At 43.7% G+C, this 57,671-nt stretch carries 57 protein-coding genes, 1 pseudogene and 1 other annotated feature (1 of these 59 running past the window's edge); of the genes and pseudogenes, 49 read left to right on the plus strand and 9 right to left on the minus strand.

What is annotated here, in order from left to right:
- Nucleotides 1–182, plus strand: a 182-nt coding sequence (locus JZO70_RS18235) for a hypothetical protein (RefSeq protein WP_207675116.1), incomplete at its 5' end; no start/stop codon positions are given.
- Between the two features lie 112 nt (nt 183–294).
- Here JZO70_RS18235 and JZO70_RS18240 read toward each other — a convergent pair.
- The gene (locus JZO70_RS18240) at nt 295–978 is read right to left on the minus strand and encodes a metal-dependent hydrolase (protein ID WP_207675117.1); all 684 of its coding nucleotides are present in this window, start codon (nt 976–978) and stop codon (nt 295–297) included.
- A 109-nt stretch (nt 979–1,087) separates the two neighbouring features.
- Here JZO70_RS18240 and JZO70_RS18245 point away from each other — a divergent pair, with 109 nt between their 5' ends.
- Together JZO70_RS18245 and JZO70_RS18250 are read left to right on the plus strand one after the other, a co-directional pair.
- Entirely contained in the window at nt 1,088–1,741 is a 654-nt protein-coding gene (locus JZO70_RS18245; protein WP_207675118.1) for a B3/B4 domain-containing protein, read from the plus strand.
- Between the two features lie 386 nt (nt 1,742–2,127).
- Nucleotides 2,128–2,289, plus strand: a complete 162-nt coding sequence (locus tag JZO70_RS18250) for an ATP-binding protein (RefSeq protein WP_207675119.1) — start codon at nt 2,128–2,130, stop codon at nt 2,287–2,289.
- Between the two features lie 125 nt (nt 2,290–2,414).
- On the opposite strand, the gene JZO70_RS18255 is transcribed toward JZO70_RS18250, so the two are convergent.
- A complete protein-coding gene (locus JZO70_RS18255; RefSeq protein ID WP_207675205.1) occupies nt 2,415–2,891 on the minus strand; it encodes a YbaK/EbsC family protein in 477 nt (158 codons plus the stop codon).
- Between the two features lie 234 nt (nt 2,892–3,125).
- On the opposite strand from JZO70_RS18255, the gene JZO70_RS18260 reads away from it, so the two are divergent.
- The 6 genes and pseudogenes from JZO70_RS18260 (at nt 3,126) to JZO70_RS18285 (ending at nt 7,291) form a co-directional block, all read left to right on the plus strand.
- Entirely contained in the window at nt 3,126–4,088 is a 963-nt protein-coding gene (locus JZO70_RS18260; RefSeq protein ID WP_207675120.1) for a sugar-binding transcriptional regulator, read from the plus strand.
- Nucleotides 4,089–4,266: 178 nt separating this feature from the next.
- The gene (locus JZO70_RS18265) at nt 4,267–4,947 is read left to right on the plus strand and encodes a fructose-6-phosphate aldolase (RefSeq protein WP_207675121.1); all 681 of its coding nucleotides are present in this window, start codon (nt 4,267–4,269) and stop codon (nt 4,945–4,947) included.
- Between the two features lie 243 nt (nt 4,948–5,190).
- Complete coding sequence (locus JZO70_RS18270) at nt 5,191–5,658, plus strand: Dps family protein (protein WP_207675122.1); 468 nt, start codon at nt 5,191–5,193, stop codon at nt 5,656–5,658.
- Between the two features lie 295 nt (nt 5,659–5,953).
- Entirely contained in the window at nt 5,954–6,187 is a 234-nt protein-coding gene (locus JZO70_RS18275) for an AbrB/MazE/SpoVT family DNA-binding domain-containing protein (protein WP_207675123.1), read from the plus strand.
- A gap of 1 nt (nt 6,188) precedes the next feature.
- Nucleotides 6,189–6,514 (plus strand): annotated as a pseudogene (locus JZO70_RS18280) (type II toxin-antitoxin system PemK/MazF family toxin).
- Nucleotides 6,515–6,664: 150 nt separating this feature from the next.
- Nucleotides 6,665–7,291 carry a hypothetical protein gene (locus JZO70_RS18285; RefSeq protein ID WP_207675124.1) on the plus strand — a complete coding sequence of 209 codons (627 nt, stop codon included), beginning with the start codon at nt 6,665–6,667 and terminating at the stop codon, nt 7,289–7,291.
- 72 nt (nt 7,292–7,363) lie between these two features.
- On the opposite strand, the gene JZO70_RS18290 is transcribed toward JZO70_RS18285, so the two are convergent.
- Nucleotides 7,364–7,531, minus strand: coding sequence for a hypothetical protein (locus JZO70_RS18290; protein ID WP_207675125.1), 168 nt, complete (start codon nt 7,529–7,531; stop codon nt 7,364–7,366).
- Between the two features lie 20 nt (nt 7,532–7,551).
- Entirely contained in the window at nt 7,552–8,454 is a 903-nt protein-coding gene (locus JZO70_RS18295; RefSeq protein WP_207675126.1) for a LysR family transcriptional regulator, read from the minus strand.
- A gap of 302 nt (nt 8,455–8,756) precedes the next feature.
- Here JZO70_RS18295 and JZO70_RS18300 point away from each other — a divergent pair, with 302 nt between their 5' ends.
- From JZO70_RS18300 to JZO70_RS18330, 7 genes are all read left to right on the plus strand, one after another.
- Entirely contained in the window at nt 8,757–9,608 is an 852-nt protein-coding gene (locus tag JZO70_RS18300; RefSeq protein WP_207675127.1) for a sugar phosphate isomerase/epimerase family protein, read from the plus strand.
- Nucleotides 9,609–9,690: 82 nt separating this feature from the next.
- On the plus strand, nt 9,691–10,539 hold the full coding sequence (locus tag JZO70_RS18305) for a shikimate dehydrogenase (RefSeq protein ID WP_207675128.1): 849 nt from the start codon (nt 9,691–9,693) through the stop codon (nt 10,537–10,539).
- Between the two features lie 85 nt (nt 10,540–10,624).
- Nucleotides 10,625–11,911 (plus strand): MFS transporter, encoded by a 1,287-nt coding sequence (locus JZO70_RS18310; RefSeq protein ID WP_207675129.1) that lies wholly within the window; start codon nt 10,625–10,627, stop codon nt 11,909–11,911.
- A 156-nt stretch (nt 11,912–12,067) separates the two neighbouring features.
- Nucleotides 12,068–13,396, plus strand: coding sequence for a citrate transporter (locus JZO70_RS18315; protein ID WP_207675130.1), 1,329 nt, complete (start codon nt 12,068–12,070; stop codon nt 13,394–13,396).
- Nucleotides 13,397–13,421: 25 nt separating this feature from the next.
- Nucleotides 13,422–15,545, plus strand: a complete 2,124-nt coding sequence (locus JZO70_RS18320; protein ID WP_207675131.1) for a hydantoinase/oxoprolinase family protein — start codon at nt 13,422–13,424, stop codon at nt 15,543–15,545.
- 106 nt (nt 15,546–15,651) lie between these two features.
- Nucleotides 15,652–16,305 (plus strand): hypothetical protein, encoded by a 654-nt coding sequence (locus JZO70_RS18325; RefSeq protein WP_207675132.1) that lies wholly within the window; start codon nt 15,652–15,654, stop codon nt 16,303–16,305.
- Between the two features lie 105 nt (nt 16,306–16,410).
- On the plus strand, nt 16,411–17,247 hold the full coding sequence (locus tag JZO70_RS18330) for an SDR family NAD(P)-dependent oxidoreductase (RefSeq protein ID WP_207675133.1): 837 nt from the start codon (nt 16,411–16,413) through the stop codon (nt 17,245–17,247).
- A gap of 184 nt (nt 17,248–17,431) precedes the next feature.
- Here the strand turns inward: JZO70_RS18330 and JZO70_RS18335 are convergent, their stop codons facing one another.
- The gene (locus tag JZO70_RS18335; protein WP_207675134.1) at nt 17,432–19,339 is read right to left on the minus strand and encodes a M13 family metallopeptidase; all 1,908 of its coding nucleotides are present in this window, start codon (nt 19,337–19,339) and stop codon (nt 17,432–17,434) included.
- Nucleotides 19,340–19,423: 84 nt separating this feature from the next.
- On the opposite strand from JZO70_RS18335, the gene JZO70_RS18340 reads away from it, so the two are divergent.
- From JZO70_RS18340 to JZO70_RS18370, 7 genes are all read left to right on the plus strand, one after another.
- Entirely contained in the window at nt 19,424–19,969 is a 546-nt protein-coding gene (locus tag JZO70_RS18340; RefSeq protein ID WP_207675135.1) for a C39 family peptidase, read from the plus strand.
- 68 nt (nt 19,970–20,037) lie between these two features.
- A complete protein-coding gene (locus JZO70_RS18345) occupies nt 20,038–21,012 on the plus strand; it encodes a ribose-phosphate diphosphokinase (protein ID WP_207675136.1) in 975 nt (324 codons plus the stop codon).
- Between the two features lie 98 nt (nt 21,013–21,110).
- Nucleotides 21,111–22,256 carry an IscS subfamily cysteine desulfurase gene (locus tag JZO70_RS18350; RefSeq protein WP_207675137.1) on the plus strand — a complete coding sequence of 382 codons (1,146 nt, stop codon included), beginning with the start codon at nt 21,111–21,113 and terminating at the stop codon, nt 22,254–22,256.
- 61 nt (nt 22,257–22,317) lie between these two features.
- Nucleotides 22,318–22,665 carry a DUF1831 domain-containing protein gene (locus JZO70_RS18355; protein ID WP_207675138.1) on the plus strand — a complete coding sequence of 116 codons (348 nt, stop codon included), beginning with the start codon at nt 22,318–22,320 and terminating at the stop codon, nt 22,663–22,665.
- Nucleotides 22,666–22,793: 128 nt separating this feature from the next.
- Nucleotides 22,794–23,441 carry a hypothetical protein gene (locus tag JZO70_RS18360; protein WP_207675139.1) on the plus strand — a complete coding sequence of 216 codons (648 nt, stop codon included), beginning with the start codon at nt 22,794–22,796 and terminating at the stop codon, nt 23,439–23,441.
- A gap of 46 nt (nt 23,442–23,487) precedes the next feature.
- Complete coding sequence (locus JZO70_RS18365; RefSeq protein ID WP_207675140.1) at nt 23,488–24,333, plus strand: aldo/keto reductase; 846 nt, start codon at nt 23,488–23,490, stop codon at nt 24,331–24,333.
- A gap of 10 nt (nt 24,334–24,343) precedes the next feature.
- Nucleotides 24,344–24,949, plus strand: coding sequence for a metallophosphoesterase (locus JZO70_RS18370; protein ID WP_207675141.1), 606 nt, complete (start codon nt 24,344–24,346; stop codon nt 24,947–24,949).
- A 52-nt stretch (nt 24,950–25,001) separates the two neighbouring features.
- Here JZO70_RS18370 and JZO70_RS18375 read toward each other — a convergent pair whose 3' ends face one another.
- Together JZO70_RS18375 and JZO70_RS18380 are read right to left on the minus strand one after the other, a co-directional pair.
- Nucleotides 25,002–26,366 carry a PH domain-containing protein gene (locus JZO70_RS18375; protein ID WP_207675142.1) on the minus strand — a complete coding sequence of 455 codons (1,365 nt, stop codon included), beginning with the start codon at nt 26,364–26,366 and terminating at the stop codon, nt 25,002–25,004.
- The gene (locus JZO70_RS18380) at nt 26,363–26,740 is read right to left on the minus strand and encodes a GntR family transcriptional regulator (protein WP_207675143.1); all 378 of its coding nucleotides are present in this window, start codon (nt 26,738–26,740) and stop codon (nt 26,363–26,365) included. The genes JZO70_RS18375 and JZO70_RS18380 overlap by 4 nt, the downstream gene beginning before the upstream one ends.
- Before the next feature lie 207 nt (nt 26,741–26,947).
- Between JZO70_RS18380 and mnmA the strand changes: the two genes are divergently transcribed.
- The 3 genes from mnmA (at nt 26,948) to JZO70_RS18395 (ending at nt 29,049) form a co-directional block, all read left to right on the plus strand.
- Nucleotides 26,948–28,078 carry a tRNA 2-thiouridine(34) synthase MnmA gene (gene mnmA, locus JZO70_RS18385; protein WP_207675206.1) on the plus strand — a complete coding sequence of 377 codons (1,131 nt, stop codon included), beginning with the start codon at nt 26,948–26,950 and terminating at the stop codon, nt 28,076–28,078.
- Nucleotides 28,079–28,490: 412 nt separating this feature from the next.
- Nucleotides 28,491–28,760, plus strand: a complete 270-nt coding sequence (locus JZO70_RS18390) for a hypothetical protein (protein ID WP_207675144.1) — start codon at nt 28,491–28,493, stop codon at nt 28,758–28,760.
- Nucleotides 28,761–28,800: 40 nt separating this feature from the next.
- A complete protein-coding gene (locus JZO70_RS18395) occupies nt 28,801–29,049 on the plus strand; it encodes a hypothetical protein (protein WP_207675145.1) in 249 nt (82 codons plus the stop codon).
- Nucleotides 29,050–29,061: 12 nt separating this feature from the next.
- On the opposite strand, the gene JZO70_RS18400 is transcribed toward JZO70_RS18395, so the two are convergent.
- Nucleotides 29,062–30,330 (minus strand): multidrug efflux MFS transporter, encoded by a 1,269-nt coding sequence (locus tag JZO70_RS18400; RefSeq protein WP_207675146.1) that lies wholly within the window; start codon nt 30,328–30,330, stop codon nt 29,062–29,064.
- 211 nt (nt 30,331–30,541) lie between these two features.
- Between JZO70_RS18400 and JZO70_RS18405 the strand changes: the two genes are divergently transcribed.
- The 22 genes from JZO70_RS18405 to JZO70_RS18510 all read left to right on the plus strand — a co-directional run bounded on the left by JZO70_RS18405 (nt 30,542) and on the right by JZO70_RS18510 (nt 55,425).
- Nucleotides 30,542–30,913 (plus strand): DUF1033 family protein, encoded by a 372-nt coding sequence (locus JZO70_RS18405; protein WP_207675147.1) that lies wholly within the window; start codon nt 30,542–30,544, stop codon nt 30,911–30,913.
- Nucleotides 30,852–32,924: a DNA topoisomerase III gene (locus JZO70_RS18410; protein WP_207675148.1), complete on the plus strand. Its 2,073-nt coding sequence runs from the start codon at nt 30,852–30,854 to the stop codon at nt 32,922–32,924. The genes JZO70_RS18405 and JZO70_RS18410 overlap by 62 nt, the downstream gene beginning before the upstream one ends.
- A gap of 153 nt (nt 32,925–33,077) precedes the next feature.
- Entirely contained in the window at nt 33,078–35,753 is a 2,676-nt protein-coding gene (locus tag JZO70_RS18415; protein WP_207675149.1) for a sigma-54-dependent transcriptional regulator, read from the plus strand.
- A 117-nt stretch (nt 35,754–35,870) separates the two neighbouring features.
- The gene (locus JZO70_RS18420) at nt 35,871–36,197 is read left to right on the plus strand and encodes a PTS sugar transporter subunit IIB (protein WP_347565202.1); all 327 of its coding nucleotides are present in this window, start codon (nt 35,871–35,873) and stop codon (nt 36,195–36,197) included.
- Between the two features lie 24 nt (nt 36,198–36,221).
- Nucleotides 36,222–36,539, plus strand: coding sequence for a PTS lactose/cellobiose transporter subunit IIA (locus tag JZO70_RS18425; protein ID WP_207675207.1), 318 nt, complete (start codon nt 36,222–36,224; stop codon nt 36,537–36,539).
- Between the two features lie 11 nt (nt 36,540–36,550).
- Nucleotides 36,551–37,696 carry a GNAT family N-acetyltransferase gene (locus JZO70_RS18430; RefSeq protein ID WP_207675151.1) on the plus strand — a complete coding sequence of 382 codons (1,146 nt, stop codon included), beginning with the start codon at nt 36,551–36,553 and terminating at the stop codon, nt 37,694–37,696.
- A 179-nt stretch (nt 37,697–37,875) separates the two neighbouring features.
- Complete coding sequence (locus tag JZO70_RS18435; RefSeq protein ID WP_207675152.1) at nt 37,876–39,138, plus strand: PTS sugar transporter subunit IIC; 1,263 nt, start codon at nt 37,876–37,878, stop codon at nt 39,136–39,138.
- Nucleotides 39,139–39,243: 105 nt separating this feature from the next.
- Nucleotides 39,244–40,629: a glycoside hydrolase family 1 protein gene (locus JZO70_RS18440; protein ID WP_207675153.1), complete on the plus strand. Its 1,386-nt coding sequence runs from the start codon at nt 39,244–39,246 to the stop codon at nt 40,627–40,629.
- Between the two features lie 18 nt (nt 40,630–40,647).
- Complete coding sequence (locus JZO70_RS18445) at nt 40,648–41,745, plus strand: DUF871 domain-containing protein (protein ID WP_207675154.1); 1,098 nt, start codon at nt 40,648–40,650, stop codon at nt 41,743–41,745.
- Nucleotides 41,746–41,814: 69 nt separating this feature from the next.
- Nucleotides 41,815–42,041: a binding site (T-box leader), on the plus strand.
- Nucleotides 42,042–42,203: 162 nt separating this feature from the next.
- Entirely contained in the window at nt 42,204–42,845 is a 642-nt protein-coding gene (locus JZO70_RS18450) for an amino acid ABC transporter permease (RefSeq protein WP_207675155.1), read from the plus strand.
- 27 nt (nt 42,846–42,872) lie between these two features.
- Nucleotides 42,873–43,508, plus strand: a complete 636-nt coding sequence (locus JZO70_RS18455; protein ID WP_207675156.1) for an amino acid ABC transporter ATP-binding protein — start codon at nt 42,873–42,875, stop codon at nt 43,506–43,508.
- 47 nt (nt 43,509–43,555) lie between these two features.
- Nucleotides 43,556–44,395: an amino acid ABC transporter substrate-binding protein gene (locus JZO70_RS18460; protein WP_207675157.1), complete on the plus strand. Its 840-nt coding sequence runs from the start codon at nt 43,556–43,558 to the stop codon at nt 44,393–44,395.
- Nucleotides 44,396–44,464: 69 nt separating this feature from the next.
- Nucleotides 44,465–45,286, plus strand: a complete 822-nt coding sequence (locus tag JZO70_RS18465; protein ID WP_207675158.1) for an amino acid ABC transporter substrate-binding protein — start codon at nt 44,465–44,467, stop codon at nt 45,284–45,286.
- A gap of 148 nt (nt 45,287–45,434) precedes the next feature.
- On the plus strand, nt 45,435–47,822 hold the full coding sequence (locus tag JZO70_RS18470) for a DNA translocase FtsK (RefSeq protein WP_207675159.1): 2,388 nt from the start codon (nt 45,435–45,437) through the stop codon (nt 47,820–47,822).
- Between the two features lie 442 nt (nt 47,823–48,264).
- Nucleotides 48,265–50,214 (plus strand): BglG family transcription antiterminator, encoded by a 1,950-nt coding sequence (locus JZO70_RS18475; protein ID WP_207675160.1) that lies wholly within the window; start codon nt 48,265–48,267, stop codon nt 50,212–50,214.
- Nucleotides 50,215–50,218: 4 nt separating this feature from the next.
- Nucleotides 50,219–50,683, plus strand: a complete 465-nt coding sequence (locus JZO70_RS18480; protein ID WP_207675161.1) for a PTS sugar transporter subunit IIA — start codon at nt 50,219–50,221, stop codon at nt 50,681–50,683.
- A gap of 25 nt (nt 50,684–50,708) precedes the next feature.
- Nucleotides 50,709–51,017, plus strand: coding sequence for a PTS fructose-like transporter subunit IIB (locus JZO70_RS18485; protein WP_207675162.1), 309 nt, complete (start codon nt 50,709–50,711; stop codon nt 51,015–51,017).
- A gap of 11 nt (nt 51,018–51,028) precedes the next feature.
- Nucleotides 51,029–52,126, plus strand: a complete 1,098-nt coding sequence (locus tag JZO70_RS18490; RefSeq protein WP_207675163.1) for a PTS fructose transporter subunit IIC — start codon at nt 51,029–51,031, stop codon at nt 52,124–52,126.
- Between the two features lie 151 nt (nt 52,127–52,277).
- Nucleotides 52,278–52,643 carry a hypothetical protein gene (locus JZO70_RS18495; protein WP_207675164.1) on the plus strand — a complete coding sequence of 122 codons (366 nt, stop codon included), beginning with the start codon at nt 52,278–52,280 and terminating at the stop codon, nt 52,641–52,643.
- 73 nt (nt 52,644–52,716) lie between these two features.
- On the plus strand, nt 52,717–52,989 hold the full coding sequence (locus tag JZO70_RS18500; protein WP_207675165.1) for a hypothetical protein: 273 nt from the start codon (nt 52,717–52,719) through the stop codon (nt 52,987–52,989).
- An 18-nt stretch (nt 52,990–53,007) separates the two neighbouring features.
- Complete coding sequence (locus JZO70_RS18505; protein ID WP_207675166.1) at nt 53,008–53,946, plus strand: LacI family DNA-binding transcriptional regulator; 939 nt, start codon at nt 53,008–53,010, stop codon at nt 53,944–53,946.
- Between the two features lie 411 nt (nt 53,947–54,357).
- Nucleotides 54,358–55,425 (plus strand): DUF2922 family protein, encoded by a 1,068-nt coding sequence (locus JZO70_RS18510; protein WP_207675167.1) that lies wholly within the window; start codon nt 54,358–54,360, stop codon nt 55,423–55,425.
- Between the two features lie 274 nt (nt 55,426–55,699).
- On the opposite strand, the gene JZO70_RS18515 is transcribed toward JZO70_RS18510, so the two are convergent.
- Nucleotides 55,700–56,461: a DeoR/GlpR family DNA-binding transcription regulator gene (locus JZO70_RS18515; protein ID WP_207675168.1), complete on the minus strand. Its 762-nt coding sequence runs from the start codon at nt 56,459–56,461 to the stop codon at nt 55,700–55,702.
- Between the two features lie 186 nt (nt 56,462–56,647).
- On the opposite strand from JZO70_RS18515, the gene JZO70_RS18520 reads away from it, so the two are divergent.
- A protein-coding gene (locus JZO70_RS18520; protein ID WP_207675169.1) for a formate C-acetyltransferase crosses the window boundary here: on the plus strand, nt 56,648–57,671 show its start. It continues 1,325 nt past the right edge of the window; 1,024 of the gene's 2,349 nt are visible here — the first part of the coding sequence; its start codon is at nt 56,648–56,650; its stop codon lies off the right edge, out of view.

Raw genomic sequence — 57,671 nt, forward strand, 5'->3', positions numbered from 1 at the left:
GTCCGCCGGAGGATCAATCCTTAGCGATGGTCGAGGAAGCGGAGGAAGCACCCGCCGAAGAAAAGCACAGCTGGTTCCCAAAACGCAAAAAAGGCACCGATCCTTTAGCTGGTTTTTCCGCCGATAAACGGAAACGCAAAAAAGCCATTAACCGCTGGAAGCGGGAGAAAAATAAAGAGTAATAGCAAGGCTGCGAACCTGCGAAGCCGCCGGGAATAAAGCGAGGAAGCCGAGAAAAGCAACCCAAAAAAGCCCAAAGGAAAGACGATCGATTCCTTTGAGCTAAGATTTGGGTTACAGTTCCAGCGATTCGCCGACAGCTAATATCTTGCCGACACCAGCTGGCAACGCGTCCACCAGCTCCTGCGGGTCCTGTTCAATCAACGGGAAAGTATTGTAGTGAATCGGCACAACTTGCTTGGCTTTCAAAAGCTTAGCCGCACGAACGGCATCCTCTGGTCCCATGGTGAAATTGTCGCCAATCGGCAAGAAGGCCACATCGATCTCGAAGGCTTCACCGAACAAGGCCATGTCGCTGAAGAGCGCTGTGTCGCCGGCATGATAAATGGTTTTTCCTTCGGCTTGGAGAATAAAGCCGGCTGGTTCACCCATGTAAAGCATCTGTCCGTCCTTTTCATAGCCGGAGCTGTGCTGGGCGTGAACCATTTTCACCCGACCGAAAGGAAAATCAAATTTGCCGCCGATATTCATCCCGTGAGTTTTTGTCACGCCTTCATTTTGGGCGAATTTTGTGATCTCCACAATACTGATCACCGTGGCATCGTTGCGTGTAGCAATCGGCACCATATCGCCCACATGATCGTCATGACCGTGGGTTATCAACAGCCAATCAGCCTGGACCTCGTCGGCCTTCAAATCAGTCACCGGATTGCCAGTGATAAACGGGTCAAACAGGAGCTTTTGCCCATTGTTAAGTTCAATCGCTACTACTGAATGTCCATGATACGTAAGCTTCATTTGGATCATCTCCTTTTCCTCATTATACCGAAAAATGCAGGAATTCAGCTATATGGGTTTTCATTTTATGATAAAACAATTAAAATAAAATGAAAAGGGAGTGGATTAAATGGAGTTAGTAGTGGAAGAACGTTTAAAGGAGCTGGGAATTTCCTTGGCTTATACCGTGGTGGAGTTCACCAATGGAGCCTACAGTGAGGAGATCTGGGGGGGCTTGCTGAACCCGTTGATTGCCAAGATTGAAGAAGAAGACACGATTGACATGATCAAGGATGATGAGAACATGATTGCCACCAAGAAGGCCTATCGCGCGCTAGGCAAGGACCCGGCTCGTTTTCGTCCGTCATCTGACAGTCTGTGGCGTCGGGTGATCCAGAAAAAAGGCCTCTACCAAGTCAATGATCTAGTGGACGTGAACAATTATTTCTCACTGGTCTACACATTGCCCTTTGGCAGCCACGATTTAGCCAAAGTCGGCGAAAAGATCACTTTAACTGTAGGCAAAGAAGGCGAGCGCTATGCCGGAATCGGTAAAAAAGATGTCAATATCGAAAATCTGCTGGTGCTGGCGGACGACGATGGACCATTCGGCAGCCCAACTTCTGATTCGACTCGCGGCATGATCGGTGAAGACACCACCCAAGCCGTGATGATCGGCTATGTCTTCAGCGAAATGGATGTGGATGCCATGCAGCAGGAGATCAAGGCTGTGGCTGAAAAATATTTGAAGGACTGCAAGGTCGTCGATCAAGGGATCGTCTAGCAGCTCACCAGTTTAATAATGAAGAAAAACAGATGTGCAAAGGACGCAAATCCAGGTCTTTTGGACATCTTTTTTTCGTGGAATTCTACGCCGAAGTACTTATAAAATAACAATATATATTTTAACCAAACTTTTCTTCCCGCCACTTCCCAAACCGGAAAAACGCTGAATTTCAAAAATGCAAGTATTTTTTTGACTAGAAACACTACTATTTTTGACAGTTGAGCTACAGATTTCAACAGTTGGCTCAAGTTCGGTTCAAAATATGCTTTAATTATAGAGAGCCCAATCTTAAAAAAAGGGGAATAACGAATGGGAAAAATAACGGAAAATGATAAATATTGCGATTTGTGAAGACAAGCTGGAGGCGTTGAGGAAGCAGCGCTTTGCGATTTCCTTCATTGGAGGATCTGCAGCAGACACGAATTACGCCGGGCATCGCTCTGAGTTCGGTGCAGGCAGTGGTGGATATGTATGAAGGCATGCTGAGATACAAAATCAAAGACGGTATTTTCCAAGCGTCGGTGACAGGAAACCACGCTTTTTGATTCTATGCAGGATGGGTCCTGCCGGCAGAAACACAAACAAACGGTTAGCCGCGGCTAACCGTTTATTTACTCATTTGAGAAGAAGGTTAAATAAGCCAAAGCTGAAGGAGTTTGCGAAGCCTATCCTATTCCCAGCCCTTACAGACATCCACCCACTGAGTACTCTGGGCATACTGCTCCAATTCAGGAATCGTCAGCTCAATCGCACTTTTGGGGCCGCCGCATGCCGGGAAGACGGTGTCGAAGCGCTTCAAGGATTCGTCCAAGTAAACCGCCACATCTTCTTTAATGGCAAAAGGACAGACGCCGCCTACCGGATGGCCGATTTTTTCTTCCACTTCCTCCGCCTTCAGCATCAGCGCCCGTTCACTAAAGGCTTGCTTGAACTTAGGGTTGTCTATTTTCGCGTCACCGGCTGCCACGATCAAAATCGTCCGCTGGGCTTTTTTCAAGTTAAAGGACAAGGTCTTGGCGATCCGCTCCGGCGCACAGTTCAAGGCTTGAGCCGCCAGCTCCACCGTGGCACTGGACACCTCGAATTCGATCAAACGATCGGCGATGCCAAAGCCGTCAAAATAATTTCTCACATCTTCTACTGCGATAAGTCATCCCTCCATTTCCTACCATGATACCGAACTTTGGCTAGAGGGTAAATAAAATATTTGCTATGATGAAAGAAAGGCTTCCTAAACTCGCCCAGCTTTGGAGCATTAAGACTAAACCTGGGATAAACTGCTTCTCAAGTTTCTCCCAGGTTTCGCTTAATGCCGACAAAGCTAGTTTGGGAAGCCAGACATCATTACGAGTGGTATATTAAGCTTTTGAAGGAGCGCGCCATGAAAGAAGAAAAGAAGAAGCTGCTGGCCAAGGTGGCCTACATGTATTACCAGCAGGATCTCACCCAGGCCCAGATTGCCAAGGAGCTGGACATTTACCGGACGACGGTCAGCCGGATGCTGGCCCAGGCCAAGGAAGCCGGCATCGTGGAGATCACCATTAATCACTTTGATCCCGCCTTGTTTTCCCTAGAGGATCAGCTGAAAAAAGCCTACAACTTAAAACATATCGAAATCGCTCCCCTCAGCAACGACCTATCTGCTGAAGAAAAGGAAGAGCAGCTGGCTCGCACGGCGGCTAGTTGGCTGCGGCGGCAATTAAACGACGACAGTGTGATCGGCGTATCTTGGGGAGAAAGCGTCGGCAAGGCGGTCAATCAACTGGAGACCAAGTCCCTGGACAATGCCACCATCGTACCGATTGTCGGCGGCCCCAGCCACATCAATTCCCGTTACCACGTCAACACACTGGTGTACGAGCTGGCCCGCAAGCTGAACGGCCACAGTGTCTTCGTCAATGCCACCGTCACTCAGGAAACCAAGCAGCTGGCAGAAGGCATCTTCCAGTCCAAGTATTTTCAAGAGCTGCGGGATTACTGGCAGCAGCTGGACTTGGCGATTGTGGGCATTGGCGGACCGTTGAGCTACAAGAAAAGTCAGTGGCGGGATTTGTTAACAGAAGAGGACTTTCAGGAGTTGAAATTGCGAGAAGCGATTGGGGATTGCTGCTGCCGGTTCTATGATCGGCATGGCAAGCTGTTAAAAGGTCAGCTGGATCAGCGGACGATTGGCTTGCCGCTGGAGGCGCTGGCGGAGATTCCTCAGTCCATCGGGATTGCCCGCGGCACTGCCAAGGCCCGTTCGATTGTGCCGCTGCTGAAGGAAGGCTACTTGAACACCTTGATCACCGATCAGGAGACCGCCGCCGAATTGCTGCGGATTACTAACGAGTTGCAGCAATAACCGAAAAGTCTCGAAATAATTTGAAATTGCACATTTGTGCATTTTTCCAGCAGTTAGTCAAAAGAAAGCCCGTCACCACAAGCTTTTGCGATTTTTTGCCAAAAAGATACTGCTCCAATCAAGGGGAGATGCTATGCTTAATGGGTAGAATAAATCAAACAAAAGGAGCGTTTTATCCATGGAATTTATGCTAGACACAGCCAATATCGCCGACATCAAAAAATACGTAGACATCTTACCAGTAGCTGGGGTGACCTCAAATCCTTCCATCGTCAAAAAAGAGGGCAAGGTCGCTTTCTTCGATCACATGAAGGAAATCCGCAGCATCATCGGGGAAAGCCGTTCGCTGCATGTGCAGGTCGTGGCTAAGGACTATGACGGCATGATCAAGGATGCCGAAACTATCCTAGACAAGATCGATCAAAAGGTCTTCATCAAAGTCCCCGTCAGTGAAGTCGGCCTGAAGGTTATCAAGGAATTAAAACGCCGCGGCGTCAACGTGACCGCGACTGCGATTTACACCAAGTTCCAAGCCTACCTGGCAATTGCGGCGGGGGCAGACTACATCGCGCCTTACTTTAACCGCATGGAAAACATGGGCATCGACCCGCGGGAAGCCATCTTTGAAATGGCGGAAGAAATTGAGCGCACTAACAGCGACACTAAGATCGTAGCAGCCAGCTTCAAGAACGCCGGCCAAGTCAATGCAGCCTTAGAAAGCGGCAGTCAAGCAGCGACGATGGGCGTGGATATTATCCAGCAAGCCTTGGCAATGCCATCGATCGGTCAAGCTGTCGATGATTTCACCGCCGATTGGGAAGCCGTTTACGGTGCTGACACCAATCTTTCGACTATCTAAATAAGAAACTGATGAGCACTTCTCTAAGGGGAGGTGCTCATTTTTATGGTTTCCGGCTTTACTCGGCACTAAGCGGAAACTGGGAGCAGTCAATTAGCCCAATTTTAGTCTGAATGCTTCAAAGTTGAAGGAGTTTGTGCAGTTTTTCTATATTATAGTAATTATTAACTAATCATAATTATTGCATCGTTCTCTCATTTAGCGTATACTGAAAGAGTAGACAAAATGAAATGAGGGATTAATATGAAATATGGAAAAACAAAAGAAGTACTAAACCAACTAGTGGCTGACCTGAGCCAAATGAGCGCCGTGATCCACCAAACCCACTGGTACATGCGGGGACCAGAATTCTTGACCTTGCACCCATTGATGGATGATTACATGGACGAAATCAACGACCAACTAGACGTGATCTCTGAACGCCTGATTACCTTGGACGGTTCGCCTTATTCTACCTTGAAAGAATGGGCAGAACATACCGGCATCGAAGACGAAGTAGGCAGCTGGGACCGCACGATTCCTGAACGGATGGAAATCTTAGTCAAGAACTACCGTTACTTAGCTGATCTGTACCAAAAAGGTATCGAGACAGCAGGCGAAGAAGGCGACGACAGTACCCAAGACATCTTCACCGGCTTCAAAACCGACGTAGAAAAGAAAATCTGGATGCTGCAAGCCAAGCTTGGCAAGGCACCTGGTGTTGATGCGTAAGTGAATGAGCAGACAAAGACTTCTCCATTGTGGGGGAGTTTTTTTGTTTCTTTAAGTGGAGATGGTTCTACTGTTGCAGTTTATTGAAGCTGACTCGTCAAACAATTGGGTTTCAACTAGTGTTAGTAATGACAAGCGCACCAGGATCGGAAAAATCAGGCTGCAATAGTTAACGCTAGTGATAAAAGATGTAAGAATAGGAAGAAAAAACTCTTAAACTATGGTTTATCTTGTGTTGATACATTAGTTAGATTGAGTTAAACTTAATTTAACTAATGTATAGGAGAGGGTTAATATGGAAACAGTAGCTAGAAAAATAGGAAATTCTGTAGGCGCAATTTTTCCAAAAGATATCTCACCAGAAGTTGGTGAAACATTTACAATTGTAAAAGTTGGGGATACATACATACTGAAACCTAAAAAGGCTGATATTTTCGCGAATGCAGAGGATTGGGAAGGATTTAGAGACTCTGTTACTTCCGAAGATACTGAATGGGATACGATGAGGTCCGAGGGGGAGGAAATCTAGGATGAATTACCCGAAACAAAAAGACATCATCTGGATAGATTTTGACCCATCAAAGGGGAAGGAAATAAAAAAAGAAGACCTGCATTAGTAGTTAGTAAGAATGAATTTAATGAACGAACAGGATTCTGCTTAGTTTGTCCAATAACTTCGACCCAAAGAAATTTTGCCACGTACATTGAGATAAAAGATCCACAAAAAATTGCTGGAGAAGTGGTAACACATCAATTACGATCAGTTGACTACATTAATAGAAATATAGAAAAAATTGAGCAGTGTGATATATTGACCTGGTTGGATGTAGTTGAAGTTATTGGTATGTTTATTTAGGAGATCAGGTTTAAATTAAGGAGGATGATTCAGGTTTATATGGAACCTCCACCATTATAATAGAAGCAACACACTCAATCCTCCCCAAAAGCCGTATTCTTTCACCATTCCGCCCATCTTCACTATAATGGGATCAGGAGGTGCTTTGGAATGGACAAACAAGCACAATTTGAACTAAAGGTCAGCAATCTCGCCAACCGGTTTTTGTATAATAGCCTAACCACACCCCAACGCTTACTACCGTTAGCGGAACGCGTGGCCCGGGATGGACAAAAGCTGGCGAAGGAATACGACGAGCAGCAGCGGATTCAGTCGGTGGCCGAAGAGCTATTGAAGGTGATGGATGGGTCTTTGTATTTGGTGGATTTGTTAGCCAATGGGATTTTAACGAAGGACTACAGCCACTTATCAGAAAATGAACTGGTGGATCAGCTAGATAAGATCGAAGGCCACTCCGATGAACAGGAGCGCCTGATTCAGCTGTTGATGGAATCGATCCAACACAATCTGGAGAATGGAATCACCCTGGAGGAAATCTACTACGAAAACTATTTAATGGAGTATGCCGCAAGCTTAATGGAGATTTACGTGATCCAGCATTTGAAGGATCAAGAGGAATTTCTAAACGAGCTGGCCCCGCTGATCGCCAAAAATCGCGACAGCGAAGTGCCTTACGGGATCTTCGTTCGCGTCACCAACAATTTCAAAAAAGAACTGGCCCGTCAGTATTACCAATACGATACCGTGGTTAAAATAATGGAAACCGATGCCAGATAGACTAAACAAGCCCTGAATCAACGCGATTCAGGGCTTTTTCCATGTGGGCGAATTTGCCAAGCCTTCTGGAAGCTATTTCGAAAACTTATAATAACCAAAACGAACGGCACAGACCAATAGATTTAATCCAACTAACAACAGCAAGATCGAATTTCTAGTGATAAACAGGTAGCGATAGAGATAGATCAGGGTCACGATCAAGAATCCCACAGACGTTACTAAATGCCCTTTTTTCTTCATGGTCCTACCAGTCCTTTCTATTAATAGATCGTCTCCTGAGGATCAGAATTGGCCAGCACATATTCCTTAAAGTTAGTCACTACCGGTGTTAAATATGCTTCCTTGTTAGTCACCAGGTAGAAGTAACGTTCCCAATTGAGATTCTTCAAGCGAATTTTCTTCAGCGGCAATGATTCCAGCACGCCCATATCAGGAACCACCGCCATGCCGAAGCCTTGGCTCACCAGACCAGCGATCACCTGATCGACAGTTACTTCGTAGACAATATTATAGGTACAGTTGTTGCGCTTGAAGGCACTGTCGATGATGCTGCGCAGGCCGCTGTTTTTGCTGAAGCCGATCTGAGGGAAGGGCTGGGTCTGCTCCAAGTAGATCTCATCGAATTGGGCTAACGGATGATCCAAGGGTGTAATCACCACCAGCTCCTGATTAGCCACTGGAATAAATTCAATCGTCGGCTCATCCGGCAAATAAGAACAGATGCCGATATCGTACTTCATACTCTTGATGCCTTCGATAATTTCTCGGGTAATCCCAGCAGAGGTATGAAAATCAAACTCGATCTCCTTCTCCGGATTTGCCTTAATAAAGCCGCTGGCAAAACGAGGCGCATAACGCGTCCCTAATATAGGAAGAAAGGCGAAGCTGATATAGCCGCTGCCTTTATTTATCTTAGTTACCGTTTCGATACCGGTATCCAGCATCGCTAAGGTTTTCGAGACATAATCGTGAAAAATAACCCCCGGTTTGGTCAGGACCACATTACGGCCTTTCTTTTCAAACAAGGGCACGCCAAGCTCGGCCTCTAAAGAGGAGATGGCGTTGCTTAGGCTGGGCTGTGTGACATTGAGCAATTTGCTGGAACGAGTATAATGCTGTTCGCGGGCCAGGACATCAAAGTATTTTAAATGCTGTAAATTCATTAGTTAAGCGCTCCCTTGACACAGTTTTCTACATTATAGCAAAACCTATTTCTTAAACCTATAGATTCTTCGATAAAAACCAATTAGATATTTCAGAAATTACACGTTAGAATAAATTCATAAAGTGATTGTGAATTTGGGAGCATTATTTATTATTCGTGTTTTGATTAGATTGACAGAAAAACAAGATGTTTCAATCTGAAGTAACCGCTTTATCATCAATTTTGTCCAAACCATGAGTTTGACTTTGCCGACTCATGTGAAAAAAATAACTTTAAACAAACTTTAGGAGGAATTTAGTAATGAGAAAAGTACCTTTGACAATCAGTTCATTTACATTAGGCGTGGAGATCGATTTTGAAGAACGCATTAAAACAGCGAAAGCAGCCGGCTTTGACGGAATTGGTATCCGAGCTGAAACTTATATGCTAGCAGTAAAACAAGGCTATTCAGACGAAAGAATGCTAGAAATCTTAGAAGAAAATGACATGAAAGTCACTGAAGTTGAATATATCACAATGTGGACTGACCCAAATAAAACAGCTGAAGCACCTAGCACATTATTACAACAGTTCAAAGAACAAACAACTTACCATATGGCTCGCTTGTTCGGCGTAGGCCACATCAACTGTGGTTTGATGGAATCTGATTCATTAGACGTTCAAATCAAAGCCTTCAAAGAATTGTGCGAACGCGCGAAAGAATTAGTAATCGGTTTAGAATTCATGCCTTACAGCGGTGTTCCAGATTTAAAAACTGCTTGGCAAATCGTTGACGGCGCTGGCTGTGACAACGGTATGTTGATCTTAGACACTTGGCATTGGGCTCGTGCAGAAATGACTGCAGAAGATTTGAAAGATGTTCCAGCTGACAAAGTGGTGTCTATCCAAATCTGTGACGTATTAGAACGTCCATATCCAAAACCAATCTTACGTGAAGAATCATTGCATGACCGTCTGTGCCCAGGAACAGGATGGGGCGACACAGTTGGCTTCCTGAAAGCATTGAAAGCACACGGAATCAAACCTCGCGTTGTGGGAACAGAAGTTATCTCTGACAACAACTTGGAATTAGGTTACCAAAAAGCTGCACAAATGAACTACGATACAAGTATCGATGTAATTAAACAAGCTTGGCCTGAATTGTTAGATTAAAATTCTTTTAAGCAAAAAATAAGGTGAATGTTTTCACCAAAATGTAGTATACTACTTAATAAAATGATAGGGATGTGTATACATGTTAGAAGGAATTTCAGGAAAAACTAAGCTGTATGGCTTAATTGGCAGCCCAGTTGGACACTCTGGCTCACCAGCGATGTATAATTATGCGTTTGAACAATTAGACATGGATGCGGTATATTTAGCATTTGACGTTGAAGTTGACGGCGTAGAAAAAGCCATCGATGCAGTGAAAACATTCGGTATGCCTGGCGGAAACGTAACAATGCCATGTAAAGGCGAAGCAGCTAAATACATGGACGAGTTATCTCCAGCAGCGCAAATGGTAGGAGCAATCAATACCTACAAGAATGAAGACGGCAAACTGACTGGTCACATTACAGACGGTATGGGCTTTGTGGACAACTTAATGGCTCACGATGTTGATCCGAAAGGCAAGAAATTCGTTGTATTAGGTACTGGCGGCGCAGCAACTGCGATTCAAGTCCAATTAGCGATTGAAGAAGCAGCCTCAATTGCCATCTTCAACCTAAAAGACGCGTTCTTCGTCAATGGCGAACGCACAGTTGAACGAGTGAAAGAGCATTACCCAGATTTAGACATCAGCATTAATGATTTGGGCGACGCTGATTTATTGAAACAAAAAGTTGCTGAAGCAGATGTGTTAATCAATGGTACGGTGGTAGGTATGGGCGAAGGCTCAACTCGCACACCGATCAGCGATACTGGCATCTTCCACGATGACTTAATCGTAGCAGACGCAATTTACAACCCGCCAAAAACGCAGCTGTTGAAAGACGCTGAAGAAAAAGGCTGTAAAATCGTCGGTGGTTCTGGCATGTTGTTAGCTCAAGGGAAAGCAGCATTCAAGATCTTAACTGGCAAAGAATTACCAGTAAAACCGTAAGCAAAAAAATCAATTCGCCCGCACACCTCAAAGCTACAGGTGTGTGGGTGTCAAAATGATCAAACAAAAAATGAGGAGTGTCATAATGAGAGCAAAAAAATACATTTTGTCCTTACTGACGGTATACTTGTGCTACTTTACACATGGGATGCAGTCAATTATTTTGAGTCAAAACCAGGTTTACTTCTATACTAAGTGGGGTTACACAGATGCATCAGAAGGTGCAGCAGCAGTATCATTAGCGATCACCGCTTATGGTGTAGGTAAATTGATCAGTGTGTGGATCGGAGGAGAAATCTCTGATAAAGTCGGCCGTAAGAAAATGGCAATTTTAGGTGCAATTTTATATATTATGTTCTTTGGCGGCCTGCTTGTAACAACTTCTGTAACCATCGCTGCCGGAGCAGCTTTCCTTTCTGGGATTGCAACTTCTGGTTTGTGGGATGCGGCATTGTACCCAGCTGCACAAGAAAGTGCACCGAAGTACTCAGCATCAGCGCTACTAGGTATTAAATTATTCGTATCTATCGCCGGTGTGGTTTATCCGTTAGCGGTTGTAAACTTCGCAAACTCTGGCAACCAATCAATGAGTATCATGATTCCATTAGTCTTGTCAGTGGCATGTCTAATTATGGCAATCATTTCACCATTTGCTTATGACGATATGATGAAAGAATCAAAAGGCAACAAAAACGACAGCAAAAAAGGCAATGCAGTTCAAGCTGAAATCGATGCTGCTAAAGCAAAAATGTTATCAAAACCAAACTTGTTAGTAAACATCATCACTATGTTATACGGCTTCACTTGTATGGTTATCATGTACGGTGCGCAACAATACACCAAAGCCTTCGGTATCAACAACGTTGGTTTGACTGAAATGCAAGCCGCTGGTATGACTTCTATCTACACAGTTGGTTCAATCATCGCGGTTATCTTCTGGGCGATCTTGATGGGTAAATTAAGATGGAATCCAGTTAAAGTATTGCTGATCAACTCAGTCTTTACTGCAGTCGCTTTAACAATGGTAGTATTGATCCGTCAAACAGCCGTTATCTACATCGCGATTGCGATGATCGGTTTCTTCGCTGCTGGTGGTGCGTTGCAAACTGGTTTGAGTGTACGTCAGCACTTCTGCCCAGGACCTAAAGGACGAAACACTGGTATCTACTATACCTTTATGAGTTTGGCAACAGTATTCTTGCCATTCATCGTTTCTTCTATGACTCGTTCAGTTGGGGAAACTCAAGCTGTATCAGTTATGATGGGTGCTTTGCTGATTGTAGCAGTACTACAAATTTTGATGATGGTTTACTTGGTTATGCAACACACGAAAATCTTTGGTTACAGTGCGTTTGCTAAGATGAGAGACTAATCATCACGAATTGAATGAATCTTATGGAGGTACGGCTAATTTTTTAAGAATTAGCCTCCTCCTTGTTTTCATATATCGGGTTGTTGTATTATTGTTAGGAATTTTATTTCAAAATCATGTATCTAAACTAGATGCTAGGGAATGTAGGGGGTACCAATGGACGCTATAATTGGGATTTTGTTAATCTGTTCCTTCGTTGGAATGGTAATCTTCTGTATTAAGGGACACAATTTAATGGTCGGCTTCTTCATCATGGCCAGCCTTTGGACATTTTTGCCTATCATCGGTCATTTAATTTCACCAAATGAAGCCTTTGTCGGCATGACCATCAATGATATGCTGAAGGCGGTTTATCAGACGGCACCGGAAAAATATGGTGCATCACTGATGAACATTTTCTTGGGGGCCTTCTTTGGTCGGATTTTATTGGACACCGGGATTGCTTCCACTATTATTCGTAAGAGTGTGGAACTAGGCGGTGACAATCCGGCGATCATTTTAGCGATCGTCAACTTGATTACTGGGTTTATCTTCACTTCAATGACCGGAGCCGGATCCGTTATTGCGATTGCGGTCATCATTTTACCGATCCTGTTTTCAATTGGGATTCCGAAGGTCATAGCCTTCTTCTCCTTCACCGGGTCGGTTGCAGCGGGATTGTTTTTAAATCCCATCAACTTTGCGCAGTATTCCGCCTTCTTCTTGAATTCAAACGGCGGGCCGGAATATGCCTACAGCGACTACTTCCCATTTGGGATCTTAGCCTTCATTACGATGATTATCGTTGTTTCATTGGCGGCGATGGTTTACCTGCGAATGGAAAGCTTAACCTATGCATGGTCAGCAACTAAAAATGCTGAAGTGGTGGACGCACCAGGCATTTCATTGATTACACCATTCTTACCAGTGGTGGGGGTAATTGTGTTCAATCTGCCAGTTATTCTATGTTTCATCTTATCAAGTATGTATGCGTTGGCAGTGTGTGGCGAATTGAGCGGCGGCTTTAGAGAAGTCTGCCGGACTATTTCTCGCATCTTCACTGAAGGGGTAAAAGATACGTCTTCTTTAGTAGCATTCTGGATCACACTGGCAATGTTTAATGATGCAGCTTTCTTCGCTGCTCCGTATTTCCAAGTAATTATCGGCGGGATCATTCCTACCGCTCCTTTAGCTTTGTGTATTTTGTTTGGGATTTTAGCACCATTGACTTGGTTCAAGGGTCCTTTGTCACTGATTGGTTCGGGGGCAGCGTTACTAGCTGTAGTTAGCCAAACCACCAATTATCCCACAACCTTCTTGTATCCGTTGTTTGCATCGGTATTGATCGGGATGGCCCATTTCGATATCACCATTTCTTGGAACGCTTGGGGCCTTGGCTTCAACCGCATCAACGGGATTGATTATATGAAGGTTGCACTGATTCCAGGAACGACGGTCGCCCTGATTCTAGAGCTGGCCAACTTTTTCCTAAACAATCCGTTATAAATCTAAAAATGAAGGAGCATCTCTAATGAAACGAAGAGTTCGTATAGGGATTGACGTAGGCGGAACCCATACAAAAGCCGTAGCGATTGATAATGATACACAAGAGATTATCGGGAAATCTTCTGTAAAAACCACTCACGACAGTGAACAAGGGGTTGCAGAAGGGGTCGTCAATTCCTTTCTAAAATGTTTAACTGAATATAATATTGCACCAGAAGAAGTGGTCTTCGTGGCCCACAGTACCACACAGGCAACCAACGCCCTGTTAGAAGGGGACGTTGCCAAAATTGGAATCATTAGTACGGCCAAAGCCGGGATCGAAGGCTGGTTAGCCAAAGCCCAAACGAATCTGAAGGATATCGACCTTGGGACTGGCCGCAGCATTCACATCATCCCTCGCTACATCAGCGAAAAGCAGTTGGATGAAGCAACGATTGAAAAAACCATCGATGATTTATTAGCCAACGGCATGGAAGTACTAGTTGCTTCAGCGGCCTTCGGGGTAGATAATTTATCCTTTGAAGAAAAAATTGCCGAAGTAGCCAAGAAGAAAGGCGTCCAAGTGACCCTGGCTTCAGAAATGACCAAATTATACGGCTTGTCTCGCCGCACGCGGACAGCCACCATCAACGCGTCTATTTTACCGAAAATGCTGGAAACAGCCAACTCTACCGAAGAAAGTGTACGTTCTTCTGGAGTTGACGTGCCATTGATGATCATGCGTGGCGACGGCGGTTTGATGGACGTTGTTGAAATGAAGAAACGTCCGGTATTAACGATGCTTTCCGGTCCCGCAGCCAGCGTAATGGGTGCCTTGATGTATCTGCGTACCTCAAACGGGATTTACTTTGAAGTCGGCGGTACCTCCACCAACCTTGGTGTGATTAAAAACGGCCGTCCGATTATTGATTACTCAGAAATTTCTGGTCACAAAACTTACGTGAATTCACTAGACGTTCGAGTTCTTGGGGTTGCCGGCGGTAGTATGATCCGGGTAACGAAGAGCGGCGTCAAAGATGTTGGACCCCGGAGTGCCCATATTGCCGGTTTGGAATATGCAGTATACACGCCGGAAGAAGAAATCGTTGATCCGAAGCTGGAATTATTTGCGCCGAAACCAGGCGATCCCGAGGATTATGTAGCGATTCGTTTAGCCAGCGGCAAAGCGATCACGATAACCAATTCCTGTGCCGCCAACGTATTAGGCTATGTGACCGAAGAGGACTTCTCTTATGGGAACGTTGAATCGGCCCGCAAAGCGATGCAGCCGTTAGCTGACTATTTAGGCCAAACGGTAGAAGAAGTGGCCCGCCAAATTTTAAGCAAAGCCGTAGATAAAATCGTTCCAGTGATTGAATCCTATGCCAAGAAATATCAATTGGAAAGTAACCAAATGACCTTAGTTGGGGTCGGCGGCGGAGTTGCGGCTTTAATTAAGTACGCAGCTGAACGGATGAACCTGAACTACAAGATTCCGGAAAATGCCGAAGTTATCTCTTCGATTGGGGTTGCCTTGGCAGCCGTACAAGACGTGGTAGAACGGATTGTACCGAGTCCAACGAAAAACGATATTCAATCAATTAAACAAGAAGTTATCAATATGGCCATCGAAAGCGGCGCAATGGAAGACAGCGTCGAGGTCCATATCGAAATCGATCCGCAAACCCAAAAAATTACCGCCCGAGCTTCCGGTTCTACCGCCGCTCAGGCAACTGAAGTACAAAGTGCTGCTACTGAAGAAGAAGCTTACGAAATCGCCATCCAGGATTTCCGTTTGCCAGCCGAACAGGTTACTTTGTTGGACAAAACCGATCAGTTCCACATTTTTGGGGCTTCCTCACCGAAGACTGGGAATGCTGTTCGGGTAATCGACAAAAAAGGCTTCATCCGCGTACAGCGTCAGCACGCCAAAGTGGTTAAGACCACCATCCAAAGCTATTTGGAAATGGTAACCCGATTGTGGGAAGAAATGGCCAACTATCAAAGTGACCTGATTATCCGTCCAGATTTCTATTTCTGCGTCGGACCACGTCTGCTTGATTTTACCAGCACTGACTTCGCTCAATTAACCATGCTGATTGATATTGAAATGAGTGAAATTATCGGTACTGACGAAATCATCATCATTGCCGCGAACCGTTTCAAATAAGTGTAAGACGAAGCTTGAGAGCACCAATTGCTCAAGCTTCGCTGCTTGTTGATTTGTAATAACTCAAACAGCTTTCTGCTCGAACGCTGTTTTAAGGAGCAAAGCTGTGAGTACAGAAACATTTGTCCAAACGATTTTAAAATTAAGCAAGCTGCCGGATGAATCCTACGAAGGCTACTTGCTGAAGCAAGACAATTTGTACCGGAGAATTCCGGAAGAAGCGAAAGCCGAGCTGCTGCGTAATGCCGTCGAATGCGGCAAACAGGCCGCTCAGCCTTTGAAGGGGAAACCGCTGGCTGAATTTTTGCAGCAGGCAGGTATTCAGGTGGTCTACACGAAGGAAACTTCCAACAAGACTAAGAATGCCTACACCTTAGCGGAGATTCGTTTGCCGGATCGGATTACCTTGAATGAAACCTTGATTGATTCGGGCCAAAAGCTGATTAATCACGAAGCGGACCTGCAATTTTTAACGGCACAGGCCTCGATTGCGGATATTTTATCAGCCCATGAATTGTTTCATTACTTGGAAAACCGCGACAAATTGTATACCACAGAAAAACATATTCAGTACAAAATTGGTCCGTTTTCAAAAACAGCCCGGATTCATGCCTTAAGTGAAATTGCTGCCACGGCTTTTGTTAAAGAAGTCTATGGGCTGACCTTTTCACCGCTTTTATTCAATCCGGTGCTGCTTTACAATTTTGATACCGAATTTAGTGAAGATTTTGCCGCTCAGCTGTTGAAGCGGGTAGGCTGATTTATCACTTGAAGCTATGGATCAATTGAAAAAAGCAATTAGTTTAATTGCTTAAAGTAACGTATAGTAGATTATAGAGAATAACAACAAAGGGGAAATCAAACAATGGAAAAAACTTGGTTAGATTTAGCTGGCGACGTAGTAGTTATCACTGGTGCTTTAGGCGGAATGGGACGCAAAATCGCAAGCGACTTTGCTGAACAAGGCGCGAAATTAGCTTTAGTTGACTTGAACGAAGAAGCAACACAAAGCTACGCAAAAGAATTAGCAAGCACTCACGGAATCGAAGCAAAAGGCTACTCATGCAACTCAACAGTTGAAGAACAAGTAGACGCATTAGCAAAAGCTGTTAAAGCTGACTTTGGCCGCATCGATGTATTGGTTCAAACAGCTGCTATCCTAACATTCAGCCCATTAGAAGACTTAGCATTGGATGAATGGAAACGCACCATCGACGTTAACTTAACTGGTTACTTCTTAGTATCACAACGCATCGGCCGCGTAATGATCGAACAACAATCAGGACGCATGGTTCACATTTCAACTATCGCATCACTTAGCCCAGAAACTTACTCAGGTGCTTACAGCCCAAGTAAAGCTGGCGTTAACATGCTGTCTAAAATGATCGCTGGCGAATGGGGCCAATACGGCGTACGCAGCAACTGTGTATTGCCATGCTTCGTGAAAACTCCATTATCAACTAAATTCTACGAAGACGAAGAAGTAGAAGAAGGCCGCAGAAGAATGACTGCGAACCGTCGTATCGGTGAAGTACAAGACATCGCCAACGCTGTATTGTACCTAGCAAGCAAACGTTCTGACTACACAAACGGTCACGAACTACGCGTCGAAGGCGGATTTGGCAACATGATCGGCGACTTGGTACCAAAACCAGGCGGACGTCGTCAATACGCAATCGACTCTAAAAAACCTAAAAACTAATTTGAAATGATGAAACCCAGCTAAGGATGAGCAGACGATGCTCGGCTTAGCTGGTTTTTTTGTTGTTAATATCAAATTATTGGGTCCAAATCCAGTTTAGACCCAATAATTTGGCGAGAGGTATATAAAAAGCATCATCACTCAACGAAAAAGTGATGATGCTTTTCAAAGTTCTATTTTCTTCCTACCAAATACTTACCCGTTTCTCCGGTGCTAGATACATTTCATCCTCCGAAGTCACTTCAAAGGTTTCGTAGAACTCATCGATATTTTGCACTTGAACATTGGCTCTTAATTTATTTGGCGCGTGAACATCCACTGCTAAAAGTAATTGTGCATATTCTGGACGAGCTTTCATGCGCCAGATGGTTGCCCAGTTAACAAAGAAGGCTTCCAGATCCACATCTTCCTCACGTTTAGCTGCTTCTAAAGCACAGCTTAAACCACCAGCATCAGCGATGTTTTCCGAAACGGTCAGCTTACCGTTGACGGTGCCGCCGGCAATTTCCAAACCGTCGAATTCAGCAATCATGGCATCTGCCAACTCCTGGAAGTGATCCCGATCTTCAACGGTCCACCAGTTGTTCAAATTGCCTAGTTCATCAAACAGAGAGCCGTTGTTGTCAAAGGCATGAGAAATCTCATGGGCGATCACCGCACCGATCCCGCCGTAGTTGGCACTCTTCGATTGTTCCAAGCTGTAAAATGGTGCCTGTAAAATTGCTGCTGGGAACACAATGATATTACGGAATGGGTGGTAGTAAGCATTTACCGTATCGGCGCTCATTTCCCATTCTTCACGATTCACTGGCTGGTTCCATTTCTTGAATTGATCTTCACGACTCATTCGGCTGAAGGCCAAGGCATTATCCAACAAAGTCCCGCCATCTTCGGCAGGAGTTACTTTGAACTCACGATACAATGCCGGGATTTCATCAGGATAACCGACATGAATGCCTAAGGTACTTAATTTCAGAATGGCTTTTTCACGAGTCGCTTCACTTAACCAAGTATTGTTAGCCAAGCGGTCTTGATAGACGTCGATCATGGTTTTCACCATTTGCTTCACGTCGTTTTTAGCTTTTTCACCGAAATATTTCTTACCATAATAATCCCCGACTACTTGATCGAAGCGTCCTGATGCCAAGTAGAAGGCGGCTTTTTTCTGTGGTCGTGCTTCTGAAGCACCAGACAAGGCACGATTGTAGATGCCGCCGATTTGGCGGGCTTCTTCACTCAAGTAGCCAGTCAAAGAGTTCAAGCTCAAGACCAGCATCCAGCTCTTCATCAAGGAGAAGTTTTCGGGATTGACAAAGCTGTCCATTTCATCAAAATACAACGGCTCGGTGACGATAATTTTTTCTGGCAGCTGGCCGATCAAATTCTCAATCATCTTATCCATTTGAATGTGACTGCTGTGGGCCACAAATTCTTCAGCGGTTTGCGGATTGTACATTTTGCTGTAATCAGCATTTTCCTCAGCGCTTTTCACATGAGGAGCCAGCAGGCGGTCAAAGGCCAAGGCCTCATCAGTAATCCGCTCAGCTTCGGCTTTGTCATAGCCTGCCAAGTCAAACAGCTGCAGGGTCATATCCTTGAAGATTGCTAATAGCTGCTCTGCCTGCGGATGATCCTCGGCATAATATGTTTTGTCCGGCAAAATCAAACCTGGTACACCAGCAAACATGGCATTCGTAGTGGTATCCTTCATATCGGCATCGATATCCAAACCAAATGGCAAAGGCAGACCAGAAAGTGTCCAATCCTTCAATTGACCATTCAAATCCTCAAAGGAATCCAGTTTTTCGATCCGTTCCATAATCGGTTTTAACGGCTCCATGCCATCTGCATCCCGCTTGTCAAAATCACTAGCTAAGTGATAGTAGGCGATGTATTCCTTCATTAACTCATTTGGGATAGTGTCTGGCTGCTCCGCCATTTTTGTGGTTTCCTCGATTAACAGATCGTCAATCTCATCCACTAAATCCTGAAAGCCTCCTGTTGCCGGTTTGTCCGCCGGGATTTCAGCGGTTTCCAGCCATTCTCCGTTGACGGCTTGGTACAAATCTTTTTTTATCATCAAATTATCCATAAAATACGTGCCCCTTTCCTTCCTTTCTATTATCATATAGACAGGACAAATACTCAAAACAAAATACCTTAAGGAGCCAAAAAAATGATCGATTCGTTAGATTCTTGGGTGGAGCTGCCGGAAGAGCGCTTTAAAACCTATCGCAATTGGCGCACCCCCAGCGGCTATTTGTGCGGCACCTATGCCAGCAGTGTGCTTTTGGCCTACTATCAAGATTATATAAATGAAGAAATCCTGCCGACAAATCTGCGGGAAAAAGAATCCTCTGACAATCAAGCTTTAATCGCGGCACTTCAGCCGATGCTTCAGCCGATTGATATGCCCACCGTACCGCCGCAAATCAGCTTTGGGTTGAATCGTTTTTTGAAAAAATATCAGGTCAATGCTCGTACCCGATTCACTACGACAGGTGCCTGGCAACGAGCTACCAAACGGATTTCCCAAGGCAAGCCAGTGATGATCGGCATCCTGCGAGTACTGGGCAGCACCTACGGCAATCACTGGGTAGTAGCCTATGGTTATATGGAAAACAGCCGCGGCGAACGCTTCTACAAAATCCACGACAACTGGGGCAACTACAACAAAATTATCCTGGCTCGTTGGGCAAACGGCACAATTTCTTTTCCGTAAAAGTAAAAAACAGAAAAAACACAATAATTTGTGTTAAACTAGGGGTACAAAATACTTGGAGGGACACCATGACTGAGCAGAATAGCGAAAAGAAATACAAGATCTTTGGTTTGAATGGCAATCAGCCATTAGCAGAAAAGATTGCAGCTGTTTGTGGAACAACATTAGGTAAATGTACAGTGAAACAATTTAGCGACGGAGAAATTGCCATTAACGTAGAGGAAACCGTGCGGGGATACGATATCTATATCGTGCAATCCACCAATGAGCCGGTGAATGACTACTACATGGAATTGCTGATTATGATCGATGCAATGAAGCGGGCAAGTGCTAAGACGGTAAATGTGGTTTTACCTTACTACGGGTATGCACGTCAGGATCGGACGGCCAAGCCTCACGAGCCGATTACGGCAAAGTTGATCGCCAACCTTTTATCAGATGCTGGGGCAACACGGGTACTGACACTAGATTTGCATACTGTTCAAGTCCAAGGATTTTTTGATATTCCAGTCGACAACTTGTTTACGATGCCGCTTTTCGCCCATTACTACCGGGATAAAAATATGGTAGGTGACGACTATGTGGTGGTATCGCCGAAAAACAGCGGAGTGCAAAGAGCCCGCAGCCTGTCGGAATACTTAGATACGACAATTGCTATTGTAGATGAAGCCGAAGAAGGCAATTCTGAGAGCGGATATGTGATCGGGGATGTTGAAGGCAAGGTCTGCATTATGGTAGATGATATTATGAATACCGGAAATGTTTTCCGCAAAGCCGCTACCACCTTGAGAAAAGCCGGCGCTAAAGATGTAGTGGCCTGTGCCTCACACGGTCTGCTGTCAGCACCAGCCAAAGAATGCTTGGATCAAGCGGAAATTAGCGAAATCTGTATTACCGATTCCGTCTGGACACCAGATGAACGCCATCCAAAACAGCTGAAAATTATCAGCTGCTCGGAATTAATGGGGGAAGCCTTAAAACGCATCCACAACAACAAATCCGTTAGCCCATTGTTCACAGTGGAAAAACGAAACGCACAATAAATTAAGTATAAAGGACATTGCGGTGTCCTTTTTTTGTCTAAAAATGTTAGAATGTGCTAGAATATCTCTACTTTAACTATAGAAAGGTTCGTAGACTTGTGGAATCCATTTATTTAGATCATGCAGCCACCAGCCCGATGCATCCCGATGTGATTGCGACGATGGCTGATATTATGCAAAATTATTACGGCAACCCCTCAAGCATCCATCATTTGGGTCGTTCCGCTTCCCAAAAACTGGAAGAAGCACGGGAAATTATCGCCAAAACCTTGGACGTGAAGCCCCATGAGATTATCTTTAACAGCGGCGGAACGGAAGGGGACAACACGGCGATTTTAGAAACAGCCTTCTCTCGTCAAGAACAAGGCAAGCACTTGATCACTACGGCTATTGAACATCCAGCTGTTTTGAATACAATGGCTTACTTAGAGGATAAAGGCTTTGAAGTTACCTATTTAAGTGTGGATGAAAAAGGTCATATTTCCTTGGATGAGCTGCAAACGGCCTTGCGGGAGGATACGATTTTGGTTTCCATTATGTATGGCAATAACGAAATCGGCAACCTGATGCCTATCAAAGAAATTGGTGAGATGCTGAAGGATCATCCAGCTTATTTCCACACTGATGCGGTGCAAGCCTATGGCAATCAAACGATTCGCCCCCATGAAATGGGCATCGATCTGTTAAGCACCTCGGCTCATAAAATTAATGGACCACGAGGCGTCGGCTTCTTATATAAAAGCGATGATATTCGCCTGCCATCCTTGCTGCTCGGCGGTGAACAAGAAGAAAAGCGCCGCGCCGGAACCGAAAACTTAGCCGGAATCTGCGGTTTCGCCAAAGCAGCTGAACTGTTGACCCCGGAAGAACGTGAAAAACGGGCGAAAGAATATAAAACCTTCAGTAATACTGTCTTACAAGGCTTAGAAGACGCAGGGATTGCTTACCAAGTCAACGGCGACCTGGAAAACAAGCTGCCTCATGTGTTGAATTTACGCTTAGAAGGCATCATGAATGATTTGCTGCTGATGAAGCTGGACTTGAAAGGCATTGCCATTTCCACCGGGTCTGCTTGTACTGCCGGCAACATCGATCCGTCCCATGTATTAGAAGCGATGTACGGTAAAAACGCACCAGAAGTCAAACAATCCATCCGCATCAGCTTCGGTTATGGCAATACACAAGACGAAGTACAGCGTTTTACCGATGAACTAGTTGCAGCAGCTAAACAACTGCGAAAGTAGATTGAAATACCTGCCCGTTCCCTCTATAATAATAGGTAACGAAAAAAGAAGAGGTGAGGGCATGGCTTTTGGAAAAACAGCTACAGTACAAGGCGCAGGTGTCGTTTACGCGTTAGCACCAACTGCGAAAAAATACACATTGCGGGACAACGGCTTTACAGAAACAACTTCGGGGAATTTTCAATTAATTCGCCCATTAGATGCAACACCCCAAAGCAAAGAAGGCTTTAAATTAAAAATTACCGTAGCGAAAGATTTACAGCAGTTAAAAATGTCGATTACGACAGCTAACGGATTGAAATCGGTCAATATCTTCAAGGACGCGAACCATGCATTATTGCAGGAAAAATTCTATTTCCTAATGGACGGCATGATCGATCGCGGATTATTTGTAAAAGTTGAAAACTAATAGGGAAAAACAATTTCTGTCTAACTTTTTTGGCAGAAATTGTTTTTATTTGTTCTTCTGAAGCTTCATTTGAAATAGAATATGGTACACTAGAGACAGTTATCTTTAGTGGAAAAGAAGGTGGAACATTGGGGCGAAAAATACAGACAATGGGGCATCATAAAATTATTTCGGAATTTCGGCACTTGTCAGGGCTCACTATCGCAATAGACGATTGTGCTTATTTAGCCAGAGAATTTTACAAGTATGGTGTCGAAGATTACAGAATCGCCTTTTATGAAGGCAACAGTTATTTTACGCGATACATACCTTATTACGTTGAGTTGCTGCCATGCTGGGAATATAAGCAGGATTACTTAATCCCGCTGATTTTTCGCGAGATGCCGGACACGCAAAAGATGTTCCAGGAACCTTATCGCTGGCGGGCTTTCTTCAAGCTCTTGGACTGGTATCTGACCTATCAGCCAGACAAGGTTTTAATCGATTGTCAACGTCGTTCAGGCACAAGACAGGTAGTAGACACCGCGTTTCTAATTTTTCGGTTATGGGAAATTTGCGACGGAGCCGCCTTTCCAATCGGCAATTTAAACAATCTGTCAGAATTCCAGCATTGGGATCACATTTTCCATTTAATCGACACTGGAAATTCCTTCCGCAGAACCATGGATTTCAATCCCGAACGAATTGAAGATTTAACCCAGCTTGAAGTGATTATTGCTATTATCAAAATGCGTTATCAAGCTATTTTAGAAAGACAAGGTTACCAGCTAAACTAGCTCGTAGCCTTTTTTACCCTAAAAAATTAAGTGAGGCGATGAGAAAATGAAAATAGAGTTAGGTCAAAAAAAGGTGCCGCCAATTGGTCTGGGGACCTGGCATATGGGAGACGATTTAGGTAAGCGCCAACAAGAAATCAAAGCATTGCAAGCGGGAATCGAGGCCGGTGCTCAAGTAATTGATACAGCCGAAATGTATGGGGATGGACGCTCGGAACGTTTGGTAGGCGAGGCGATTGCACCCTACGATCGAAACCAATTGTATTTAATTTCTAAATTTTATCCGTGGCATGCCGATAAGGAGAATCTGCAGTATTCACTAGAGCAAAGCTTGTCTCGTTTACAAACCGATTATTTAGATTTGTATTTGCTTCATTGGCCGGGTAAGGTTCCGTTGGAGGAAACTGTCGGCGAGCTGGAGCGCTTAAAACAAGCCGGTTGGATTCGCCAATGGGGAGTGTCCAATTTTGACACTAGCGATATGCGGGCTTTGTACGGCATTCCTAAAGGAAAAGACTGCTTAACGAATCAAGTACTTTACAATTTAGCCAGTCGAGGCATAGAATATGATTTGTTACCATGGATGCGGGAACATCGACTGCCGCTGATTGCTTATTCACCGATTGCCCAAGGCGATACATTAGGCGGAGGGCTGCTAGACAATCCTCTGCTGCAGGAAATCGCGGCGGCACACGAAGCAACGATTTTCCAAATTTTACTGGCTTGGGTGATTCGCGACGGCAAAACCATCGCCATTCCGCAATCCGGCAAAGCTCAGCACGTCTTAGACAATCTTCAAGCCATGGAGATTCAGCTGACCCCGATGGAATGCCAGTTGCTGAACAATGCTTTCCCGAAACCAGTTGGCAAACAACCATTAGACATACTGTAGGTGAAGAAAAATGAAATTTTTTATCGGAGATACCCATTTTTTTCATGAGAACCTCTTAGGGGACAATGATTTTGCGCCCCGTTTATTTGATACGGTAGAAGAAATGAACCAGCAGATCATCACTAGCTGGAATGCTGTCGTAAAGGAAAAGGATACCGTTTATCATGTAGGGGATGTTGCGATGCATCCTAAATATGAAAAAGGCAACCAAGAAATTTTGGAGCAGATTTTGCAGCTGAATGGGAAAATTGTCTTCATTAAAGGCAACCACGATTCCCGGGCCTTTTTCAATTTCTTAGCTGACAACGATCCTATGATGCCAGATGGCACGCCCAAGTTTGAGTTCCATGACGTGGGAGCGATCGTGAAGTTTAATCATCACCAATACTATATGACCCATTATCCAATGCTTCTGGGCACCACCTTGAATATCCGGAATCTGCATGGGCACATTCACCATTACAGTATCCCGATTGCCGAGGATATTAATGTTGGTGTCGATGCACCCGAACGGGATTTTCTGCCTGACAAATTACCATTTGGTACGCCTCTTTCAGAAAACATGATCGACATCATTGCTGAAGCGAAGGCCAAAGAAGTTGCGAAATTGAAATAGAAGCAAAATAGCCGTTTATCCAAATGCCAAGGATGAACGGCTATTTTTGCATTTATTTTAATACTTGCTCGATTTCCCGATAGGCTTCTTCGGTTTCTTGCGGCTTCTTGCTGGTAAAATAATAATCCCTGTCAGAAGTTTCGATCTTTAAAATCGATTGAGAGGCTTTTATTACCAACAAATCCGAAGCTCGACCGCTTAAACGAAAATTCCCCATCGCATACTGATCGGTCGCAAAGCCATTAGTCTTCACCCCGCGACCCAGCTCTTCCACTAACGAAACCTGCTGGATATCGTCTAAGGGAATTTGACGTTCCCGTAAAAAAGGACCATCTAGCGTGACCTCCTGATTATCCACGCTATAAACAAAGGGATCAGGATGATAATCAAGAATGTACATCGGCACCGTGCTGGTAATCATGGCAACCACCAAAATCACTCCACTGATTCCCAGCATGACTTTCCCAGAAGTAGTCGCCATATTGAATGTCAGATTCAAGCCGATGCGATCCGGCACCAAAAAGCGGGTATCATTGGGATTATAATAGATGCCGTAGCGCCAATAATAATCGTCTCCTTGATAACGAAAATCCTCCGCCTGGGCCAACAGCTTGTCTTGTTTACCTCTAAGCGCCATCAGCCAACCAAAAGTAAAGATGACGATAAACAGCAGCAAAGCCACCTCCAAAGTCGTCAATAAAGCAAACTGATCTTGCCAAAGATCCATCGAAAGCAGCGGAAGATAAACCATTAACGGGATTAGACCCCCTGCGACAACCATCAAAAACGACCAGTAATATTTTGTCAGATCATTGTACTGCCGATTAATCTCCTGATTGCTGGTCAATGCCCGTACCGGCAGCCGTCCAACAAAGTACCAGCCCCAAACCATCAACGCTTCAACCAAAAGAATCGTTAAAAAGATCAGAAAGCTCCCTGATATAGAGCGGGTCAAGAAGAACATTCCACCATTTAACAAAACAGCCAAGATAAACCATTTCCAGGAAACCAGCTTTTCGTTTTTCTTTAACACCAGCTGGGTATTAATTTGCACTGGTGCTTCCTCCAGCTGCCAGTGATTGTCCTCAATCAGTTGCCGCATTTTGCGAATGTAGCGAATTTGCAGGAAATAGGCTGTGCCGATGGACAAAAACAACATCATGAAAAACAGCAGCATAAACCAGAAATCCCTAATCGGCAGTAAAAGCACGGCTTCCACAGCGCTAACTAATAAAGCAAATTGAAATTGCCGTCTGCGATATTCCTTAGCTAAGCCGGTCACCTGAGGATCAGTCAGCTTAGATGGCGGAAAAGTATTTTCAATGATCACATGATTGTGGGGCTCGGCGGCCAGTGATAAAGTAAAAGCCAAAATCAGGTTGCAGGAAACTAAAATTATCCACATGATTAGATTCATTTTTCTCTTCCTTTCCGAAAGCTGGTTAAAATATCGCTAATTTTTCCTTCAATTTCTTTTTCATTGGTGCCAGCCAGATACAGCTCGGCTAAAAGTAAAGTAAGGGCGGCTTCCTTCTCGGTCTTTTTTTCTACCGGCAGGGGAGCCACCAAGGTTCCTTTGCGCCGGTCGGTCAACAAATAACCTTCTTCCTTCAATAGCTGATAGCCCTTGGAGATGGTCATGGCGTTGACCCCTAACTCATCAGCAATCTGCCGAACTGTCGGCAACTGTTCGTTGGGCTGCAGTTCTCCCTTAGCAATACCGATAATAATTTGCTTACGCAGCTGCTGATAAATCGGTTCATCCGAATGGGAATCAATTTCTAAAATCATGTTCAACGCCTCCTTTGTATTATATATATTAATACAACTAATACAAAAAAGCAAATGCTCAAAAACCGGTCGGTATCAAAAGAGTTTAACGAAAATTTAAAGTTTCGATGTTTTTGCACCCTAAATCGAAGAATCTATCGTATAATACGTGTTACTGAAAAGTTGCGACCTTCAAATCGTAGAGTTTTCGGAATCTAGATTGAAATGATGGTGATACATGTGTCGAACAGCAACACAAGAGTTGTCGTGGGAATGAGCGGCGGCGTGGATTCGTCAGTCACAGCTCTTTTACTAAAAGAGCAGGGCTATGACGTTGTTGGGATTTTTATGAAGAATTGGGATGACACCGACGAAAACGGTGTGTGTACCGCAACCGAGGATTATAAGGATGTAGCGAAAGTCGCTGCCCACATTGGTATTCCTTATTACTCTGTCAATTTTGAGAAGGAATATTGGGACCGCGTTTTCGAATATTTCTTAGCAGAATATCGTGCCGGCCGGACACCAAACCCCGACGTAATGTGCAACAAAGAAATCAAATTCAAAGCCTTTTTAGACTATGCAATGGATCTTGGTGCAGATTATGTGGCAACCGGACACTATGCGCAAGTTAAAAAAGATGAAAATGGCGTTGTTCATATGCTTCGCGGCGTAGACAACAACAAAGATCAAACTTACTTCTTGAGCCAATTATCACAAGAGCAATTATCAAAAACCATGTTCCCTCTAGGCGGTATGGAAAAATCTGAAGTACGGGCAATTGCTGAACGTGCTGGATTAGCCACAGCCAACAAGAAGGATTCAACGGGTGTTTGCTTTATCGGTGAAAAGAACTTCAAACAATTCTTGAGCAACTATCTGCCTGCTAAAAAAGGTAACATGGTGACTTTAGATGGTGAAGTGAAAGGACAACACGATGGTTTAATGTATTACACTATCGGTCAACGCCAAGGACTTGGCATTGGCGGCGGTGGTAAGACCCAAGAACCATGGTTTGTCGTGGGCAAAGATCTAAGCACCAACACTTTGTACGTTGGACAAGGCTTTCATCACGAAGCATTGTACGCAACCAGCTTGGATGCCAGCGAAATTCACTTTACTACTCCAGAAGACAAGCCAAAAGAATTCCGCGCAACTGCGAAATTCCGTTACCGTCAACAAGATGTACCCGTAACGGTGTACTTGGAAGACGGCAACCGTGCGAAGGTCGTTTTTGACGAACCTGTCCGGGCAATCACACCAGGTCAAGCCGTAGTTTTCTACGATGGCATGGAATGCCTAGGCGGCGGTCTAATCGATCACGCTTATAAAGAAACAACTGTATTGCAATACGTTTAATAGACATGCGTAACTCTGACTTAAATGAGGCATAAAAACAGGACATGCCTTTTTCCGAAAATAGCCCCTTGGATGATCGTCTTTCAGCGGATGGTCGTTCAAGGGGTCTTTTTTTTGCCTTAAAGTTTGACGGCTGTACAAACTAGTCTTGTCGCTCCAAAGCTGTGGGAGTTTGCGAAGCCTTGTTTATTGTAAAAAGTTGACGGTCAAAAGTAGTTCAGATTGACAACTGATATGCACTGTTATATACTGTTTATAAGAAAAGTTGCTTAGTGAAATTTACCACTTCCGCATTCGTCAATGACACCGATTCATAAGCAGTTAGCGGAACGAATCAAAGTAACCTTTATATTCTTAAGATGATAAAAAGGTTAAAATATGCTATAATTTCCGTTAAAAGGAGGCGGTAATCATGGCAGGATTCGATTTGTTTGTCGTCGGAATGTGTGGGTTGCTTGGGGTAGTTACGACTTATAGTGGGTTGTTGTTTTATCGGGAACGGGAATTTTCTTACATATTATTTGGCATGTGTGCAGCAATGGTGTCCTTTGTTTGCTACAACCATCACTTTGCGGAAAGAGATACTGCTTCATGTAAGGGCTTATTTGTAGCTTTTTGGGTAGTTAGTGTGCTGTTTTTCATTGTGAAAGCACGATTATCAAAAAATAAAGAAGTTAATTAACAATTTTTAAGATATACTAATTAAAAAGGGAGTGACAGGTATGAGCTATGCAGATTTATATGTTGTCGTAGCATGTGGACTTTGTGCAATTATTACTGGCTACAGTATTTTAATGATGAATCGAGATTTTAAATTTTTATATGTAGGAATTGGCTGCATCACCGGGGGACTTTCGGTGGGAATGTACACGTATCATTTCGATTCCCGTGAATCCTTCCTAGTGATGTGCCTGTATTACGGCTGCTGGCTGTTCAGCGCCTTCTTCTTTGCCAAGAAAATGAAAGCATAAAAAAGCATTGTCCTATTTGTGGACAATGCTTTCTTCTTTTTTCTGATGAAAAGCTTCCGCCGTCGCAATCTCTTTGGTATTGCGATGAACTGAAAAGTAGTTGATCAGTACCAGTAACGAGGTAGACAAGAAAACGCCTCGGTATCCGAAAATAGAGGACACACTAGAACCGATCATGGGTCCCACCACATTACCGGCTGCTTGGAAGGATTGATTGTAGCTGAAAATCCGTCCGGCTGCTTGATGAGGAGAATATTTGGTGATCAAGGTTTGCACGGCAGGCAACAGACAAGCATCGGAAATCCCTACTAGAAAGCGTAGGAAAGCCAACTGCCAGACATTTTGCACGATCGCCATTGGCAGATAGACTACAATGGCAAACAATAAGCCAATCGCTAAAATTTTCTCACTACCAATCCGATCTCCTAAGCGTCCCAGTCGTGGTGCCGCAATCAAGGTAGCAATCCCGGGAATCGAAGCAATCACTCCGCTGACAAAGGTTACATTTCCGTGATTATGCATCAGCTGCCGTATATACAAACTGATAATCGGGCTGATGGAATTGTTGGAAGCTTGAATGATCATGGTGGTCAAAAACATTCCTAAAATCAAATGAGGATATTTCAGCTCTTGGAAGATTTGCTTAGCTGGTACCATATCCTTTTTCTCGACTGGAGTAAATTCTTCATGAACGAAGAAGACGCTCAGCAAAAAGACCAAAAAGAGAATAGCGCTGGTAATGAAAAAGGTGTAGCGATACCCAAAGATGGAAGCCGTTGTTCCGCCAACTAAAGGACCCAGCAAGCTGCCGGTTACAGATCCAGTGGCTAAAGTTCCTAGCACCTGACCGCTTTTTTCCTTTGGCGTTCCCGTAGCAACTAAAGCGGTGGCATTACTTACATACCCAGAAAAGACACCTTGCAAAAGCCGCAAGCCAATCAATTGATAGACATTGGTTACCAGACCCATCAAGCCGATAACCACAGCCATCCCTAAAGATGCCCGCAGCAACATCAATTTCCGACCCTTTTGGTCAGCCAAACGTCCCCACAAAGGCGAAACGATTGCTGTGATCAAAAAGGTAGAAGAAAAGGTGACGCCGCTCCATAAATTCAGCTCTTGGCTAGTATAATCACCCAAGGTATCTATGTACAAGGACATAAAAGGCATCACCAGACTAAAGCCGATCCCCGCCATGAAGGTACCAAACCAAAGCACAATCAGATTCTTCTGCCAAGCAGGTCTCGGCGGAAAGAGCCGTTGTTTGATTCGTTCAGACAAAATAACTCTGCCTTCTTTCATTTGTTTTCAAAACATTTCCATTATAAACCTAAAAAATAGAATATCAAATCCCAATTGACTGTGATAAAGTAGAATTAAGAAAAACGCAAAAATAATATGTTAGACTTAAGAAGAAATTCTTCCACTAAACAGAACACTTGAAAAATTTTAGCTGAATGCCGTATGATGTCAATGGAAAGAAGGGGTGTAAATGTATCAGGTTATTACCATGTATGGTGACAATGAACCATGGTGGTTTTTTGAAGATTGGAAAGAGGACATCACCGAAGAGAAGCAGTTTGACAACTTTGAAGAAGCTGAAAAATATTTTGACGAGCGCTGGGACGCTCTCTCTCAAGATTTTATATATCATAACACGAAGAAAAATTATTTAAGTGCGTTCTGGAACGAAGAGGATGAGCGTTGGTGTGAAGAATGCGACGATTATCTTCAACAGTATTGGGGATTGGCCCTGTTAATGGACGATAAAGCCATTACTGTTGAAAGCAGAAAGGAAACTTATGAAACAACTAATACTAGCGGAAAAGCCAAGTGTTGCAAAAGATTTAAGCAAGGTGCTTAACGCGAACCAAAAACATAAAAATTACTTTGAAGGACCCAATGTGATTGTAACTTGGGCCCTTGGTCATTTATTGAGCCTAAAAATGCCGGAAGATTTAAACAAAGAATGGCAAAGCTGGCAAATGGAGACTTTGCCGATGATTCCAAAACACATCGGCATCAAGCCTTTGCCAAAAACGAGAGCTCAATTAAAAACGATCCAACAGCTGGCTAAACGCAGCGATATCTCTGAAGCCGTCATCGCAACCGATGCCGGACGTGAAGGGGAGTTAGTAGCCCGCTGGATTTTAGAGTATGTAAAATTCAACAAACCAGTAAAACGACTTTGGATTTCTTCACAGACACCCAAAGCCATTAACGACGGCTTTAAAAAGCTGAAGCCAGCCAAAGAATACGACAATCTTTACTATTCAGCCTTGGCTCGGGCTAAAGCCGACTGGTTAGTGGGCCTAAATGTCACCCGCGCCTTAACGGTAAAATACGAAGATAGTCTTTCTGCCGGCCGAGTTCAGACACCAACCTTGTCATTGGTCCGCCAACAGGAAAAGAAAATCGAAAAATTCCGGCCGCAAAACTATTTTGTCGTTTCCTTGCAAGTAGAAGGACAAAAGGCCAAGCTGAACCAGAAAAATCCTTACGGCATTACCGAACGGGAAAAAGCCGAAGCACTAGTGAAGGAACTGAGCCAGCAAAAGGGCACAGTGACTGAAGTCAGCGACAAGGAAAAAGTAGAGCCAGCACCATTGCCTTACGACTTAACCGAAGTACAACGGGACGCCAATGCCCGCTACCAATTCTCGGCTAAGAAAACTCTGTCGATTGTCCAAAGCTTGTATGAAACCCACAAAATTGTGACCTATCCGCGGACCGACAGCAAGTACTTAACCAGCGACATGAAGTCGACCATGAAGGAACGTTTGCAGGCCATCAGTGATTTCGCACCAGAAGTGAAGTTGTATCTGAAAAATGGCGGTCAAGTGAAGCAGCAGCGGGTATTCCAAGACAGCAAGGTAACCGATCACCATGCCTTGATCCCGACTGAGCAGCGACCACGCTATGAGAAGCTGTCTACTGATGAACAGCGAATTTACGGTATGATCGTTAACCGCTTTTTAGGTCTGTTTGCCGATGCCCATAAAGAAAGCCAACAAAAAGTAACCGTGGCTTTTGGCAAAGAAACCTTTACCTTCCGCCAAAGCAAGGTACTTGTCGCCGGCTGGAAGAAAACTGAAGAAGAGAAGCCAGCTATTCAATGGAAGAAAGATCAGCGGATTGTCCCTGATTTTACCATTGAAAAGGCCTTAACCTCACCGCCTAAACCCCTTAACGAAGGAACGCTTTTAGGCTTAATGGAAAAACACAGCTTAGGTACACCAGCCACTCGTGCGGAAATCATCGAAAAGCTGATCAAATCTGAATTGATGGAACGTACCAACAGCGGTCTGCAGGTCTCACCAAAGGGCAAGCAGCTGCTGGAGCTAGTCAATCCATCGTTGGTAACACCAGAATTAACCGAAAAATGGGAAAAACAACTGGAAGCTATCGCCAAAGGCAGCTATTCCAGCAAGCAATTCTTGAAGGAAATTGAAGAAGACACAAAAAAACTTGTACAAGAAGTCAAACAAAGCGAACAAAAGTACCAAGACTTCTCAATCACCCAAAAGAAATGTCCCGAATGCGGTTCTTTATTAAGAGAGAAAAACACCCGCGACGGTAAGGTTTACAACTGTACTAATACCGAATGTAACTACCGCCGCCGCAAGGAACCAAAAGTTTCCAACCATCGCTGCCCGCAATGTCACCGTAAAATGGAGATCATTGATGGCAAGAAGGGTTCTTACTTCCGTTGCAAGTACGACGGAACCACTGAAAAGATGCTGGACAAAAAAGAACGCAGTAAAAAAATGACTAAGCATGAAGAACGTCGCCTGCTGCAAAAGGTCAACCAAGAGGCTGAACCGCAGGAAAGTGCATTGGCTCAAGCGTTGAAAGCAGCCATGGAAGAAAAATAGCAAACGTGAGAACAGGCAATTGTGTCTGTTCTTTTTTCTGCAAAAATAATCTTGTAATCGATTTCTTTTATTTAGAAATCCCCTAGTTATTCCCTAGAAAAAGCGGTATAATAGGCACTGGTGTATACCACTTCATGCCAGGAGGTGCTGGATTTGAAATCAAGAAAAGACGAAGTGCTAGACCTTTTGAAACAACAAAAGCAGGAAATGACGGCGCAAGAATTAGCCGATAAGATGGCCATGGATCGAACCAACATCAGTCGTTATTTAAACGAACTAACTAAGGATGGCTATGTGAAAAAAATTGACGGCCGGCCGGTAAAATTCCAGTTTGTCCTGCAAACAACCGAGAACCATATTAACTTTGATAACTTAATCGGCCGCGAAGAATCCCTGAAAAGTCAGATTCAAAAGTCAAAAGCAGCGATTTTATATCCCCCACGTGGGTTGCATACGATTATTTTTGGGGAAACCGGAACCGGGAAGACGATGTTTGCCGAATGCATGTATCGCTTTGCCGTTTCCTCTGGTGTGTTAGATGCCAGTGCACCCTTTATTACTTTTAACTGTGCCGATTACGCGCAAAATCCTCAATTGTTATACGGACACATTTTTGGGGTGAAGCGGGGCGCCTTTACCGGTGCCGAAGAAAGTCGCGACGGATTGATGGCGCAAGCCGATGGCGGAATTTTATTCTTAGATGAAATTCATCGTTTGCCGCCGGAAGGCCAAGAGATGCTCTTTACCTTCATTGACAAAGGCATTTTCCGACCTCTAGGCGACAGCCAGGAAAAAACAGCCTCCGTTCAAATTCTTGGGGCCACTACCGAAACCAGCTCGACCTTTTTATCTACTTTTAACCGTCGGATTCCTATGCAGATCGAGCTGCCTTCTTTGGCGGAACGTTCTTTGGATGAGCGCCTGGCGATTATTAAGGAATTTCTACAGCAGGAAGCCAACCGCTTGATGGAAGAAATCGCCATCGATAAGCGCAGTTTGCTGGGCTTCTTATTATATAGCGCTGAAGGCAACATCGGTCAGCTGAAGCGGGATCTGAAGCTGGTTTGTGCCAAGGCTTTCTTACATTATCAAACCACCCAAGATCAGGACAAGCTGATGATTACCGAAGAGGATTTGCCGCTTAACGTGCAAAAGGGTCTGTTGCGAATGAAGGAGCAGCCGGATCTGGGACCCTTCTTAGATAAGAAGAACTTGTACATGAGCTTCAAGCCGGGCACCGAAGAAGTTGTCTGGGGCCAAGACCCAGCCACCAGCATGGAAGTTTATCATTCCATTACCTACAAGCTGGATACCTTGAATCAGGAAAACCTGACGGAAATCGATTTAGAAGAATTAATTTCCAATGATGTGGATCAGTATTTTGAGACGTACGTGGAAGAGCTGTCCCATACCAATGCCTACCGGGAAATTATTCCCGATGATCTATGGCAGTTGACCAATGAATTGTATGAGATTGCCGGCGAAAAATTACAACGGGAATATGATGAAAAGGTGCGCTTTGCCTTTGCCCTGCATTTGAATTCTACTATTGAAAGAATCAAAGCCGATCAAATTATTCCTCACCCCAACTTAAACGAAATTCGCAAAAAGTATTCCAAAGAATTTCAGTTGGCAATTGAGCTGTCGGGCCACATTGAAGAAAAATACAATATTATGATTCCCTTAGACGAAATTGGTTTTATTACCATGTTTCTAACGATGGAAATCAGCGAAGACAAACACCCGGACGAACGCCAGGTAGCAGTAATTGTAGTGATGCACGGCAAATCCACAGCCTCCAGTATGCTGGAAACGGCACAGGATTTGTTGGGAACCAAAGACGGTATTGCTTTTAATATGCCGTTGACAGTCAAGACTGAAGAATTGTATGGCACGATTCGCAATTACATTGCCGCCGAGAAGGAGCAGTTTTCAGAAGGGATTATCCTATTAACCGACATGGGTTCTCCTAATAATTTCGGCAATCTGATTTCTCATGAGATGGGCATTCGCACCAGAGTGATCTCCATGGCCAGCACGATGCTGGTTTTGGAAAGCCTGCGTTTAGCTACACTAGGTCGTTCGCTGGAGGATATTTATCACAGTGTGATGACCATGTTCAGTAACATGATCCCATTGGATGAGCCGACGCAAAAGGATGGTAAGCGGGTCATTATCGTTGCCTGCTTCACCGGCGAAGGAGTTTCTAAGCGTTTGAATCAAGTGGTTTCCCAGTTGGTGGATGCTAACGAGTTTGAAATTATCCAGATGCAATCACTGGAAAGAGAAAGCTTCAAGCACCGGATTGATGAGCTGATTACTACTAAAGAGATCGCGGCGATTATCGGAACGATGGAGATTCATTACCAGCAAATTCCCTTTATCCCGGCATTGAATCTCTTCAATCGCCAGAAAATCTTAGAATTTCAAGATATCTTAGGAACCAAAATTTCGCTGCCGGAAATGGTGGATTCCTTAACCCAGGACTTTACACCGGAAATTGCGGTGAACGAATTATTTTTCTTAACCGAAGAAGCGATTCAGCGTATCCGCAAAAGCCGCGGGCTGATTATTGATACCAATGTGCTGCAGGGGTTAATGATTCATATCTCCTTTTTGGTAGATAAAATCAAAAAAGACCTGCCGCGCCCGACCTTTAAAGGAGTGGAAGGCTATCGGCAACAGAACATTTCCATGTTTGCCGAGGTAACTTTGCAGTTGAAACCGATTGAAGAACAATTCGGGGTACAGCTGACGGAAGATGACAAAGCTTATATTGTAAAAACCTTGTTGGATAATAGTATTGAACTAGAATTGCACAGTGTGTAATTCTAGTTTTTTTGTGTGTAAGTTGGAAACCTTATCATATCAACCACCGTGCAAGTAAAAAGTTGGCACAGTAATTGCTTTATATAAAAGTGAAAATAAAAAAACTTTAAGGAGCGTATCACTATGAAAAGAATTATGTTAGTTTGTTCAGCTGGAATGAGCACAAGCCTATTGGTAACAAAAATGGAAAAAGCAGCCGAAGCAAGAGGAATGGAAGCGGATATTTTTGCCGTATCTGCCTCAGAAGCTGATGCAAAATTAAATGATGCAGAAAACCCAGTTGACGTTTTATTATTAGGACCACAAGTTCGTTTTATGAAAGCGCAATTTGATGAAAAATTAGCAGGAAAAAATATTCCATTGGAAGTTATCGACATGAAAGACTACGGCATGATGAATGGCGAAAGCGTCTTAGATACAGCGATTACTTTAATGGATCAATAAGGAGTTAGCAAGATGAGCGATAAAATGACACAAGAGCAATTGGAAGCAATCATGGGTTTAATTATGAATTCCGGCAACGCCAAAAGCAATGCAATGGAAGCGATTCAAGCCGCTAAGAAAAACGACTTTGAATTAGCAAAAACTAAACTTGCTGAAGCGGACGAAGCATTAGTTGAAGCACATCATGCCCAAACTGGTTTATTAACGAAGGAAGCCCAAGGCGATCAAATGACCGTTACCTTATTAGCGGTACACAGCCAGGATCACTTGATGACCAGCATTACCTTCAATGATCTAGCAAAAGAAGTCGTTGACATTTACCAACGTCTTGCTGACGAGTAGGAGATGATCCCATGAAGCTGCCGCAAAATCAGGCAACTTTGCAAGCGGTAACGAATTTGATTGAATATGCTTTTAATAAGCAGCAGCCAATTATTGATGATTCGTTGTTTCTGTCCCGCTACCAGCATGCCGATTGCTTTGGCACTTTCCATCATGAACAACTGAGCAGTTTAGTGATGGTAAACCATTTTCAAGCGAAAGTGTTCGCAGCAACGGTGCCGATGGCGGGAATTGGCTATGTAGCCAGCTATCCTGAGTTTCGCGGAAGCGGCGGCGTTTCAGAGATCATGCAGGAAATTTTGGCGGACTTGTACGAAAGCGGCGTCGTGATTTCCCAGTTGGCACCTTTTTCCCAACGCTTTTACCGTCAATTTGGTTACGAGAACACCAGCCAGCAAAAAAAATACCGCATACCGGCCGCGGCCTTTGCTCACGTGACTAGTGAAAAAGCTGGTGAAATCAAACGAGGTACCTGGGATGAAACACAAAAAATAATTAGAGCTCTTTATCAAGAGGCTTTAACCAACGACCAAGTTGGAACAGTGGCAAGAGAAGCCTGGTGGTGGGAACGCCTGCAGGAGTATTATCCACATCGCTTTTACGCAGTATGTTATGACCAAAATCAGCAGGTCCAAGGCTATCTGATCTATCGTTTGCAAGGAGATACCTTCCTAGTGGATGAACTGGTTTATCTGAATGGCTTTGCTTTACGAAAATTAGTGACCTACATGAAGGCGCACGTTTCGTCCTTTAGCTGGTTTGCGTACGCTGCACCAGTGCACGAATGCTTGGAAGTTTGTTTTGCTGAGCAAGAGGCACTGGAGATCTCAGTGGCTCCTTACATGATGAGTCGAATCATCAATTTACCGCAATTATTTAGTCATTTACCAATTGATGCTGACGAATTAATCGTGGAGGTCACTGAGGATCAACAATGTCCTTGGAATCAGGGAATCTGGCAGCTGAAAGCTGGCGAGTGTCAGCGAGTGGAAGGTTTAGAACCCGACATTCGAGGCAACATTCATGCTTGGACCGAGCTGATTTTAGGCAATCTATCTTTAGAAGAAGGTTGTTTGTTAGACAAATTTGAAGTAAACAATCAAAAAATCATGGCTGCCTTTCCAAAAGGCAAGCAATCATTTTACGATTATTTTTAATTAGGAAATTAGGATGCCAGTCCAACTTTTGGCAGTAAATCAAGCAAGAAGCCAAAGCTCAAATCATGCTCTACTAAAGAAATAGAGAAGTATAGTTGGATGGTATTCGTGGTGAGGATCAAACTCATTTTTCCTTGGAAAAATGATTACTTTATTAACGAACTAGGAGGAATTTTGAAATGGATGGATTTATTAATTTTATGGAACGGCGCTTTATCCCGATTGCGTCTAAAATTGGGGCACAGCGGCACTTAGTGGCAATCCGTGACTCATTTATGGTAACAATGCCTTTAATGATTTTAGGGGCTTTAGCAGTAATGATCAACAACCTGTCACTAACGATTCCAGCGTTCGGCACCTTTATGGACGGAATCTTCGGCGGCGAAGCTTGGAAAGGCTTTGGTGGCGGTATTTGGAACGGTACTTTCGGTATTCTATCAGTGTTTGTCGCTTTCTTAGTGGCTTACAACTTAGCTAACAGCTATGGTAAAGATGGCGTATCAACCGGGGTGGTTTCTGTAGCCTGCTTCTTTACATTAGGTGCAGCTACCAGCGGAATGAACTCAACTGGTTTATTCGTAGCCTTGATCGTAGCCATCGTTGTGACTGAATTGTTCCGTCGTCTGATCGGCAATCCAAAATTAGTGATTAAAATGCCTGACGGTGTTCCGCCAGCAGTTGCTAAATCATTTGCAGCGTTATTCCCAGCGATGATTACCATTTCATTATTCGGTTTAATTGCCGCAATTATTGGCGGTTTTGGTGTGGAAGATATGTTTGCAGCTTTCTATGCAATGGTTCAAGAACCATTTATGGGCTTGGCAAACTCTTATGGTTCAGCACTATTAATTGCTTTCATTACTCCATTCCTATGGTTCTTTGGATTACACGGTGCCAACATGATCGATCCGTTCATGCAAGCCATCAATGCACCAGCAATCGAAGCTAATATGGCTGCTATTAATGCAGGTAAAGCAGCTCCTTATATTGTAAACAAACCATTTATCGATTCATTTGTAAATATGGGTGGTACCGGGGTAACTATCGGTCTAATCATTGCGATTTACTTAGTTGGTCGTAAACACAAAGCCTTTATGGTGGTAAATAACTTGGCAGCCGCTCCAGGTGTGTTCAACATCAACGAGCCATTAATGTTTGGTCTGCCATTGGTATTGAACCCAATCATGTTCTTCCCATTTATTTTGGCACCAATGGTCTGTGTAACGACAGCGTACTTTGCTACTAAATGGGGGTTTGTACCACCAGCAACATTTATGCCACCATGGGTAACACCACCAATTCTTGGCGGATTCTTAGCTACTCAAAGTATTTCTGGTGCCATACTATCAGCAGTGAACTTAGTTATTTCCATCGCAATGTACGTACCATTTGTAATGTTAGCTACTAAACAAGAATTAAAACGCGAAGCAGCAGAAAAATAAGATCAAGCAAGGATTCAAGGATCAATGGATTCTTGAGTCCTTGCTTTGTGTAACGAACAAATAATCATCAATTAATCTTTCTAATCAGTCAGGAGAAAACAAACCATGAAACAATTTCCAGCAAACTTTTGGTGGGGTGCTGCTACATCAGGCCCGCAAAGTGAAGGACGCTTTAACAAAAAACACGCTAATGTATTTGATTACCATTACGAAATCGAACCTGAGGTCTTTTACAATCAAGTCGGACCCGACACAGCCTCTAATTTCTACAACAGCTATAAAGAAGACATCCAAATGATGCGCTCTATCGGCATGAACAGCATGCGTACCAGCATTCAGTGGAGCCGTTTGATTGACGATCTTGAAGCAAATACGGTCAATGACGATGCCGTGCGTTTTTACAATGGCGTCATCGACACGATGCTGGCAGAAGGCATGACACCAGTCATGAATCTGCATCACTTTGATTTACCAGTGGAGCTGTTTGATAAATACGGCGGCTGGGAATCGAAAAAAGTTGTGGAGCTGTTTGTTGGCTTTGCTAAACGCTGCTTCGAACTATTTGGTGATCGAGTTAAGTATTGGACGACTCACAATGAACCGATGGTAGTTGTAGAAGGGGAGTACCTGTTCCAATTCCATTATCCTAATATTGTGGACGGCAAGAAAGCAGTGCAAGTAGCCTATAACTTAAACCTAGCTTCTGCTAAAGCGATCAAAGCTTTCCGCGAGATGGCGATTGAGGATGCTCAAATCGGTACGATTCTGAACTTGACACCTACCTATGCTGCTTCTGATAGTGAAGAAGATCAAGAAGCTGCCCGCATTGCAGAACTATGGAACAATAAAATGTTCTTAGAGCCAGCAATCTATGGTCATTTTCCAGCAGAATTAGAAGAGCTGTTGATTCGTGACAAGGTTCTTTGGGAAACGAACGATGAGGAAAAAGCCGTCCTGAAGGAAAACACGATTGATTTCTTAGGTGTGAACTTCTACCATCCAAATCGTGTGAAAGCGCCGGATGTCGCACCGAATTCGGTGGGCTCATGGATGCCGGATCGTTACTACGATGCTTATGATATGCCAGGGCGTCGTGTGAACTTGGACCGCGGCTGGGAAATTTATCCAAAAGCGTTGTATGATATTGCTGTGAACATCAAAGAAAACTACAAAAATATTCCTTGGTATGTGTCCGAAAACGGCATGGGCGTTTCCAATGAGGATCGTTTCAAAAATACTGAAGGCATGATCGAAGATGATTACCGCATTGATTTCGTGCAGGAGCATTTAGAATGGCTGCATAAAGGAATCGAAGAAGGCTCAAAATGCTTTGGTTACCACATGTGGACGCCAATCGATTGCTGGTCATGGCTAAATGCTTACAAAAATCGCTACGGCTTTATTTCCAACAATATCCATACGCAAATCAAAACCGTTAAAAAATCTGGTCACTGGTTTAAAGAAGTGACGGAACAAAACGGTTTAAGCTAAAATCTCAAGGAGGCAATTATGAAACGAGAACTAGGAGTATCGATTTATCCGGATCACAGTGATCCCCAGGAGGATCGCCGCTATTTGAAAAAAGCTGCAGATCTAGGCTACACCCGCATCTTCATGAGTATGTTGGAGGTAACAGACGGCAAAGACAAGGTTCGTGAAAAATTCCAAGGCATTATTGGCTATGCCAAAGAACTGGGCTTTGAAACGATTTTAGATATTGCGCCATCGATTTTTGATGAGCTGGAGATTTCTTATGACGATTTAAGCTTCTTTGCGGAATTGGGTGCAGACGGTATTCGTTTAGACGAAGGCTTCGACGGCAATAAAGAAGCGATGTTGACTTTTAACCCCCAAGGTTTGGCGATTGAATTGAACATGAGCAACAACGTGGCTTACCTGGAAAACATTTTATCCTATGAAGCCAACACACCATTCTTGTACGGTTGTCATAATTTCTATCCGCAAAGTGGTTCAGCGCTGCCCTATGACTTTTTCATTTCCTGCAGCCAGCGTTTCAAGCGCCAAGGAATCAAAACAGCGGCTTTTGTTACCAGCGCAGCTGCTCAATATGGCCCTTGGGATGTGAATGATGGCCTGCCAACTTTGGAAATGCATCGCTATTTGCCAATTGATTTGCAAGTCCGTCACATGTTCGCGACTGGTTTAATTGACACCGTGATTATCGGAAATGCTTACGCTTCGGATGAAGAGCTGGAAAAAGTCGCTGCTGTTGATCGTTATAAAGTAAGCTTAAGCGTGGAAGTCGTTCCAGAAATCAATGAGGTAGAAAGTAAAATATTAGCCTATGATAAGCATTTCCGTCGCGGCGATATCACGTCATCAATGGTTCGGTCTACTCAGGTTCGTGTGAATTACAGCGATGTGGAAAATCCGCCTCATGATAACCAGGAAGAATTCCAAGTCGGCGACGTAGTTATCGGCAACGACAAATTTGGTAAGTACAAAAACGAGCTGCAAATTATTCTGGAACCTCATGCCGATGAGCGGAAAAATTTAGTTGGCAGAATCCCACAAGAAGAATTGATTATGCTGGAATTTTTACGTCCCTGGTCGAAATTTCAATTTGTTACTGAGTCTCCGAGATAAAATTAGAAAACGATGAAATTTTCTAGTTGACAAACGCTTTGGCGCGGTGTAAAGTAATAACAACTTAATCAATCGACAATGAAAAGAAGAGTAGCAGGTAAGTTGCTTTTAGAGAGTCTCTGGCAGGTGAAAAGAGACAGCAATTAGTTGTGAACCACATCTTTGAGTCGACTAGCTGAAAAGAGTAGGTTAGTCCGGGAAGGCCCGTTACAGCTGTGGTCAGATAGACCAGTGGAGGCTGCATGTTGTGAGACGGCAGCGAAAAAAGGTGGAACCGCGTAATTTACGTCCTTTAGTCATTATGACTAAAGGGCTTTTTTATTTCCCCGACACTGGCAATGACCCAACGAGGCTTTTTCTGTAAAGAAAAGGCAAACAAGAGGTGGAACCACGTCCAATGACGTCCTCTGGCAAGCATAGCCAGGGGACTTTTTTTATTTTAGGGAGGAACATGCAGAATGAATTATTTAGTTGATGTTATGCCGCAATTACTAACCGGCGCCAGTACTACGGTGAAATTATTTTTATATACGATTATTGGCTCACTGCCGCTGGGGATTTTACTTTCCTTTGGTTTATCCAGTCGTTTCACACCGATTAAATGGATTTTACAGCTTTACGTGTGGATCATGCGAGGCACACCGTTATTGCTGCAGCTGATCTTCGTCTTTTACGGCTTGCCATTGGCGGGTATCGTATTTGACCGTTTCGAAGCAGCACTTTTCGCTTTCGTTCTAAACTACGCGGCGTATTACGCGGAAATCTTCCGGGGCGGAATTCAGTCGATTCCATTAGGACAATACGAAGCTTCTCGGGTGTTAGGCTTAACACCGTTTCAAACGATTACCCGAATCATTATCCCTCAGGTAGTAAAAATTGTATTACCATCTGTCGGAAATGAAGTGATTAACTTGATTAAGGATACTTCATTGGTGTACATCCTAGGCCTGTCTGATGTTATGCGGGTAGGGAAGATCGCCATGGAGCGGGACACCACGTTGCTGCCGTTATTAGGAGTCGCCCTCATCTACCTAGTGATGACCGGGATCGCGACCGTACTTATGAAGTATTTGGAAAATCGTCTGAACTACTATCGTTAGAAATTTTCGTAAAGAAGGAGCAGCCTCATGATTGAATTAAAAAATATCAATAAATCTTTTGGCACTAAAAAAGTTATTAACAATCTAGATTTAGTGATCCCCGATGGTCAAATCTTGGCAATCGTTGGACCATCCGGCGGTGGGAAAACCACCTTGCTTCGGACACTAGCTGGACTAGAAAAAGCCGACAGCGGCACATTTTTACAAGACGGAGAACCCTTTGATCCTGCCTCTGATAAACACCAGGAGCAAGTCGTTGGCGTGGTCTTCCAGGACTTCCAGCTATTTCCTCATCTAAACGTGATGGACAATATTACCATTGGTCCTCGCTTAGTGTTAAAAGAAGAAAAAGAAGTGTACACGAAAAAAGCGCAAAACTTAGCCAGCCTGTTAGGTATCGAAGAACTGTTATACAGCTATCCTTTCCAACTATCCGGCGGTCAAAAACAGCGTTTAGCCATCGCCCGCGCCATGGCAATGGGACCAAAAGTATTGGCCTATGATGAACCAACCAGTGCCTTAGATCCAGCCTTGCGTCAGCAAGTGGAAAGCTTGATCTTAGAACTAAAAGCAGATGGCGTCACACAAATCGTCGTAACCCATGACTTAGTTTTCGCCGAAAATATCGCCGACAAGCTGTTGAAAGTCGAACCAATTGGTTAACAAGAGACACCAAAATATACATTAAAATGAACTAGGAGGAAGTTAGTATGAAATTGAAAAAGTTTGTATTAGGAACAGTTGCTTTAGTAAGCGTGGCAGTTTTGGGAGCCTGCGGCAATGGCAGCAACGATGATGAAGCATCAAATGAAAACACATGGCAACAAGTAGAAGAATCAAAGAAAATCACCATCGGCTTGGATGATACCTTTGTACCAATGGGCTTTAAAGATGAAGACGGCGAAATTGTTGGTTTTGACATTGACTTAGCTAAAGCTGTTTTTGAGCAATACGACATCGAACCAACCTTCCAGCCGATTGACTGGTCCATGAAAGAAAATGAATTAGAAAACGGTACGATCGACCTAATCTGGAACGGCTATACCATGACTAAGGCTCGTGAAGAAAAAGTAGCCTTCACAAAACCTTACGCGAAAAATGAACAAGTAATTGTAGCTGAAAAAGACAGCGGCATTACCAAAGATGAAGATTTGAAAGACAAAATTTTAGGCGCACAAGAAGGTTCTTCTGGTTACGAGGCCTTCAACAATGAGCCTGAAAAATTAAAAGACTTAGTAACAGACCAAGATGCAACTTTGTATGCCAGCTTCAATGAAGCATTTATTGACTTGGAAAGCGGCCGGATTGATGGCTTGCTGATCGACCGGGTTTACGCTGATTACTACTTGAAGCAAGCAGGTAAAACTGATGACTTTACGGTCTTTAATGCTGGATTTAACAACGAAAACTTCGCTGTTGGTGCACGTAAAGACGATACCGAACTGGTTGGGAAAATTAATGACGCCTTCGATAAATTACAAGAAGACGGCAAATACGGGGAAATTTCACAAAAATGGTTTGGTGAAGAATGGAGTCTTCCTGAAGATTAACAGAATATAGGCGAGCGGATCAGTTCGCCTATTTTTTTATACAAAAATCAAAAAATAGGGGTGTAATTTATGAAGAAATGGGTTGCAGGAATAGTTGGTTTGGCAATGGTTTTTGGACTTTCGGCTTGTGGTGAAAAAGAAGCCAGCGGTGACGACAGCTGGCAAAAAATCGAAGAATCAAAAGAAATTATTATCGGTTTGGATGATACTTTTGTGCCGTTAGGCTTCAAGGATGACGATGGGGAAACAGTCGGTTTTGACGTTGATTTGGCTAAAGCGATTTGTGAGGACTACGGCATCGAGCCGACTTTCCAAGCGATTGACTGGTCGATGAAAGAAAATGAGCTGGATAATGGCACTATCGATTTGATTTGGAACGGCTATTCTGTAACAAAAGCTCGTGAAGAAAAGGTACTCTTTACTAAGCCGTATGCTAAAAATGAACACATCGTTTTAACTCGCAAAGACAGCAATATTACTGATCGCGAACAAATGAAGGGCAAAATTCTGGGGACGCAGGAAAGTTCTTCTAGTTACGAATCTTTCTTGAAAAATCCAGAATATCTGAAAGATCTAGTTCAAGATGAAGATGCGGTGCAATATGCCAGCTTCAATGAAGCCTTCATGGATCTTGAAAATGGTCGTCTCGATGGTATTTTAGTTTCGGTTATTTACGCCGAGTACTACTTGAAGCAAAATGATAAGTTGGATGACTTCAACCTATTTAACCCCGGCTTCCAAGGGGACAGCTTCGCAGTAGGCGCCCGTAAAGGCGACGAAGCATTGGTGGAAAAATTGAATCAAGGCTTTGAAAAACTAGAAGAAGATGGCCGCTACGCCGAAATCTCGGAAAAATGGTTCGGTACGGCTTGGGAGATTCCCGAAGAGTAGCAACATTTTCTCTAATCGAATTCTCAAGTAAAGGCCGTCATTTGGTCCATTTGAATTGAAAAGTTGAAGAAGTAGCAAAAAGAGGCAAACAAAACTTTTGTTCGCCTCTTTTTTTTTGTATAATGGAACAAGTGAAAAGAGGGATAAAATGGCGCAGAAAAAGCGTACGAAGAAAAAGAAAAAGACGACAAAAAAACAAAAACAGCTGCAGGAACAGCGATTAGTTATTATTATCGGTCTTATTTTTATCCTGTTTGCAGTGTTCGCCTTCTTCAGCCTAGGTTTTTTGGGTAATTTGATCGCCAATGTCCTTCGCATGGCAGGCGGAAATACGTATCAGTTTTTAGCCTTGATGCTAGGAATTTACGGCCTGCTTCTGGTCGTTAAAAATACGAAATTGAAAATTACGAAAGGCAGACGCTGGGCGGGGATTGGTGTGTTTTATATTGGCTGCTTAGTTATTATGCACGCCCGTTTATTTGCCAATGTTCAAAGCCAGAATCCCAATGTCTTGAAAACTACTTGGGAATTACTAATGACCGACTTTTTAGGCAATCAGATTACGCAAAATGTCGGCGGCGGTATGCTGGGCGGCGGAATATACAGCTTAACTCATTTTCTAGTTTCTCAAGTGGGCAGCTATATTATTGCCGGCTTGCTGCTGGTTTTAGGTTTGTACTTGTTCAGCATGATGGATTTTGCGCAAGTAACCGATGCGATCAACCAATTGCTGGATAATATTCAGCAGTGGTTCACCGAATCCGATGAGAAAAAAGCGGAGCGGGATGCCAAACGCAAAGAACGCCAAGAAACTAAAGCTCAGCAGAAGGCTGAAAAAGAAGCGGCAGCGAAAGAGCGACAAGCTGAAAAAGAACGCAACCAGGTTCGTCCGCTAACGCCAGGGGAGAAATTGGCGAAGGAAAATCAAGAACCGATTGAAAAAGAACCCGAGCAGATGACGTTGGTGCCGATTGAGGCTTATCAAGCGAATGCAGAACCGAAGCCAGCAGCAAAACAGGCGGCTGTCGAAGAAGAAGAGCCGGATAATGGCGACTTGGAATTTGAAATCAGTGCTGAACCAGAAGATCACGATTATCAATTACCGCCTTCAACTTTGCTGGACTCAATCCCAGCGGCTGATCAAAGCGATGAGTACAAAAAGATCGAAAACAACATCAAAATCTTGGAAAAAACCTTCGACAGCTTTGGCGTAGAAGCCAAGGTAGTTAAGGCCAGCTTAGGGCCATCAGTAACTAAGTTCGAAATCCAACCAGCTGTGGGCGTTAAGGTCAGCAAAATCGTCAACTTAACCGATGATATCGCGTTAGCACTAGCCGCGAAAGATGTGCGGATGGAAGCACCGATTCCCGGGAAATCCTTAATCGGAATTGAAGTACCAAACAGCACCATCAGTACCGTTTCTTTCCGAGACATTATCGAGTCCCAGCCAAGTCATCCCGATAAGCTGTTGGAAGTACCACTTGGTCGCGACATCTCAGGGATGGTGCGGACAGCTGATTTAGCGAAGATGCCTCACTTGCTGATCGCCGGGTCTACCGGTAGCGGGAAGTCGGTGGCTATTAATGGAATCATTACTAGTATTTTAATGCGGGCTAAGCCGAATGAAGTCAAAATGATGATGATTGATCCGAAAATGGTGGAGCTGAATGTCTATAACGGCATTCCCCATCTCTTAACGCCGGTGGTAACAAATCCTCGTAAAGCGTCTCAAGCCTTGCACAAAGTAGTGCAGGAAATGGAAGAACGTTATGAGAAGTTTGCCGCTACTGGTGTCCGAAATATCACTGGCTTCAACGAACTAGTGATCCAGAAGAATTTAGAGGATGGACAAAACCGTCCGATCTTACCATTTATTGTGGTGATCGTGGATGAGTTGGCTGACCTGATGATGGTAGCCAGCAACGAAGTCGAAGATGCCATCACGCGGCTAGCACAAATGGCGCGGGCAGCTGGTATTCATATGATTTTGGCAACTCAACGACCAAGTGTCGATGTCATTACCGGGATCATTAAAGCCAACGTGCCATCACGAATTGCTTTCGCTGTTTCCAGCGGAACCGATTCTCGTACGATTATTGACAGCAATGGTGCGGAGAAATTATTAGGCCGTGGAGATATGCTATTCCTGCCAATGGGTGAAAACAAACCGATCCGGGTTCAGGGAGCCTTTATTTCTGACCACGAAGTCGAAGAAATTGTGCAGTTTGTTTCCGATCAGCAGGAAGCTCATTACGAAGAAAAAATGATGCCAAGCGAAGAAGATACCACCTCTTCACCATCAGATGTCCCACAAGATGAGTTGTACGAAGATGCCAAAGCCTTAGTGGTGGAAATGCAAACCGCCAGCATCTCTTTGCTGCAGCGTCGTTTCCGTATCGGCTACAACCGTGCCGCTCGAATTGTGGATGAGCTGGAGGAAAAAGGCGTTATCGGTCCATCGGTCGGCAGTAAGCCTCGTGAGGTCTACATGGAAAAGGCTGAAGAAGAAATCGAAAATCCGATGGATGAAGTTTAATATCAGCAGAAAAAGCATGAGATTATCTTATGCTTTTTTGCGTTCTAGGAAAATCCATTCTATAATTATTTACGAAAATGTACACAAAGCGAATGCTATGAACCAGACAAAGAAGGAAGAGAAATGAGCACTGAGGAATTGGCCTGTTACACCGGATTAAGTCGTCTTCTTTGAATGCCGCAGCAGAAAGGGAGAAGCAGTAACTGAAGCTATCAAAGCAATCGTTGATGTCTGCCATAAGTATAATGTACCGAGGATTACTGGATAATAAAATAGGAAGTATCCTAAACGAGGGGTTGAAAAGACGTCTCGTTTTTGTTTTGATTAATTGCATGTGAAAAAATTTCAACATTAATGTGTAATCAAGTTGTGTTATACAACAAAAATAACCTGTGCTATATTTTAATCAAGTTGATAAGCGCTTACAATTGGAGGAAACATAATGGAGGGAATGAATACTCGACAGAAAAAGTTAATCAGCTTGCTGGTGCAAAACGATGAGTACTTGCCCGTGGTGCACTACGCCAAGCTTTTAGGAAAAACCAATCGCACGATTTACTCAGATTTAGAAAAGATCCAAGCCAACTGTTTGGATGCTCAGCTGCTGATTGATAAGAAGCCGCGCATCGGCGTCAAGCTGGTAGGGGAGGCATCAGCAAAGATGCAGCTGTTGGAAGCATTGGATCAGCCTTGTGAAGACAACAGTGAATCTACTCCTTTCGATCGGCAATTACTGATTGCTAAAATGCTGTTGGTTGACGAACAAACAGTCACCCAGCAGAAATTGTCGGATCAATTTCACGTGAGTGCCAGCTCGATTGCCAGTGATTTGGAGAAAATTAATGAAACCTATGCGGTACAAGTAGTTGCCTCCAAAAAAGGAACTTGGATTGAGGGAAGCGAAGAAGAGCGCCAACGCAGCTTGTTCCGCTTAAGTGAAAACTTGCTGATTTTTAAGGGGATCACAAACGAACAGCTCTTTCTGGAAAATGGATTTCAAGCTTTACAAACGATTTTTGATCCAGCAATTGTTTCGGCCGTTTTCCAGCAGGTCCAGCTGCTAAAACAAAATCCAACCGTTTTTGTATCGGAGCAATACGAAAAATCGCTAACCATTCGTCTAATTATTTTCTTGGAGCGATTAAAGAGGCAGCAGCACGTTGAAGAGGACGAATTCCTATTTGATCAAATTAAAATGATCGACACTTACTTTTTGGCTAGTGAATTTTTGTCCACGGTTACTAAACAACTGAATATTCCATACCAAGAAGATGATGTCGCCTATGTGAATCGCCAGCTGGTAGGATATGGTGTGAAAATTCATTCCGATCAACAGCAAGCTTTAACCGATTTCGCTCCTATCATTGACAAGGTTTTAAAGAATATGAGTGAAATTATGCAAGTCGATTTTATGAGGGATGAAGAGTTAAAGCAACGTTTTATCAATCACTTTATTCCAATGATTTATCGACTGAAGCTGGGCATTGAGATTACTAATCCTTTAGTGGAAGAGATCAAGAATCAGTATTCGATTATTTTCAGCTCTACTTGGTACGCCTTGTCTAATATAGAACACGAGTTAAAGGTTCAGTTTAATGACGAGGAAGTCGCTTTCTTGGCAATGTACTTTCAAGTCTCCTTAGAAAAAAGCCAAAACGGTAAAAAAATCCTGATTGTTTGTCCTACCGGTGTTGGGACATCAGAGCTGATTTATCACAAGATCAAACGAATTTTACCAGCACAGGATATCGCGGAAGTCACCACGATTGATAAATTGTACAAAAAGAATCTAGACAATGTGGATCTGATTATTTCCTCAATCCATTTACCGGAAATAAACAAGCCGATAATTAAAGTGTCTACACTGGTTACTCAGGAGGATATCAAAAACATTACGTCGCTGTATTCTGACTTTTTCTATCAAGAGGAAGATACAACCAGCCTGACAATGGAATTTCATTCACTGAAAGAGGTCATTGATGAAGACTATATTGAGACTGAAAAACAGTTTGAAAACAAAACCGACTGTCTAAACTATATGATTGATCGGCTGGAAAAAGGCAAGATAGTCGACAAAGCCTTTCGACAAGAGGTCTTTGAACGAGAACAACTAGGAGAAACCGCACTGGAAACCGGTGTAGCGATTCCCCATGCAGCACCGCAAAATGTGCTGAAAACAAAAGTATTTATACTAACGTTAGAAAAACCGATTGTGTGGGATCAGCGGAAGGTCAGCTATGTCTTGCTGATGTGTGTAGCCAAATGCGACCGCAGCTTAGTTAGAGGAATTATTACCGATATGCATAAAATTGTTCGTTCAGAGGTTAACATCAAGCACTTTTTCTTTAAGAAGAATGCCCATGAAATTTATCAAGAAATCAGTAGGAGGTAGGAGAATGACAAAAGTGATTACAAAGGAACTCGTTGATTTAGCAACAGCAGGCGAGAACAGTCAGCAAGTTATAGAAACGTTAGCCCAGCGAATTGATACAACCGGGCGCATCAGCAATTACGAGGGTTATTTACAAAGTGTATTGGATCGGGAGGAATTGACCTCAACAGCGATTGGCTTTGGCATTGCCATTCCTCATGGGAAAAGCCCCCATGTCAAGGAATGCACGGTGGCTTTTGGCCGCTTGAGTCAACCGGTAGACTGGAACAGCCTGGATGGCAAAGAAGTAGAAATGGCCTTTTTACTGGCGGTGCCAGAAGAGTGTGCCGGCGATGAACACTTAAAAATTATTGCTGGATTGTCTCGCAAATTGGTTCATGAAGACTTTCGGGAAATGTTGCGAACATCAGCGAGTGAAGAAGAAATTGTCCAAGTCATCAATGATAGTCTGGCGACTGTCTTAAACTAAAACGAATAAAGGGAGAGAATAGAATATGAAATTAGTTGCTGTAACTGCATGTCCATCAGGAGTCGCTCACACTTATTTAGCTGCGGAAAGCTTAGAGGTAGCGGCGAAGAAAAACGGGATCGATATTCACGTTGAAACCCAAGGCTCCATCGGCATTGAAAATGAACTGACTAGTGATCAAATCGCAGCAGCGGATGCGGTCATTTTAACCAATAACATCGGGATTAAAAATGAAGAGCGCTTCAAAGGCAAACCGGTTGTGCGGGTAAGTGCCGGCGATTGCATCAACAAGGGAGAAGCGATCGTTAAGAAATTGCAGCAAAAATTAGGGTAGGAGGAAAAAGAATGGTCAACTTATTAAAGGATACTAGAAAGAATTTGATGACAGGCGTCTCTTACATGATTCCTTTTGTCGTAGCCGGCGGGATTTTACTAGCTTTGAGTGTTTTATTCTCGGGAAGTGCGTCGGTACCTAGCGAAGGAATGCTGGGAGACATTGCCAATATTGGTGTGACTGGTCTTGGGATGATGGTTCCGATTCTTTCTGGTTACATCGCTTTCTCTATGGTGGATCGACCTGGGTTAGCACCAGGTATTATCGGCGGTTTAATTGCTAGTAATATCGGAGCTGGTTTCTTAGGCGGGATTTTATCCGGTTTATTGGCAGGTATTGTCGTTTATTATTTGAAACAAATCAAGTTGCCGTCTAGCTTGCGTTCGTTAGGGCCGATTTTCATTATCCCGCTAATTGGAACAACCATCGTTGGTTGTTTGATGTATTGGGTAATTGGTCAGCCGATTGCAGCTTTAATGACTGCCTTAACCGCTTGGCTGGAATCGATGGGAACCACTAACCTCGTTCTATTAGGCTTAGTTCTTGGCGCAATGATTGCTTCTGATATGGGTGGTCCGATTAACAAGGTGGCCTTTGGTTTTGGTTCGGCGATGGTTGGAACGATTGATTCCGTAACCGGGATGCCTAGTGATACTGCTTTGTCGATCATGGCAGGGATTGGTGCAGCAATTTGTATTCCGCCATTGGCAATGGGCGTTGCGACTTTGGTGGCTCCGAAGAAATTCACCATGGAGGAACGCAACTCTGGAAAAGCTGCGATCGTTATGGGTATGGTAGGCATTTCAGAAGGTGCGATTCCTTTCGCGGCTGCTGATCCCTTACGCTGTATCCCAGCGAACATGATCGGCAGTGCCATTGGTGCAGCAGTAGCAATGGGCTTAGGCGCTGGTAATCCAGCACCATGGGGCGGCTGGATTGTTGCTCCGGTATCTCAGAACCCATTAATGTATATTGTTGGAACTTTGGTTGGTGTGGCGATTACAGCTGGTATCGTCATAGTTTTGAAAAAACCAGTGGAGGTGGCAGATGGTGCCGCAGCCAGTGTATCAGCTGATGAAGACATCGACTTAGATATTGAAATTATGTAAAATTAATCCGAACTATTTAGAGAAAATCCAGGTAACAACTGGAGAATTTCTAGATAGTTCGTTTTTTGTCTTACGTAACCAACCTAACTTTTCTTGAAACCTAGGGAACATGCTATACTAAAATCAACGAACCCACTAGGAGGAAAAGTAAATGGCAAAAATTTATCAAGGCACTGGTTTATTCGGCAAAGATGCAATTGGCGTATTCGAGGATGGCAAGGTCTATAAAGGTACCGGAATTTTAGGTAAAAATTTAATCGGCTCTTATAAAGATGGCAAAATTTACACTGGCAGCGGCCTGATTGGTAAAGATCATATCGGTCAGTTTAAGGATCAAAAGATTTACAAGGGAACTGGTCTATTTGGTAAAGAAGCAGTCGGAACTTGTAAAGACGGCAAAATTTACAAAGGCACGGGCTTGTTTGGCAAGGATCAAATCGGTTCTTATGAAGGGGACGACGATGAAGGAGCGGCAGCAGCGGCATTGTTGCTGATGGCTGATGATTTAGCAGAGTAACTGAAACATTCTGCTTGCTGTGGTACGCGTTTCATCCGCTATACTTTGGTTATAAACAAAGGAGGAGAAAGCGATGAATGCGTATGTAGAAGTCCAGGACAAAACAGGAACCGATTATTATTACGCCGCTTTAGAAGTAAAAAATCAAAAATTGTCAGTCAAACGGCATCAAGGGTTATACAAGGTGGCGGAAAAAGAGCTCTCTTTAAACGAAATCCACGATTTAGCTGTCGGAGGCAATCAGGACCGACAAATAAAATTCCATCACGGCAAAGACAGCTTTACCTTTTTCGATGCAGGCAATAATGTTGTCGGCTACCTTTACCATCAATTATTTACGGCTTAGTCCACTGGAGGAACACCTATGGCAAATATTCGAGACATTGCGAAAAAGACGGGGTATTCAGTTTCAACCGTTTCGCGAGTGATTAATAATCATCCCTACGTTGCGGAAGAGAAACGGCATGAGATCCTGGCAGTGATGGCGGAGCTGAACTACGTTCCCAACCATACTGCCCGTAATCTCAGCTACGGAAAAACCAAAAATATTGGGGTTGTGATTCCTTTTACCAATCATCCTTGCTACGATCGCCTGGTGGAGGGCATTCTGGAAGCGGCTTTTCCGGCACAATATAAAGTGACTCTATTGCCGACTAACTATGATCCAGCCATTGAAAAAAGTTATCTGGATGAACTGGCTGCCAAAAGCTTTGACGGGCTGATTATTACCTCCAAAGCCAATTCGCTAGCGGTGATTACGGACTACTTGAAATTTGGCAAAATTGTTCTGTGTGAAGAAGCCGATGCTGAAGGATTAAGCAGCATTATTATCGATCGAAAAAGCTCTATCACCGAAGCTTTGCATTATATGAGGGAGCAAGGTGTGGAACAGATTGGTCTGGCCTTAGGACGTGACGGGGAAAATAGCAGCAATTCCAGGGTGGCATTGCAGTTGTGTAAAGAACTGTTCCCGGCTTTCGATCCTGACTTGGTCAAATGGGGCTGTCAGAGCCCGGAAGATGGACTAGCAGCGGCGGAATTTTTCAAAAATCATCAGATGGACGGTGTTTTCACCAGTGGGGATGAGGTAGCCGCCGGAATTATTGCCGGTTACGGTTCAGAAGAAGCACCGTTGGTAGTGGGGCAGGAGAATCTCTTTATCAGCCGCGTGATGAACTTTCCAACCTTAGATCATCACTTGCCGGAATGTGGCAAAAGAGCTTTTGAAGCACTATTAGATGAAGAAATTCAACGAATAAAAATACCCTATACATTTGTCAAACGCAACGAAGGACTTAGCTGATCACAGTCAGCCGAGTCCTTTTTTGATAGAGGTTCCTATGCAGTCTGTAGAAGCGGGCCAAACCGTTGAAAGAAAAAGTCGTGGCACCCTATTAAAATAACGTATGTTATTTTAATAGGAAATGTCTATCCGGTGGTGAAGAATCATTTCTGTATCTGCGATTCAGGATTGAATAAACGATCAAAGTTGCTAAAATAAGATCAATTCAATTACTTATGAAAAATATATTGCTTTTTGATGAGTTTTTAGCTAAAATAAGAATCGTAATAAAAGAACAAACATTATTAAATAGACCTGTCTATTATTGCGTCGAGTTTTGTTCAAAGAACCGCAGCAATTTAGTGCCTGAAAAACAGACTATCTAGTTGAAAAGAACTAAAGTACAATACCTAATGATGAGGAGATATGACCATGACTTCAACCAGCAAACCACTTTCAAACCGTCAATTCTTTGGGATGGGATTCACAAATTTAGAATCGAGATTTTCTTCTAATCTGAAACAAAAAAATGATGCCGCTTACTTGGTGCAAGGCGCTTTAGCCGTGATGGTAAGAAATGCCCTTTGTCCAGCAGATTTTTCGGGTTTTTCCAAGGAATTGGTTCGTAAATTGTTTATGGAAGACTACGATCTTTCAGCAGTTCGGGAGTTGTGTGTCTATTTCAAAGAATACTTTAATGAAGAAGAATGGGCTGAAGTGACGGCGCGTCTATTTCCTAATCAACAAGAATTTGCTCAATTAGAAGAGCGAACTCGCGTACATATTGAAAAAATCTACCACCTGTTACACTCTGGTGAACGTCCAGTCGAGGTGAAGGCTAGTCTCGTGACTACCTTTGAAGACGAAAATGGGAAAAAGCATGGCTGGACCCTTAGTAATGTCGATCCTAACCTGACAACCGAGGAGCATGATGCCCTTTTAGCAATTTTGACCACTTTAGACATTTTCCAAAAAGACGGCGTAAGACGCTTTGCTAAACTAGTTGGTGCCTATTACAATCTAGTGCAAGTGACCATTAATCCGCAAGCAGTCAAAGAAGAAGCGCCGGAACTAAAAGCAGCGAAGTTTGCGGTATTGCCAAAAGTAGCTTCTCTATCAATAGACGCTGATGCGGATATACCTGCGGAAACCATTGATAGTCAAGAGGAGCCTGCCCTAGATGAAAAGGGTGAGTTTTTAGATACGGTTATAGTGGAAGAGGAGGCTCCCGCTCCGAAATTACCTGACGAATTGCCAAAGCCAAACGGATTAGCTCAAGGATTATTTTCAGGAATGCCTCTGGTAGAATCGTTGAAGTTACAGCTTAAAGGAATGGTGAATCAGCAGCCAGCACCTGTTGTCCCCGACGATAAATCGGAGGATAAAGGCGTCACCCGAAACTTAAATAAGGACAGTAAGGATTTGATGAATAAGCCAAATAAGCGGCAAAAGGGGAACGGCGGTAAGAAAAGAAGAGGGAAAAAAGGCAAGAAACGGTAATAGATTGCCAATCATTTTTTGGCAGTTCAGTGGAATGATTGGCCCGAATGTTCTTGATCTGAGAGCCTCGTTCGCTTAGGTGAACAACTGTGTTAAGAATCACCTGCTGCAACACGTGATGGATCGAGTTGGTGCACCATTCTATTCGTTATGCCTTCAGTTTGTCCAAGTCTGCTGATAATCAATCCATTCATTTTGAAGTCTCATTGTTTTTCTTTGAGGCTTTTTCTTGATGGGCTAAAAAAGCGCTGATCAATCATTCAGCGCTTTTTTGCTACACCAAAATCAGTTGGGCGAAGGCACTAATCATCCGTTCGTAATCGCGGGGAATCCCTTTGTTGGTAATCACGATATCTACCTCAGACCAAGGAGCGACTTGAACCAGCGAAGTTGCTTCGAATTTGCTGTTGTCTAACAAGACAATCTTTTTTGTGGATTTTCGCAGCATCATTCGCTTGGATTCTGCATCAATTAAAGAGGAGGTACAGAAGCCTTTGCGATTTTTCACCCCGCTGGAGCCGAAAAAGCAGAGATCAAACTGAACATCTGGGTACATTTCTTTGCCGGTATCGTTGCGAAACGCCATATCGCCTGCCGAGTATTGTCCACCGAAGCAATGAATTAGGTGCTGACTATTCACCAACTGTAAAATAGCGGCTAACGATCCAGTAAAAAGTTGCCGCTGATCCAAACTGCCTAACTTTTTTGCTAAGAGAGCAATCGTACTGCCTTGATCCAAGCCAATCACACAATCATTTTCAGTAATCAGACTCAAAGCTTTTGCTACGATTCGTTCCTTCTCTGTTAAATTGACCGTGCGCAGCGAAACGGGATCAAGTTCCTTTTCCTTCACTAACACTGCTTTGCCGTGCTCTTTTTTGAGAATGCCTTCTTGTTCTAAATGAGCTAAGTCTTTACGGATGGTTTCATCGGAGACACGGAAGTGCTTAACCAATTCGCCAACTTTAACAACTTCCTGCTGATAGAGCCAGCTGGTGATTTCTTTTCTACGTTGCGCAATTTCGGCAGCCTTCATAAACGTCCCTCACAATCTTTTATCTTCATAGTCAACCTAGCATTTTATTCCAAAAAACTCAATCAAAAACTTGGGAAAAACGTTCGAAATCCAAGTTTTTCATCGAAAACCCTCAAAATGCGTGGCATTTACCTTTGTGACTTTCTATACTTAACACATAGAAACGTAGAAGAAAGGATCGATAAAATGGCTACAGGGATAATTGATAAAGAAAAAAATATCGCCAACGTCGTAATTGACGGGAACACCCGCATTCAAACAATGAAGGACAACTTATTTGTAGAAAAACGTCAAATCTCACTGGAACGTGCGTTGCTGTACACCGAAAGTTACCAGCAAACCGAAGGCGAGGCAACGATCATCCGTCGCGCCAAAGCAGTGGCGCATATTCTGGAAAAGGTAAAGATCAGTATTCGTGAAGGCGAACTGCTGGTAGGAAATCGCACGGTGCGTCCCCGCTCAGGAATCGTGTCACCGGAAATGGACCCTTATTGGATTTTAAAGGAAATCGACACGATTGCCACTCGACCACAGGATCAATTTGAGTTCACCGAGGAAGACAAAAAGATTTATCGTGAAAAGCTTTATCCTTATTGGGAAGGCCGTTCCATGAAGGATTTCATCAATGGGCAGCTGACGACGGAAGTCAAAGAAGCCTTAAAGGATGAAGTCTTCAAATTGAATCAAACCGACAAAGGTCAAGGCCATATCATCATGGATTTTCCTGCAATTTTAAGCCACGGTGTTGGTTACTACATTCAATTTCTAACTAACAAAGTAGAAGAACAGCCAGAAAACGACTTCTTTCAAGCCGGATTGATTATTTTCAAAGGGATGCGAGATCACTTTTTACGTTATGTTGCTTTAGCAGAATCCATGGCTGAAAGAGAAGCTGACAATGAACGCAAAGCAGAACTGAAGAAGATCGCTGCTATGTGTAAAAAATTAAGCATTGAAAAACCGGAAAGCTTTTATGAAGCATTACAGCTGCTGTGGATGACCAGTATTGTCGGACAATACGAATCCAATGCTTCTTCATTGTCATTAGGCCGGATGGATCAATACCTTTACCCGTTTTATCAAGCTTCCTTGGAAGCAGGCGAAACCCCAGAATCTTTGTATGAAGTCTTGGGAGATTTCTATATTAAAACCAACGATGTGGTCCTGCTCCGCAGCGAGAGCAGTGCCAAGTGTTTTGCCGGATTTCCAA

This window comes from Candidatus Enterococcus moelleringii (assembly GCF_017377575.1).
Lineage (GTDB): Bacteria > Bacillota > Bacilli > Lactobacillales > Enterococcaceae > Enterococcus_A > Enterococcus_A moelleringii.

Bases quoted from the DNA above. Each gene is read 5' to 3' on its own strand.
- JZO70_RS18380 (WP_207675143.1), bottom strand. From the start codon at position 26,740: ATGATTTTAGAAATTGATTCCCATTCGGATGAACCGATTTATCAGCAG.
- JZO70_RS18240 (WP_207675117.1), bottom strand. From the start codon at position 978: ATGAAGCTTACGTATCATGGACATTCAGTAGTAGCGATTGAACTTAAC.
- JZO70_RS18405 (WP_207675147.1), top strand. From the start codon at position 30,542: ATGTATCAGGTTATTACCATGTATGGTGACAATGAACCATGGTGGTTT.
- JZO70_RS18410 (WP_207675148.1), top strand. From the start codon at position 30,852: ATGAAACAACTAATACTAGCGGAAAAGCCAAGTGTTGCAAAAGATTTA.
- JZO70_RS18315 (WP_207675130.1), top strand. From the start codon at position 12,068: ATGGACGCTATAATTGGGATTTTGTTAATCTGTTCCTTCGTTGGAATG.
- JZO70_RS18365 (WP_207675140.1), top strand. From the start codon at position 23,488: ATGAAAATAGAGTTAGGTCAAAAAAAGGTGCCGCCAATTGGTCTGGGG.
- JZO70_RS18310 (WP_207675129.1), top strand. From the start codon at position 10,625: ATGAGAGCAAAAAAATACATTTTGTCCTTACTGACGGTATACTTGTGC.
- JZO70_RS18480 (WP_207675161.1), top strand. From the start codon at position 50,219: ATGACAAAAGTGATTACAAAGGAACTCGTTGATTTAGCAACAGCAGGC.
- JZO70_RS18300 (WP_207675127.1), top strand. From the start codon at position 8,757: ATGAGAAAAGTACCTTTGACAATCAGTTCATTTACATTAGGCGTGGAG.
- JZO70_RS18450 (WP_207675155.1), top strand. From the start codon at position 42,204: ATGAATTATTTAGTTGATGTTATGCCGCAATTACTAACCGGCGCCAGT.
- JZO70_RS18265 (WP_207675121.1), top strand. From the start codon at position 4,267: ATGGAATTTATGCTAGACACAGCCAATATCGCCGACATCAAAAAATAC.
- JZO70_RS18515 (WP_207675168.1), bottom strand. From the start codon at position 56,461: ATGAAGGCTGCCGAAATTGCGCAACGTAGAAAAGAAATCACCAGCTGG.
- JZO70_RS18435 (WP_207675152.1), top strand. From the start codon at position 37,876: ATGGATGGATTTATTAATTTTATGGAACGGCGCTTTATCCCGATTGCG.
- JZO70_RS18375 (WP_207675142.1), bottom strand. From the start codon at position 26,366: ATGAATCTAATCATGTGGATAATTTTAGTTTCCTGCAACCTGATTTTG.
- JZO70_RS18430 (WP_207675151.1), top strand. From the start codon at position 36,551: ATGAAGCTGCCGCAAAATCAGGCAACTTTGCAAGCGGTAACGAATTTG.
- JZO70_RS18285 (WP_207675124.1), top strand. From the start codon at position 6,665: ATGGACAAACAAGCACAATTTGAACTAAAGGTCAGCAATCTCGCCAAC.
- JZO70_RS18490 (WP_207675163.1), top strand. From the start codon at position 51,029: ATGGTCAACTTATTAAAGGATACTAGAAAGAATTTGATGACAGGCGTC.
- JZO70_RS18455 (WP_207675156.1), top strand. From the start codon at position 42,873: ATGATTGAATTAAAAAATATCAATAAATCTTTTGGCACTAAAAAAGTT.
- JZO70_RS18340 (WP_207675135.1), top strand. From the start codon at position 19,424: ATGATCGATTCGTTAGATTCTTGGGTGGAGCTGCCGGAAGAGCGCTTT.
- JZO70_RS18330 (WP_207675133.1), top strand. From the start codon at position 16,411: ATGGAAAAAACTTGGTTAGATTTAGCTGGCGACGTAGTAGTTATCACT.
- JZO70_RS18260 (WP_207675120.1), top strand. From the start codon at position 3,126: ATGAAAGAAGAAAAGAAGAAGCTGCTGGCCAAGGTGGCCTACATGTAT.
- JZO70_RS18345 (WP_207675136.1), top strand. From the start codon at position 20,038: ATGACTGAGCAGAATAGCGAAAAGAAATACAAGATCTTTGGTTTGAAT.
- JZO70_RS18290 (WP_207675125.1), bottom strand. From the start codon at position 7,531: ATGAAGAAAAAAGGGCATTTAGTAACGTCTGTGGGATTCTTGATCGTG.
- JZO70_RS18425 (WP_207675207.1), top strand. From the start codon at position 36,222: ATGACACAAGAGCAATTGGAAGCAATCATGGGTTTAATTATGAATTCC.
- JZO70_RS18500 (WP_207675165.1), top strand. From the start codon at position 52,717: ATGAATGCGTATGTAGAAGTCCAGGACAAAACAGGAACCGATTATTAT.
- JZO70_RS18320 (WP_207675131.1), top strand. From the start codon at position 13,422: ATGAAACGAAGAGTTCGTATAGGGATTGACGTAGGCGGAACCCATACA.
- JZO70_RS18390 (WP_207675144.1), top strand. From the start codon at position 28,491: ATGGCAGGATTCGATTTGTTTGTCGTCGGAATGTGTGGGTTGCTTGGG.
- JZO70_RS18460 (WP_207675157.1), top strand. From the start codon at position 43,556: ATGAAATTGAAAAAGTTTGTATTAGGAACAGTTGCTTTAGTAAGCGTG.
- JZO70_RS18245 (WP_207675118.1), top strand. From the start codon at position 1,088: ATGGAGTTAGTAGTGGAAGAACGTTTAAAGGAGCTGGGAATTTCCTTG.
- JZO70_RS18475 (WP_207675160.1), top strand. From the start codon at position 48,265: ATGGAGGGAATGAATACTCGACAGAAAAAGTTAATCAGCTTGCTGGTG.
- JZO70_RS18335 (WP_207675134.1), bottom strand. From the start codon at position 19,339: ATGGATAATTTGATGATAAAAAAAGATTTGTACCAAGCCGTCAACGGA.
- JZO70_RS18505 (WP_207675166.1), top strand. From the start codon at position 53,008: ATGGCAAATATTCGAGACATTGCGAAAAAGACGGGGTATTCAGTTTCA.
- JZO70_RS18395 (WP_207675145.1), top strand. From the start codon at position 28,801: ATGAGCTATGCAGATTTATATGTTGTCGTAGCATGTGGACTTTGTGCA.
- JZO70_RS18510 (WP_207675167.1), top strand. From the start codon at position 54,358: ATGACTTCAACCAGCAAACCACTTTCAAACCGTCAATTCTTTGGGATG.
- JZO70_RS18465 (WP_207675158.1), top strand. From the start codon at position 44,465: ATGAAGAAATGGGTTGCAGGAATAGTTGGTTTGGCAATGGTTTTTGGA.
- JZO70_RS18495 (WP_207675164.1), top strand. From the start codon at position 52,278: ATGGCAAAAATTTATCAAGGCACTGGTTTATTCGGCAAAGATGCAATT.
- mnmA (WP_207675206.1), top strand. From the start codon at position 26,948: ATGGTGATACATGTGTCGAACAGCAACACAAGAGTTGTCGTGGGAATG.
- JZO70_RS18370 (WP_207675141.1), top strand. From the start codon at position 24,344: ATGAAATTTTTTATCGGAGATACCCATTTTTTTCATGAGAACCTCTTA.
- JZO70_RS18445 (WP_207675154.1), top strand. From the start codon at position 40,648: ATGAAACGAGAACTAGGAGTATCGATTTATCCGGATCACAGTGATCCC.
- JZO70_RS18275 (WP_207675123.1), top strand. From the start codon at position 5,954: ATGGAAACAGTAGCTAGAAAAATAGGAAATTCTGTAGGCGCAATTTTT.
- JZO70_RS18470 (WP_207675159.1), top strand. From the start codon at position 45,435: ATGGCGCAGAAAAAGCGTACGAAGAAAAAGAAAAAGACGACAAAAAAA.
- JZO70_RS18305 (WP_207675128.1), top strand. From the start codon at position 9,691: ATGTTAGAAGGAATTTCAGGAAAAACTAAGCTGTATGGCTTAATTGGC.
- JZO70_RS18270 (WP_207675122.1), top strand. From the start codon at position 5,191: ATGAAATATGGAAAAACAAAAGAAGTACTAAACCAACTAGTGGCTGAC.
- JZO70_RS18485 (WP_207675162.1), top strand. From the start codon at position 50,709: ATGAAATTAGTTGCTGTAACTGCATGTCCATCAGGAGTCGCTCACACT.
- JZO70_RS18440 (WP_207675153.1), top strand. From the start codon at position 39,244: ATGAAACAATTTCCAGCAAACTTTTGGTGGGGTGCTGCTACATCAGGC.
- JZO70_RS18295 (WP_207675126.1), bottom strand. From the start codon at position 8,454: ATGAATTTACAGCATTTAAAATACTTTGATGTCCTGGCCCGCGAACAG.
- JZO70_RS18355 (WP_207675138.1), top strand. From the start codon at position 22,318: ATGGCTTTTGGAAAAACAGCTACAGTACAAGGCGCAGGTGTCGTTTAC.